The 56,902-nt window shown below is 59.8% G+C and carries 54 protein-coding genes (2 of these 54 only partly in view); 34 read left to right on the top strand and 20 right to left on the bottom strand.

The genetic code is table 11. From position 1 onward, the window contains the following. Positions 1-806, bottom strand: partial view of an FAD-dependent oxidoreductase gene (locus BLT54_RS13520; protein WP_074645817.1) — the 5' portion only. Its footprint begins 541 nt before the window's first position; 806 of the gene's 1,347 nt are visible here — the first part of the coding sequence; its start codon is at positions 804-806; the stop codon falls past the left edge of the window. A gap of 133 nt (positions 807-939) precedes the next feature. On the opposite strand from BLT54_RS13520, the gene BLT54_RS13515 reads away from it, so the two are divergent. Then, positions 940-1,875: a LysR family transcriptional regulator gene (locus BLT54_RS13515; RefSeq protein ID WP_074645846.1), complete on the top strand. Its 936-nt coding sequence runs from the start codon at positions 940-942 to the stop codon at positions 1,873-1,875. 2 nt (positions 1,876-1,877) lie between these two features. Here the strand turns inward: BLT54_RS13515 and BLT54_RS13510 are convergent, their stop codons facing one another. The 4 genes from BLT54_RS13510 to ilvD form a co-directional block, all read right to left on the bottom strand. Further along, positions 1,878-3,197: a TRAP transporter large permease gene (locus BLT54_RS13510; RefSeq protein ID WP_074645816.1), complete on the bottom strand. Its 1,320-nt coding sequence runs from the start codon at positions 3,195-3,197 to the stop codon at positions 1,878-1,880. After that, positions 3,194-3,736, bottom strand: coding sequence for a TRAP transporter small permease (locus tag BLT54_RS13505; RefSeq protein ID WP_074645815.1), 543 nt, complete (start codon positions 3,734-3,736; stop codon positions 3,194-3,196). The genes BLT54_RS13510 and BLT54_RS13505 overlap by 4 nt, the downstream gene beginning before the upstream one ends. Positions 3,737-3,819: 83 nt before the next feature. Further along, entirely contained in the window at positions 3,820-4,935 is a 1,116-nt protein-coding gene (locus BLT54_RS13500; protein ID WP_074645814.1) for a type 2 periplasmic-binding domain-containing protein, read from the bottom strand. Positions 4,936-5,115: 180 nt separating this feature from the next. Then, on the bottom strand, positions 5,116-6,813 hold the full coding sequence (gene ilvD, locus BLT54_RS13495; RefSeq protein WP_074645813.1) for a dihydroxy-acid dehydratase: 1,698 nt from the start codon (positions 6,811-6,813) through the stop codon (positions 5,116-5,118). A gap of 269 nt (positions 6,814-7,082) precedes the next feature. Between ilvD and BLT54_RS13490 the strand changes: the two genes are divergently transcribed. Beyond that, positions 7,083-7,583: a MarR family winged helix-turn-helix transcriptional regulator gene (locus BLT54_RS13490; RefSeq protein WP_074645812.1), complete on the top strand. Its 501-nt coding sequence runs from the start codon at positions 7,083-7,085 to the stop codon at positions 7,581-7,583. A 344-nt stretch (positions 7,584-7,927) separates the two neighbouring features. Here the strand turns inward: BLT54_RS13490 and BLT54_RS13485 are convergent, their stop codons facing one another. The 4 genes from BLT54_RS13485 to BLT54_RS13470 are packed head-to-tail and all read right to left on the bottom strand — an operon-like array spanning position 7,928 to position 12,465. Continuing rightward, positions 7,928-8,836, bottom strand: a complete 909-nt coding sequence (locus tag BLT54_RS13485) for a sugar kinase (protein WP_074645811.1) — start codon at positions 8,834-8,836, stop codon at positions 7,928-7,930. After that, positions 8,833-10,329 (bottom strand): UxaA family hydrolase, encoded by a 1,497-nt coding sequence (locus BLT54_RS13480; protein WP_074645810.1) that lies wholly within the window; start codon positions 10,327-10,329, stop codon positions 8,833-8,835. The genes BLT54_RS13485 and BLT54_RS13480 overlap by 4 nt, the downstream gene beginning before the upstream one ends. Before the next feature lies 1 nt (position 10,330). Further along, positions 10,331-11,479, bottom strand: coding sequence for a mannitol dehydrogenase family protein (locus BLT54_RS13475; RefSeq protein WP_074645809.1), 1,149 nt, complete (start codon positions 11,477-11,479; stop codon positions 10,331-10,333). Next, positions 11,476-12,465 carry a zinc-binding alcohol dehydrogenase family protein gene (locus BLT54_RS13470; RefSeq protein ID WP_074645845.1) on the bottom strand — a complete coding sequence of 330 codons (990 nt, stop codon included), beginning with the start codon at positions 12,463-12,465 and terminating at the stop codon, positions 11,476-11,478. The genes BLT54_RS13475 and BLT54_RS13470 overlap by 4 nt, the downstream gene beginning before the upstream one ends. A gap of 184 nt (positions 12,466-12,649) precedes the next feature. Here BLT54_RS13470 and BLT54_RS13465 point away from each other — a divergent pair, with 184 nt between their 5' ends. From BLT54_RS13465 to BLT54_RS13445, 5 genes are all read left to right on the top strand, one after another. Then, positions 12,650-13,540: a GntR family transcriptional regulator gene (locus BLT54_RS13465; protein ID WP_074645808.1), complete on the top strand. Its 891-nt coding sequence runs from the start codon at positions 12,650-12,652 to the stop codon at positions 13,538-13,540. Positions 13,541-13,687: 147 nt separating this feature from the next. Next, the gene (locus BLT54_RS13460; RefSeq protein ID WP_074645807.1) at positions 13,688-14,407 is read left to right on the top strand and encodes a FadR/GntR family transcriptional regulator; all 720 of its coding nucleotides are present in this window, start codon (positions 13,688-13,690) and stop codon (positions 14,405-14,407) included. Positions 14,408-14,444: 37 nt separating this feature from the next. Next, positions 14,445-15,422 carry a C4-dicarboxylate TRAP transporter substrate-binding protein gene (locus tag BLT54_RS13455; RefSeq protein ID WP_074645806.1) on the top strand — a complete coding sequence of 326 codons (978 nt, stop codon included), beginning with the start codon at positions 14,445-14,447 and terminating at the stop codon, positions 15,420-15,422. A 76-nt stretch (positions 15,423-15,498) separates the two neighbouring features. Next, positions 15,499-15,969 carry a TRAP transporter small permease gene (locus BLT54_RS13450; protein WP_074645805.1) on the top strand — a complete coding sequence of 157 codons (471 nt, stop codon included), beginning with the start codon at positions 15,499-15,501 and terminating at the stop codon, positions 15,967-15,969. A gap of 10 nt (positions 15,970-15,979) precedes the next feature. Continuing rightward, positions 15,980-17,251, top strand: a complete 1,272-nt coding sequence (locus tag BLT54_RS13445) for a TRAP transporter large permease (RefSeq protein ID WP_074645804.1) — start codon at positions 15,980-15,982, stop codon at positions 17,249-17,251. 221 nt (positions 17,252-17,472) lie between these two features. Here BLT54_RS13445 and BLT54_RS13440 read toward each other — a convergent pair whose 3' ends face one another. Beyond that, positions 17,473-18,483, bottom strand: coding sequence for a LacI family DNA-binding transcriptional regulator (locus BLT54_RS13440; RefSeq protein WP_074645803.1), 1,011 nt, complete (start codon positions 18,481-18,483; stop codon positions 17,473-17,475). A gap of 148 nt (positions 18,484-18,631) precedes the next feature. On the opposite strand from BLT54_RS13440, the gene BLT54_RS13435 reads away from it, so the two are divergent. The 9 genes from BLT54_RS13435 to BLT54_RS13395 all read left to right on the top strand — a co-directional run bounded on the left by BLT54_RS13435 (position 18,632) and on the right by BLT54_RS13395 (position 28,441). Next, positions 18,632-19,690, top strand: a complete 1,059-nt coding sequence (locus BLT54_RS13435; protein ID WP_074645802.1) for a sugar phosphate isomerase/epimerase family protein — start codon at positions 18,632-18,634, stop codon at positions 19,688-19,690. Positions 19,691-19,694: 4 nt separating this feature from the next. Continuing rightward, entirely contained in the window at positions 19,695-20,819 is a 1,125-nt protein-coding gene (locus BLT54_RS13430; RefSeq protein WP_074645801.1) for a Gfo/Idh/MocA family protein, read from the top strand. Next, positions 20,812-22,317: a sugar ABC transporter ATP-binding protein gene (locus tag BLT54_RS13425; RefSeq protein ID WP_074645800.1), complete on the top strand. Its 1,506-nt coding sequence runs from the start codon at positions 20,812-20,814 to the stop codon at positions 22,315-22,317. Before BLT54_RS13430 ends, BLT54_RS13425 begins: the two co-directional genes overlap by 8 nt. Next, entirely contained in the window at positions 22,314-23,318 is a 1,005-nt protein-coding gene (locus BLT54_RS13420) for an ABC transporter permease (RefSeq protein WP_074645799.1), read from the top strand. The genes BLT54_RS13425 and BLT54_RS13420 overlap by 4 nt, the downstream gene beginning before the upstream one ends. 34 nt (positions 23,319-23,352) lie before the next feature. After that, the gene (locus BLT54_RS13415) at positions 23,353-24,288 is read left to right on the top strand and encodes an ABC transporter substrate-binding protein (protein WP_074645798.1); all 936 of its coding nucleotides are present in this window, start codon (positions 23,353-23,355) and stop codon (positions 24,286-24,288) included. 156 nt (positions 24,289-24,444) lie between these two features. Then, positions 24,445-25,335: a hydroxypyruvate isomerase family protein gene (locus BLT54_RS13410; RefSeq protein WP_074645797.1), complete on the top strand. Its 891-nt coding sequence runs from the start codon at positions 24,445-24,447 to the stop codon at positions 25,333-25,335. A 34-nt stretch (positions 25,336-25,369) separates the two neighbouring features. Continuing rightward, a complete protein-coding gene (locus tag BLT54_RS13405; RefSeq protein ID WP_074645796.1) occupies positions 25,370-27,058 on the top strand; it encodes a GMC oxidoreductase in 1,689 nt (562 codons plus the stop codon). After that, positions 27,058-27,606 carry a gluconate 2-dehydrogenase subunit 3 family protein gene (locus tag BLT54_RS13400; RefSeq protein WP_074645795.1) on the top strand — a complete coding sequence of 183 codons (549 nt, stop codon included), beginning with the start codon at positions 27,058-27,060 and terminating at the stop codon, positions 27,604-27,606. Before BLT54_RS13405 ends, BLT54_RS13400 begins: the two co-directional genes overlap by 1 nt. Before the next feature lie 82 nt (positions 27,607-27,688). After that, positions 27,689-28,441 (top strand): 3-keto-disaccharide hydrolase, encoded by a 753-nt coding sequence (locus tag BLT54_RS13395; protein WP_074645794.1) that lies wholly within the window; start codon positions 27,689-27,691, stop codon positions 28,439-28,441. Positions 28,442-28,510: 69 nt separating this feature from the next. Here BLT54_RS13395 and BLT54_RS13390 read toward each other — a convergent pair whose 3' ends face one another. Continuing rightward, a complete protein-coding gene (locus BLT54_RS13390) occupies positions 28,511-29,362 on the bottom strand; it encodes a sugar phosphate isomerase/epimerase family protein (RefSeq protein ID WP_074645793.1) in 852 nt (283 codons plus the stop codon). Between the two features lie 144 nt (positions 29,363-29,506). Here BLT54_RS13390 and BLT54_RS22190 point away from each other — a divergent pair, with 144 nt between their 5' ends. The 6 genes from BLT54_RS22190 (at position 29,507) to BLT54_RS13365 (ending at position 34,956) form a co-directional block, all read left to right on the top strand. Further along, a complete protein-coding gene (locus BLT54_RS22190; protein WP_143026815.1) occupies positions 29,507-29,716 on the top strand; it encodes a hypothetical protein in 210 nt (69 codons plus the stop codon). Positions 29,717-29,972: 256 nt separating this feature from the next. Further along, a complete protein-coding gene (locus tag BLT54_RS13385; RefSeq protein ID WP_074645792.1) occupies positions 29,973-31,034 on the top strand; it encodes a Hint domain-containing protein in 1,062 nt (353 codons plus the stop codon). A gap of 278 nt (positions 31,035-31,312) precedes the next feature. After that, on the top strand, positions 31,313-31,933 hold the full coding sequence (gene rpsD, locus BLT54_RS13380; protein ID WP_074645791.1) for a 30S ribosomal protein S4: 621 nt from the start codon (positions 31,313-31,315) through the stop codon (positions 31,931-31,933). A gap of 250 nt (positions 31,934-32,183) precedes the next feature. Further along, the gene (gene hisC / locus BLT54_RS13375) at positions 32,184-33,272 is read left to right on the top strand and encodes a histidinol-phosphate transaminase (RefSeq protein WP_074645790.1); all 1,089 of its coding nucleotides are present in this window, start codon (positions 32,184-32,186) and stop codon (positions 33,270-33,272) included. Beyond that, the gene (locus tag BLT54_RS13370) at positions 33,269-34,192 is read left to right on the top strand and encodes a prephenate/arogenate dehydrogenase family protein (protein WP_074645789.1); all 924 of its coding nucleotides are present in this window, start codon (positions 33,269-33,271) and stop codon (positions 34,190-34,192) included. Before hisC ends, BLT54_RS13370 begins: the two co-directional genes overlap by 4 nt. Further along, positions 34,189-34,956 (top strand): extensin-like domain-containing protein, encoded by a 768-nt coding sequence (locus BLT54_RS13365; protein WP_245708005.1) that lies wholly within the window; start codon positions 34,189-34,191, stop codon positions 34,954-34,956. The genes BLT54_RS13370 and BLT54_RS13365 overlap by 4 nt, the downstream gene beginning before the upstream one ends. A gap of 3 nt (positions 34,957-34,959) precedes the next feature. Here BLT54_RS13365 and BLT54_RS13360 read toward each other — a convergent pair whose 3' ends face one another. Next, positions 34,960-35,961: a DUF2125 domain-containing protein gene (locus BLT54_RS13360; RefSeq protein WP_074645788.1), complete on the bottom strand. Its 1,002-nt coding sequence runs from the start codon at positions 35,959-35,961 to the stop codon at positions 34,960-34,962. A gap of 104 nt (positions 35,962-36,065) precedes the next feature. Here BLT54_RS13360 and BLT54_RS13355 point away from each other — a divergent pair, with 104 nt between their 5' ends. The 3 genes from BLT54_RS13355 (at position 36,066) to BLT54_RS13345 (ending at position 39,551) form a co-directional block, all read left to right on the top strand. Further along, on the top strand, positions 36,066-36,638 hold the full coding sequence (locus BLT54_RS13355) for a gamma-glutamylcyclotransferase (RefSeq protein ID WP_074645787.1): 573 nt from the start codon (positions 36,066-36,068) through the stop codon (positions 36,636-36,638). Between the two features lie 86 nt (positions 36,639-36,724). Beyond that, positions 36,725-37,906: an AAA family ATPase gene (locus BLT54_RS13350; RefSeq protein ID WP_074645786.1), complete on the top strand. Its 1,182-nt coding sequence runs from the start codon at positions 36,725-36,727 to the stop codon at positions 37,904-37,906. A gap of 1 nt (position 37,907) precedes the next feature. Next, positions 37,908-39,551 (top strand): peptidoglycan -binding protein, encoded by a 1,644-nt coding sequence (locus tag BLT54_RS13345; RefSeq protein ID WP_074645785.1) that lies wholly within the window; start codon positions 37,908-37,910, stop codon positions 39,549-39,551. Positions 39,552-39,557: 6 nt separating this feature from the next. Here BLT54_RS13345 and BLT54_RS13340 read toward each other — a convergent pair whose 3' ends face one another. The 3 genes from BLT54_RS13340 to gloB form a co-directional block, all read right to left on the bottom strand. Next, complete coding sequence (locus BLT54_RS13340) at positions 39,558-40,529, bottom strand: M23 family metallopeptidase (RefSeq protein ID WP_074645843.1); 972 nt, start codon at positions 40,527-40,529, stop codon at positions 39,558-39,560. Positions 40,530-40,618: 89 nt separating this feature from the next. Continuing rightward, positions 40,619-42,952 (bottom strand): ATP-dependent Clp protease ATP-binding subunit ClpA, encoded by a 2,334-nt coding sequence (clpA, locus tag BLT54_RS13335; RefSeq protein WP_074645784.1) that lies wholly within the window; start codon positions 42,950-42,952, stop codon positions 40,619-40,621. Positions 42,953-43,303: 351 nt separating this feature from the next. Further along, positions 43,304-44,083 carry a hydroxyacylglutathione hydrolase gene (gene gloB / locus BLT54_RS13330; RefSeq protein ID WP_074645783.1) on the bottom strand — a complete coding sequence of 260 codons (780 nt, stop codon included), beginning with the start codon at positions 44,081-44,083 and terminating at the stop codon, positions 43,304-43,306. Positions 44,084-44,145: 62 nt separating this feature from the next. Here gloB and BLT54_RS13325 point away from each other — a divergent pair, with 62 nt between their 5' ends. The 8 genes from BLT54_RS13325 (at position 44,146) to BLT54_RS13290 (ending at position 52,119) form a co-directional block, all read left to right on the top strand. Next, positions 44,146-44,895, top strand: a complete 750-nt coding sequence (locus BLT54_RS13325; protein ID WP_074645782.1) for a class I SAM-dependent methyltransferase — start codon at positions 44,146-44,148, stop codon at positions 44,893-44,895. A 317-nt stretch (positions 44,896-45,212) separates the two neighbouring features. Beyond that, positions 45,213-46,061 (top strand): DUF481 domain-containing protein, encoded by an 849-nt coding sequence (locus BLT54_RS13320; RefSeq protein ID WP_074645781.1) that lies wholly within the window; start codon positions 45,213-45,215, stop codon positions 46,059-46,061. A gap of 536 nt (positions 46,062-46,597) precedes the next feature. After that, positions 46,598-47,158, top strand: coding sequence for a F0F1 ATP synthase subunit delta (locus tag BLT54_RS13315; protein WP_074645842.1), 561 nt, complete (start codon positions 46,598-46,600; stop codon positions 47,156-47,158). After that, complete coding sequence (gene atpA, locus BLT54_RS13310; protein WP_009572973.1) at positions 47,158-48,693, top strand: F0F1 ATP synthase subunit alpha; 1,536 nt, start codon at positions 47,158-47,160, stop codon at positions 48,691-48,693. The genes BLT54_RS13315 and atpA overlap by 1 nt, the downstream gene beginning before the upstream one ends. 23 nt (positions 48,694-48,716) lie before the next feature. Then, entirely contained in the window at positions 48,717-49,589 is an 873-nt protein-coding gene (locus BLT54_RS13305; protein WP_074645780.1) for a F0F1 ATP synthase subunit gamma, read from the top strand. 19 nt (positions 49,590-49,608) lie between these two features. Next, positions 49,609-51,033, top strand: coding sequence for a F0F1 ATP synthase subunit beta (gene atpD, locus BLT54_RS13300; RefSeq protein WP_074645779.1), 1,425 nt, complete (start codon positions 49,609-49,611; stop codon positions 51,031-51,033). 135 nt (positions 51,034-51,168) lie between these two features. Beyond that, positions 51,169-51,579 carry a F0F1 ATP synthase subunit epsilon gene (locus BLT54_RS13295; RefSeq protein ID WP_074645778.1) on the top strand — a complete coding sequence of 137 codons (411 nt, stop codon included), beginning with the start codon at positions 51,169-51,171 and terminating at the stop codon, positions 51,577-51,579. A 270-nt stretch (positions 51,580-51,849) separates the two neighbouring features. After that, positions 51,850-52,119: an H-type lectin domain-containing protein gene (locus tag BLT54_RS13290; protein ID WP_342707855.1), complete on the top strand. Its 270-nt coding sequence runs from the start codon at positions 51,850-51,852 to the stop codon at positions 52,117-52,119. An 85-nt stretch (positions 52,120-52,204) separates the two neighbouring features. Here BLT54_RS13290 and BLT54_RS13285 read toward each other — a convergent pair whose 3' ends face one another. Beyond that, positions 52,205-53,221 (bottom strand): ribose-phosphate pyrophosphokinase, encoded by a 1,017-nt coding sequence (locus BLT54_RS13285; RefSeq protein WP_074645776.1) that lies wholly within the window; start codon positions 53,219-53,221, stop codon positions 52,205-52,207. A gap of 208 nt (positions 53,222-53,429) precedes the next feature. Between BLT54_RS13285 and BLT54_RS13280 the strand changes: the two genes are divergently transcribed. After that, positions 53,430-54,029, top strand: coding sequence for a 2-hydroxychromene-2-carboxylate isomerase (locus tag BLT54_RS13280; RefSeq protein WP_074645775.1), 600 nt, complete (start codon positions 53,430-53,432; stop codon positions 54,027-54,029). On the opposite strand, the gene BLT54_RS13275 is transcribed toward BLT54_RS13280, so the two are convergent. The 4 genes in view from BLT54_RS13275 to BLT54_RS13260 are tightly spaced (at most 27 nt apart) and all read right to left on the bottom strand, a layout consistent with a single transcriptional unit that may run on beyond the window. Continuing rightward, on the bottom strand, positions 54,026-55,060 hold the full coding sequence (locus tag BLT54_RS13275; RefSeq protein WP_074645774.1) for a threonine aldolase family protein: 1,035 nt from the start codon (positions 55,058-55,060) through the stop codon (positions 54,026-54,028). The genes BLT54_RS13280 and BLT54_RS13275 overlap by 4 nt on opposite strands. Next, the gene (locus BLT54_RS13270; RefSeq protein ID WP_074645773.1) at positions 55,060-55,509 is read right to left on the bottom strand and encodes a YcgN family cysteine cluster protein; all 450 of its coding nucleotides are present in this window, start codon (positions 55,507-55,509) and stop codon (positions 55,060-55,062) included. The genes BLT54_RS13275 and BLT54_RS13270 overlap by 1 nt, the downstream gene beginning before the upstream one ends. Next, positions 55,506-56,432, bottom strand: coding sequence for a bifunctional riboflavin kinase/FAD synthetase (locus tag BLT54_RS13265; protein WP_074645771.1), 927 nt, complete (start codon positions 56,430-56,432; stop codon positions 55,506-55,508). The genes BLT54_RS13270 and BLT54_RS13265 overlap by 4 nt, the downstream gene beginning before the upstream one ends. Before the next feature lie 27 nt (positions 56,433-56,459). Further along, positions 56,460-56,902 carry the 3' portion of a MaoC family dehydratase gene (locus BLT54_RS13260; RefSeq protein WP_074645770.1) on the bottom strand. The gene runs 1 nt beyond the window's last position, so only the last 443 of its 444 coding nucleotides appear in the window; its start codon straddles the right edge of the window (only 2 of its three bases are visible, at positions 56,901-56,902); its stop codon occupies positions 56,460-56,462.

Below are 56,902 nucleotides of genomic sequence, written 5' to 3'. Positions count from 1 at the left end.
TCAAGGGCTGCCGCAGAGGCCGCGACAGGGTCGAGTGGCGTCTCGACATGGGTCATATTCATCGCGGCGATGCCACGTCCGGGAATGGTGAATCCCAGACCTTCTCGGCGGCGCAGCCCATAGATGTCGCCCACCTCTTTCATCCGTGCGCCGATCTCGTCACGGTTGGGTTGGTTGGCTTCGTTGATGTTTTCCAGCACCACCATTTGCGTACCGAACACGCCATTTTTATCGGGTTCACGGCACTCAAAGCCCGCCTGCCACGCCAGTACAGCATCGCCCGAACTGTCGACCCAGCCGGTCGCCTCGACCTCAAGCGGGCCATAGCGCGTGAGAAAGCCCGCGCTTTTGATCCGGCGGCCTTCGACCTCGACGCCATTGAGCATCGCGCCGAGGACGACCGTAACGCCGGCGTTCAGGATGCTTTGCTCGACCCAGCGTCCCAATGCGACCTCGTCGTAATAGACCACGGTGGTGTTCGGGCCATGGCGGTAAAAGATCGCCTGTTCTTGTGTTTCGAGCCAGTCGAGCATGTCGTCAGCGATGCCATGGGTGAATTGATAGCCGTGGGTGCCGTTGGAATAGAGCCCACAGAAGGTGGCGATGATCGAATTCACCGCCTGACCACCAAGTGCGGGTTGGCTGTCCACGAGCACCACTTTGCGCCCCAGTTTGGCGGCCTCAAGGGCGGCGCTGACGCCGGAAATTCCCGCGCCGACGATACAGATGTCGGCCTGCAACCGTTTGGATGGCGCAAGGCCGTCCCGTTGCACGATCCGCGTGCCTGTGTTGAATGTATCGCCCATACCGGTCGCTCCTCGTTGGTCTCAGCACCGGGAAGGTCGCAGGTTGGACATCACCAAAAAAGATCAAATATACACCTTTACCTTTCGCAATTTGAGAAAGATGTTGGGAGTGTCGCGGGAGATGGAGGAAGAGATGGATACGATTGACAATATGCGGACCTTTTTGGCCGTGGTGCGTGCGGGCAGCTTTTCGGCAGCGGCGCGCAATCTCGACACGGTGCCCTCGGTGATCTCGAAAAAGATCAACCGGTTGGAGGACCAGATCGGCACGCCACTGTTTATCCGCTCCACGCGAAAGCTCCAGCTCACAGAAACCGGCGAACGAGTGCACCCACGGTTTTTGTCGATCGTGGCAGAGGTGTCAGACACGTTTGCCGATATGCGCGATGCGGCCTCGCCGATGGAGGGCACCTTGCGGATCAAATGCCCCACGACGTTGTGCGTGTTGCATTTTGGACGGATCATCACCCAGTTTCAGGCCGCCCATCCCAAGGCGCGAATTGATTTGGTGTTGATGGATCGGTCGGTCAACCCGCTGGAAGAAGGGTTCGACATCGCCTTGGGCGCGATCCCGTCGTCCTATCCCAACGTCGAGGCCATCCCGCTCTGCCCTTATCCGCGGCTGATGATTGCCTCACAGACCTACCTGGCGCGCGCCCCCGAACTGACCCACCCGCGACATTTGTTGGCGCATGATTGTCTGACCTTCCATCCCACGGGGTCGAATTGGGTGTTCGAGGGCGATCAAGGGCCAGTGAGTGTGGAAATCCATTCGCGGTTTTCGGTCAATGATTCATTGGTGCTGGTGGAATCGGTGCTGGCGGATCTGGGGGTGGCGGTGGTCGCCGAATATCTGGCGCGCCCGCATATTGCGCGCGGGGCGCTTGAGGTCGTGCTCCCCGAATACAAGGTGCCAGACCTATGGATCAGCGCATGGGTGCCCGCGACCCGCACCCAAGACCGATTGGTTATGGCGATGTGCGACTGGCTTGCCCGTGCGGTGCACCCCTTGGCCCCGTGGGATCGCCCAGTCGCAGATGTCCGGGACCAAGTTCTGGCCCCGGACTGAGGTTACATGTGGTTGGGTAGATAGAGCGATATTTGTGGGAAAACGACCAAGAGGAACATGATCACCGCTTCGCAGATCAGGAACCAGCCCACCCCACGAAAGATCGTGCCGATCGGGATGTCATCCCCTACGACCGATTTCACCACATAGACGTTGAAGCCAACAGGGGGCGTCAGCAGCCCGATTTCGATAAATTTCACCACGATCACACCGACCCAGATTGGATCGGCCCCGACAGCCGCGAACATCGGCTGCATCACCGGAAGCGAAAGCAGCAGCACCCCCATCGGATCGAGAAACATCCCGAGGATGAGGTAGATCACCGAGGCCGCAAGGATCAGCATGTAGGGCGAAAGTTCCATCGCCTGAATCATGCTGCCCAGATAGACGGGCAGGCCGGAGAGCGCGAGGAACTTGGTAAACATCACCGCGCCATAGGCGACGAACAACAGCGAGGCGGTGGTCATGACCGCTTCGGTCACCGACTCCCATAGAACATGGCGCGTCAGCCGACCCTGCACCAACGCAATGGCACAGGCCAAAAGCGCGCCGCCTGCGCCAGCTTCGGTGGGGGTGAAAATCCCGCCGTAGAGCCCGCCGATGATGCCGAAGATCAGCACGAGCACCGGCCAAACTGGAATCAACGAGGCCCATCGCGCGCGCCAGATCGTGCCTTCGACCTCGGCGTCAATTGTGACGGGGGGAGCGATTTTAGGATCAAGTTTGGCCCGCAGAATGATCATCGTGGTGTAGACCGCTGCGGTCAAAAGACCGGGAAGCACCCCTGCGATCAGCAATTTGGTGATCGAAACCTCTGCAAAGACCCCATAGATCACGAACATGATCGAGGGCGGGATCAGCGCGCCCAGTGTACCCGCCGAGGCGACCACGCCCGCCGCGAGCCCCTTGTCGTAGCCATTGCGCAGCATTTCGGGGATCGCGAGCTTGCCCATGGTTGCAGCCGTGGCCACAGACGATCCAGAGGCGGCCGCAAAGCCCGCAGAGGCAAGGTTGGTCGCCACGGCAAGGCCGCCGGGCAGGCGCGAGGCCCACAGTCGCGCGGCGCGAAACAGTGCGACCGAGATGCCCGAGTTATGAGCAATCGCCCCCATCAGGATGAACATCGGGATGGCCGAGAGGCTCCAACTGGCGGCGACCTCGAACGGGGTTTGTTCCATCACGTTCATCGCGACATTGAGGTTGCGTAGGATCGAAAGGCCCGCGACCGCCGCAACCCCCAGCGCGACGCCAATCGGGATACGGATTGCAATCAAGAGCAGCACACCCACAAGGCCGAGGGCACCAATCAGCGGGCCGCTCATGAGGAGATCTCGCTCTGTGCAGGCTCAGGGGAGGGGCCATCGTTGGGCGGATCGTCGGAGGAGCGGGCCGCGCGCAGATCACCAAGGGTCTGAATCAGGACATAGATCGCCATAAAGGCAAACCCCGCTGGCACGATCCAACGAGACGGCCAGACCTCTACAAAGCCAGTGGCCGCTTCCCATGCTTCACGGATGTGGGTTTTTTCGATCGCCGTTTCCAGAAGTTTCCACACGAACAGCCCGACGTAGCCCAGTGTCACCAGCCCTGCAAAAGCATCAAGCCGTTTAAGTTTGCGCCGTGGCAGATGTGCGGTGAAAAGTTCGACGATGATATGGCCGCGCTGACGCGAGATCCATGCAATCGGTAAAAAGGCGATGGCGACCATATAATAGGCCGAGACGATCTCGGTCGTGCCGATAAGGGGTTTGTGAAAGAGCGTGCGTGCGAACACATCCGCACTGACGTGCAGCATCATGAGGATCACGATGACACTGGCGATGCCCGTGGTCACCCGTGCCACCCAGTCAAGGTATGTCATGGACCGAAGCCTTTCTGTTGAAATGCGATCTGTCGTGGGAAAAAAGGGCAGAGGGGCGTGTCCCCTCTGCCAAACGGGGTGGATTACAGCGCGTCAAGGTCGATTTTGGAATAGACCTCGGCGTTTAGGGCCTCGGTGAATTTGCCCACATCCATGCCGATGTCCGTGGACAGCGCGTTCCATTTTGCCAAGAGTTCGGTGTATTTTGCCAAGAGACCTGCAACATCTTCGACGCCGGCCTGGGTGGCAATCTCGATGATGTGTGCTTCCTGATCTTGGACGCGTTGGTCAATCACAGCGGCAAAATCGGCACCGCCCTGATGAAAGGTAATTCCGCTCTCCAGCGCTTTGACTTTGACCTCGGCGTCGATGTCGATCTGCGCGGTGATCGTGCCCACGGCGACCAGTTCAGCGGCATTATCGATATGGGCCTGACGTTCTACGTCGGTCATGTCCTCCCAAACATCGCGGTTGAGGTACATCAGGATGGGCGGACCGGCCATGCCCAGTGGGAATTCGACCACATGTTTGGTGATGTCCATATAGCCGTAGTTGCGCAGCCACGCGAGCGAACCCATGACGCAATCCACCACGCCGCGTTCCAGGGCAGAGGTGGCCTCGGCGGGGCTCATCGCGACGGGGGTGGCCCCGGCGAGGGTCATGATCTCGACGCCGCCACCCGAAGCGCGCACTTTGGTGCCCGACAGATCGGCCACGGTCGAGACTTCGGGTTTGCACATCAACAGGTAGGGCGTGGTGTTATAGCCGCCAAAGGCCACGGCCTCGTTGCGTTTGTATTCGGCCAGGCATTGCGGGCAGTTGAGCAACATCAGCTCGTTCATCGCCCCTGCCGTACCGACGACATCATTGCCCGCGACAGTGCGGGTAAAGATGGCATTGGTGGCGGGCAGCTCACGCGGGGTATAGGGGGCCATGGTGGTGCCGCCGTCGATCAGGTTGCCTTTGACGGCGTCCACAGTGCCTGGTCCGCTGGCAAGTTGACCGCCAGGCACCAACGTCCAGTTGATACTGCCGCCCGTTGCCTCGCGGATGCGGTCGAAATACCGCGGTAGGGTGATGGCGTTTGTCGAGGCATTGGCCCCCATCCAGGAGCCATAGACCAGGTCCTTGGCAACTGTGGGGGCTGCCGTCAGCGCCACAGCGGTCACAAGGACCGTGCCATAAACTACGTTTTTCATGTTTCTCCTCCCAAAGCGGCCAGCGCATGAAGTCGCGACCACTTTTAAAGTCTAACGGTGCGATTGCGCAACAAACCAGATCATTTGTCGCATAGATGCCTTCGCGTTTTGGAAAAGATGGAAGGCGGGAGGTGCCCTCACGATCCGCAACGGCAGTGAGGGCGCAGAGGTGGAACGGGGTTATTCTGGGCGCACGAGGATCGCGCCGCGCGATAGCGGTTGCACGACTTCCTCATAGGTGGCGAGAAACCCGCGTTGGTTGGACCGTTTGGTGGGGGGCAGGGCGGCCCGGCGCGCGGCGAATTCGGCCTCGCTGAGCGCCACATCCACACGGCGCGCGTCGACGTCGATGGTGATGATATCGCCGTCGGCAATAAGGCCGAGCGGCCCGCCATCATAGGCCTCGGGTGTAATTTCTCCCACCACAAGGCCCTTATTGACCAATCCCGACAACTGCCCATCGGTGACAACCGCAACGTCCTCGCCCAGACCCGCACCTTCAATGGCAAAGACCACGCGCGAGGCCATGCCCATGCCCGGACCACCGCGCACGCCCAATCCGCGCAGGACCAACACATCACCTGCTTTCACCTTGCCGTGTTGCAGCCCCTCGATGGCGGCAATCGGGGTCTCAAAACAGATCGCAGGCCCGCTGACTTTCATGACGCGATCATAGCGCAGCCCCAGTTTGATGATCGCGGTCTCGGGCGCAAGATTGCCGCGTACGATGACGATGGCGGGTTTGTCCGACAGCGGCGCTTTGGCCGATTTTACTGTGTCGGTGGGTGGCGTGTAGTTGGCCAGAAGGTCGCCCAAGGTGCCGCCCGCGACCGACCGGGCCTCAAGCCGCGCCAGATCACCAAGCTGCTTGAGAATGGCGCGCGCGCCGCCGCCGTCCTCGAAATCCTCGATGCTGGTGGTGCCATTGGGGCGCACGGCGACCAGCACCGGCGCGGTGTCCATCAGTTTTTCAAACATGCCGTAAACGTCAATATCGGTGCCGGCTTCGGCGGCAATGGCTTGCAAATGTTTGACCGTGTTGATCGAGCCGGACACGGCAAAGACCGAGCGCACAGCGTTCTCGAACGCCGCCTCGGTCAAGATGTCGCGCGGGCAGAGATTTTCCCAGACCATCTCGACGATGCGCTTGCCCGCGTCGGCGGCTTGGATCAACATTTTCGGTCCATATGCGCGCACGGGGGCATGACCGGGCAAGGTCATGCCCAAAGCTTCGCAGACGGTGTGCATCGAATTGGCGGTGCCCATGCCTGAACATACACCCGAGGAGCCGATGGCATTCTCGCTTATTTCACGCAGCCGCTCCAAGGTGATCGCCTTCATGGCATGATGACCTGCGCCCAGAAAAACGTCCTCGATGTCAACGTGTTCATCACCGATATGGCCGCTGGCCTGATAGCCGCAGATCACGAAAATCGTTGGGATGTTCAACCGCGCGGCAGCCATCAATTGACCGGGGCCAGTTTTGTCACAGGAGACAAGGCAGACCATGGCGTCGAGCTGCGCCCCCTCGACCTGCACCTCGATGTCGTTGGTGATTAGGTCACGCGAGGGGAGGATGTATTTGCCCGCATTGCCCGCGCTATGGATGAAATCGCTGGGGGCGGCGGTGCGGACCTCAAAGGGCAGACCACCCGCACCACGGATCGCATCTTTGACCACAGTGGCGACCGCATCGAGGTGGTTAAAACAGATTGCCAGGTCCGAGGAGGTGTTGATCACGGCGATTTTCGGTTTTTCCATGTCCTCGTCCGTCATGCCCATTGCCCGCCATTGCGCGCGGCGCACCGCCCAGAACGACGATCCGATGTCGAAATTACTACGCAGCTTGATCGCGTTGCTTTTGGCTGTGTCGGTCATGTCAGGGTCCCTTTGATGTATTTTGCCCAGAGGATTTCGGTTCCGATAAATTTTGACTATACATTTTATGATATGTCAACAATGGAGGGTGCTCATGGTCAAACGGATGCCACAGCGCGGTTTGAAAGCCTATTCTGCGTAACGGGCCTGTCGGTGGTTGCCACTGGCCCCGCAAGGCACCACCATTGCATGGACACGCAGTTTGCGCATGATAGATGCTGTGTCACTGCACCGTGTGTGCGGATCAGAACCAACCGGAGGCCAAGTGCTTGAAGGATAAAATACACCCCACCACCGAGCGTCTGAACCTGTTGATTGATCAGGGCGTTACCTTTCGCATGACAGGCGTTGCCAACCGGCTGAACCGCTCGGCCTCGGCGTTTTACCGCAATGGGTTCGGGATTGGTGTACAGGAGTGGCGGCTTGTTCTGGTGCTCGGCAAGCATCCCGAACTGACAGTGGGGGATGCGGCGCTGGCGGCGGATCTGGATACGGCGTCGGCCAGTCGGGCGCTCAAGGCGCTCAAGGATCGAGACTTTGTGTCGCTGGAAATGACGACAAGTCGCGGCCGTGCTACGATTGCGCGACTGACAGATGCGGGCCGCACATTGCACGCCGCGTTGATCAAGGCGGGGGCTGTGCGTGCCGCACGGATCATCGAAGGGTTGAGTGACGAAGAGTTGACCCAGCTTTTTGCGCTTCTGGGTCGGATCAAACAGAATGCCGATGGATTGATTCAGGATCAGGCGCAAGCCGGGCAAGAGCTCTGATCTGCGCCCCAAGGGCCATTCCCGCTAAGGTAAAAGCGCCATTGCATTTTCATCAATCCATTTTTGGACAGCGACATGCGCCTTGGCTTCAAGCGGAAGGTTGCGCCATGTTGGACCCGCGCTGTAGTCGTTCCGCATCGCCCGTTCCAGTGCCAGATCGGTCAAACAACCGCGCGCGACGGCCAAATGGTGGCGCGGGCATGCGCGGCGAGGGTAGTGTGACGCCCCAAATTAGGGCCCGCGCAGGGGGTTGCTCAGGGCGGTTGCGTCCTGCGTCCTGTGCGCCGCACTGTGACGGTGCCACGTGACGGTGCCACGTGATGGTGCCACGGATTTCCGGCACTCTAGCGGGGGATGGCTCCGTGATGGCCGATGACCTGCGCCGAGGTGGCAATCCCTTTGAGGGCTGCATTCCGGGGTGATTGCCCGCTAAGCCGCGCGGCCAGATAGCTGCCGCTAAAGGCATCGCCTGCGCCGGTCGCATCAACGATCTGCGCCACGGTCGGCACGGTGATGGCTTCAGGAACGCCCCCAGGTGTCAAAAGATGCACGGGCCGCGCCCCATCGCGCACGATGATTTCTGCCCGCCCCTTGGTCAGTCGCGCAAAGCGCGCGCAGGTTTGCTCAGCCGTGGCATCTCCGAAATGGGTCTTTTCGTCGTCAAAGCTGGGCAGCACGATGTCGCATAAGGCAGCGGTGGTTTCGAGCACGTCGCGCATCTGGGCGGCATCGGGCCAAAGTGCCGGGCGAATGTTGGGGTCGAACACCAGCTTGGCCCCATCTTGCTGGGCATTCAGACAGGCCTGAACCAAACGATCACGCGCCTGAGGTGTGAGGATTGCCAACGTGATGCCCGAAAAATAGAGATAGGCCGCCTCGGCGAAAGCGGCTGTCAGCCGCTCGGGGTCTTCGGCCATCAGACGCGCTGCCGACGTGTCACGCCAGTAGGTGAAATGCCGATCGCCGTCGCGCTGTTCGATCATATAGAGTCCCGGACGTCGCTCGGGAATGCGCAGCACATGCGCGCGCGCGATCTGCGATCTGTCCAGAAAGTCGAGCATCCGGTCTGACATCGTATCCGTGCCCACGGCGGTGAAAAAGCCCACCGGAATGCCCGACGGCAGGGCCGCGCGTGCGTGCCAGGCGGTGTTGAGCGTGTCGCCCGCAAAACCCTGTTGGTACAGCGCATTCTCGCCGCCCGACAGTTCGACCATGCATTCACCGATGCACAAAAGACCCGCGCGCGCGCTCACAGGACAGCTCCGATTTTCCACGGCACGAATTCGTTGTCGCCATAGCCGAACTCTTCGGACGCCGTTTTGCGGCCAGAAGCGACATCAAGCAACACTTCGTAGATGCGCAGGCCCATTTCCGCAAGCGGTGTGCCAGCTTCGATCACGCCACCGCAATCAATGTCGATGTCCTCGGGCATAGAGCGCGCCAGATCGCTGTTGGAGGCGAGTTTGATTGAGGGGGTGGGCTTGGCGCCGAAACACGATCCCCGACCGGTGGTAAAGGCGATCAGGTTCGCCCCAGAGGCGATCTGTCCTGTGGCCGCCACCGGATCATAGCCTGGGCTGTCCATATAGACAAAGCCGGTCTGGTCGATGGGCTGGGCATAGGCATAGGCGCCCACCAGCGGCGACAGTCCGCCCTTGGCCACAGCCCCCAGCGATTTTTCCAAAATGGTGGTCAGGCCACCCTTTTTGTTGCCGGGGCTGGGGTTGTTGTCCAGCGAGGCACCGTTTTTGCCGACATAGTCGCGCCACCAGTCGATCATGGCGCGGATCTTGTCGCCGGTTTGCGGGTCTGCGCGTGCGATCAACAGGTGCTCTGCACCGAAAATCTCGGGCGTCTCGGACAGGATCGAGGTGCCACCGGCGGCCACCAACAGGTCCGAGGCAACCCCAAGCGCGGGATTGGCGGTGATGCCGGAAAACCCGTCCGAGCCACCACATTGCATGCCCAGCACCAGTTTCGAGACCGGTTGTTCGCTGCGTTGGTCGTCATTGGCCGCAGCCGCAATGGGTTCGAGCAGTTCAAGCGCGCGGCGCACCGCAGAGCGCGAGCCGCCGACCTCCTGGATGTTGAAGGTTTTAAGGCGCGCCTGTGTCCAGTCGGTGGGCTTGTACAAGGTAAGCTGATTGACTTCGCAGCCAAGGCCCACGATCAGCACACCACCGAAATTGGGGTGATCGCGGTAGCCCTTGAGCGTGCGCACGAGCGTGTCAAAGCCCTCGCCCTGATTGGTCATGCCGCAGCCCTGATCATGCACGATCGGCGCAAAGCCGTCGATGTTTGGATATTTGGGCAAAAGCGTGCGATTGGCCTCGGCTGCGATGGCGTTGCACACGGTACTCGAACAGTTGACCGAGGCCATGATGCCGATGAAATTGCGCGTGCCGACGCGCCCGTCAGGGCGTGCGTAGCCTTGGAAACTCTGCCGCTGCGGGGTAGGCATGGCCGCGCCCTTGACGCTGGAGCGGTCGGAATGGGTGCGGGGCAGGGCGCAGTTGTGCACATGCACATGGCTGCCGACAGCGATGTCCTGAGCGGCGACCCCCATGACTTGGCCGTATTTCACGATTGCATCACCCTCGGACATGGCGGTGCGGGCAATCTTGTGGCCGCGCGGGATGTCGTCCTGGGCGGTTAGCCCGGCCCGCGTTGTGCCGCGCGCCATGTCGGATAGCACGACCGCAACGGTGTCCTGAGGGTCGAGAATGATCAGATCCGGCGCGCTCATGTCACATCTCCTTTTGGGCGGATGATTTCGGGGTGCCAGCGTCGGGGGCGCTCGCCCCCATCAGCCCGTCGAGAACGGGGGCACTGTAGTTTGGTGCAACGGCGCGCACCCAGGTCAGGAAGGTGCCGATACGCCGGTCCAGTTTCTGAGCGTGGTTCTGCGCGATATCTGCGATCCGGTGATCCAGAAAGGGATTGGCAAAACGTTCGAGCGTGGTGGTCAGATAGGCCTGTGCGGCTGCGCCCATACCGTGGACCGCGAAGCCGGGCAGGACTTCGTTCTGCATCAACTGTGTCACGCGCGTGCCCATCGGTCCTGCCAAGAGGTCGCGCACAAGGGCATCGGAGGCTGTGATCGGCCCGTCCTCCTGCATCCAAAAGGCCGCCATGGCCGTGTGCCCCAGATTCAGGATGTGCAATTTGAGACGTTCGATGGATTCAAGGCTTGGGACCATTTTGATGGACGGGTGATCGGTTGGTGGGACCAGACCGGGCTGCGCCTCGATCGCCCAAAGCGCATAGGGTTCGGCCACGGCCCCCACCGGCTCGATCGGTTCGGACACGATGCGATCAACGAGGCTGTTGGCCCACAGACAGCGCCCGAGCCAGCCAGTGAGATCCGCGCTCGCGCCGTTTGCCGCCGCGATCTCAAGCACGCGGGCGCGCAGAACACTGCCGTTTTCGGGGATCAGTTCCATTGGGAAAATCGACAGCGGCGCGCCGCCACTCGTGTGGCGGGCCGCGAGCAGGTGGTACAGCTTGGCTGGATAGCTCTGGCTTTGCATCGGGCGCGGGGTCGTGTCGTCGGGTTGCGGGTCAAAACCGGCGTCGCTGGTGTTTGAAAGGATGAATTGCGCTTCCTCGCTGATCACGCGCGACAGCGCGTCCCAATCGGTGGCGCTCGACAACGTGCGGGTCACGGCGCTTACGCGGCGTTCCTCGTCGATGATCTGCCCGCCCTGCTGTCCGCGAATGCGCACCGGATACCCTCCGGGCGCGGTAAACGCGGCCAGACGGCCCGCGCGCGCGCTCGAGCCAGAGGTTTGAACCACCGTGATCGTGCGGGCGGGGCTGCCTTCGGCCAGAAACAGATCGGCGTGAGCCTGAAGGAAACGTGAGGTGCCAAATTGGACAACAGGGGTGGGTGTCATTGCGCAAGCTCGATCAGCGCTTTGACAACTGTGCCGCGATCCTGTGCCCATTTGGGTAGATCGTTCAGCGCCCCTTCGAGCGTGGTGCGGTGCGTGCAGATGTCATCGACAGGCACAAGCCCCTTGGCCATGCAGTCCATAACATGTTCAAAATCCACCTTGAGCGCGTTGCGGCTGGCAAACAGCGTGGTCTCGCGTTTATGAAATTCGGGATCGGCAAAATTCAGATCGCCCTTGACCACCGAGAGCAGCACGTAAGCGCCGCCATGCGCCACAAAGTTCAAACCCGCATTCATCGCGTTGATGTTGCCGGTCGCGTCGAACACGGTGTCGAACACGTCCGTACCCGCGTCGCTGACCAGCTCGACCGAGGCCGCGGGCACAATCTTTCCGGCGAGAGCCAGACGGTCGGCCGAGGTGTCGCGCAGGGTGACATGCGCCCCTGCGATATGGGCAAACAGCGCCGCTCCGACGCCGATGGGGCCTGCGCCCACGATCAGGGCCGAGCCTCCGCTCACCAAGGCGCTGCGGCGCACGCCATGCGCGCCGATGGCGAGGAATTCGACCATGGCCGCCGCTTGCGGGGTCAGGTCCTTGGCCGCGTAGAGGTTGTCTTCGGGAACGGTAATTTCCTCGCACATGCCACCATCAGTGTGCACACCCAGCACGGCGATGTTTTCGCAGCAGTTGGGTTTGCCGTTGGTGCAGGCGCGACAGAGGCCACAGCTCAGGTAGGGGTTTACCACGACCAGATCGCCCTTGGTGATCCGGCCATCGGTGCTGTCGGTCAGCGCATAGGCCGACAGTTCGTGGCCCATGACGCGCGGATACTCCAGAAACGGCTGGTTGCCACCGTAGATGTGGTAATCCGTGCCGCAGATGCCAATCGCCGCGATGCGCAAACGCACCTGGCCCGGGACATCGTCCGGGCGTGCCCGCTCGACCAAGGTGAGGCTATGCGGCGCATCGCACTGCAGGGATTTCATGAAACCCGTCATCTTTGTGTCCTCCCGTAGGGTGTTTGTGTCCCGTAGAATGCGCATCGGGCATAGACTCGATGCATTCGGTTCTTTACTAATAAAGAACATTTTGCGGCGAGTTCCAAGTGCCGATTGAAAGTCTGGGCCTAAAATGACTACACCAGCATAAAGGCAACTCGAAGGGGATAACGTGTCGCGCGGTCAGCAGACATTCAAGTTGGGCGTCAATACGGCGCTGGCGCATCTGGCCACCCTGCAACCGGGGGATCGGCTGGGCAGTGAGGCTGCGCTTGCCGAGTTGCTACAGACAAGCCGCACCACTGTGCGCGCTGTTCTCAAGCATCTGGCCGACATCGGATTGATCGAATGGCTTGGGCGCGACAAGATCCTGCGGCGTCTGCCCGATCCCGTTGATTTCTTTCCAAAACCTGAGGCCACTCTCCCTGCTGACCTTGCAGAAGAGCGGTTTTTGGAGTGGGTCATGCGCAGTGATCTTGCGCCGGGCACCGTACTGCGCGAGGTTGAGGTGGCCCGCATTCTGTCGGTGCCTGTGCCGCAGGTGCGTGAGCTGTTGATCCGGTTTGAGCCCAACGGATTGATTGAGAAAAATACCCATAAAAACTGGGTATTAAACGGGTTTACCGCACAATTCGCGACCGAGCTTGCCGACATGCGAGCGCTGATCGAGGGCGAGGCCTTTGCCCGTCTCTTGGCGTCGCAGGATGCGGGCATCTTGCGGCAGATGGCCGAGATGGAGCGTCTGCATATCGCGCTTCTGGCGCGCGAGGATGCGGCGATGTCCGAGTTTCCGGCGCTGGATGCGGCCTTTCATAGGGTGATCTTTGCGGCGGCACAGAATCGGTTCTTTGACGAGTTTGCCCAACGGATTTCCCTGATTGTCCACTATCACTACCAGTGGAACAAATGCGACGAACAGGTGCGAAATCGCGCGGCTCTGCGCGAGCATCTACAGATCATTCGGGCCTGTCTTGTCGGGGATAAGGCTCTGGCACGGCAGGCTTTTGTTACGCATCTCGAAACGGCGCGCCGCACGCTTGTTGCCTCGATCTCGACCAGATAGCTGTCCCCCGCTTTGCTGATTTATGCGCCCCGCGCCAAAAGGGGATTGACGCGCATAAAAAAGTTTGGTCCTTTGGTCCAACCAAATAGATTGTCAAAATAGACTATCAAAAACGACTATCAACACGGGCAAGGGGAGGGCCGGTGAGTGACATCAGCCGTTGAAGAAATTCGGGACATCCTGCGCCGCGAGATTGCCGCCGAGTATCGGCCGGGCGATCTGCTTCCGAACGAGCGTGAGCTTGCCGAGCGGTTCGATGTCTCGCGCAACACCATCCGCGAGACCATGATCCACCTTGAGGCGTTAACGCTGATCGAAAAGACCAAGCGTGGCGCCCGCGTGCGGGCCGCCGATTTCGACATGATGTTCAGCGAAGTGACGCAGTTTCTTGATACCTCGGGGCGCACGTTTACCGATGTGTTGAACTTCCGCCGCATCAGCGAAACCGGCGCGGTGCCGTTGATGGTCTGCCATGTGAATGACGACATCCTGAGCCGGCTGCGTGATGCAAATCGCCAGATGGTCGCGGCCCTGACCGCCGCCGAAGCCGCCGAGGCGGATTATCGTTTCCATCTGGGGCTGGTCGAGGCCTCGGGCAACAATGTTCTGATCCATCTGTACCGCGTGATGTCGGTGCCGCTGCGGTACTACCTTGAAGTGGGCAAGTCGCATCAACACGACACTGAGACCGCGCGCGCTCAGCACGCCGAGATCATTGCCGCACTGGCGCTGCGCGACGAGATCGCCCTGTACGGTGCGATGAACCGCCATTTTCAGCATTCGGGTGGTGTTCTGGCCGACTGGCTGTCGGCACGCGAGGACGGCGGCGCGGCCCTATCGCTTTGGCCCGTGCAGCGGCAGCACTGAGCGATGCCCAAGAATTTAAAAGGAGGAAAAGAGACCTATGAAACACGTGATCAAGAGCCTATTGGGCGCTACAACCGCCCTGATGATGGCAGTTCCGGCCTTTGCAGCCGACACAACTGTGCGCATTGCCTATGAAAACAACCCCGGTGAGCCGGCCGATCTGGTCATGCATCGCTGGGCCGATCTGGTCGCGGAAGCCTCCAACGGCGAGGTCGAGCTTGAGCTTTACCCCTCGTCGCAGTTGGGTGCCAAAAAGGACGTGATCGAGCAGGCCATGCTCGGCGTGAACGTCATCACCATCGCTGACGTGGGTTTTCTGACCGATTACGACGCCGATCTGGGCATCCTGTTCGGGCCTTACCTGACGGACGATGCGGCCCAGTTGTTCAAAATCTATGAATCCGATTGGTTCAAGGAAAAAGACGCCAAGCTGCAAGAGCAGGGCATCCACATCGTGATCTCGAACTACCTTTATGGGACCCGTCAACTGCTGGCGACCAAAAAGATCGAGACGCCCGCTGATATGGCTGGCCTGAAAATCCGCACGCCCAACAACATCATGCAAATCCGCGCGATCGAGGCGATGGGCGGCACGGCCACGCCCATGCCGCTGGGCGATGTCTATCCCGCGCTGACCCAAGGCACGATCGACGGCGTGGAAAATCCGCTGCCAGTGCTTTACGGCCAGAAACTGCACGAGCAGGCCAAGGAACTGTCGATGATTTCCTACTTGCAGAACACCTCGCTTTGGCTCGGGGGGCAGGCCTATTTCGACACGCTCGATCCCAGTGTGATCGAGATGCTGCATGAGACCGGCCGCGAAGCGGGCCTTTACAGCCAAGAGCTGGCCGCCAAGCAGGATGCGAAAATCCTTGAGGAAATGCAGGCCGCAGGCGTGAATGTGACCTATCCCGATCTGGCACCTTTCAAGGACGCCGCAATGAAAGTCTACGGCGAATTCCCCGAATGGTCCGAAGGGCTGTACGAGGAAATCCAGACCCAACTGGCCCAATAAGCCACGGGGTTCCTCCCGGAGTGCACGGTGGTTCCAACCGCCGTGCATCTCATTGTTTGCCTCTGAAAGGCCTGTCATGAAATTGTTCTTTCGATCTCTCAACGCCGTGGGCGGTCTTTTGGTGCTGGCCCTTGTGCTCATCACCTTTGCGGCGGTTCTGGCGCGCTACCTGCTTGGAACGCCGATCCAATGGACCGAAGAGATGTCCGGCATTCTGATGATCTGGATTGTGTTCATTGGGGCCATCGGGTGCGAGATCGAGAAAAGCCACCTTCACATTGATGTGGTCACCAATCTCTTGAACCGGCGGGCACAGCGTGCCCTTGAGGCGCTGGTGGCTGTCGGATCGGTTGGGCTTTTGGGCGCGATGGCCTGGCTCGGTTACGCGCTTGCCCAAAAGGCGGCGCTCAAGAAGACACCAATCCTCAAGGTGTCCTGGTTCTGGCTGGATATCGCCGTCACCGTCGGTGCCTTTGGTGTCGTATGCGTAATCTTGGTGCGCTTGGTCCGCGGTTTGCGCGAACCATCCACAGATCTGCAAAATTAAGGATATGCCCATGGAATGGTTCATCATTATTCCAATCATGTTCCTGTTGTTTGCGCTGAACATGCGGATCTATTTGGCGATGTTCGCCGCAGTCCTGTGCTACTTTATCTTCTTTGCGCAAATCCCGTTGCAAATTGCGGTGCAGCGCCTGATTGCGCCCACGCAGAACAGTTCGCTGCTGGCGATTCCGTTTTTCATCTTGCTCGGCTCACTTTTGGGGGCCACCGGGATCGCCACGCGTCTGCTTCAGGTTGCGGATCTGATGGTCGGACGCCTGATTGGGGGGCTTGGTCATACCAACGTGATGCTCTCGACGCTGATGGGCGGACTGTCCGCCTCAAATCTGGCGGATGCGGCCATGATGTGCCGGATGCTGGTGCCCGACATGATCAAGCAGGGTTACTCGCGGGGCACGGCGGCGGCGATCACTGCGGCCTCCTCGCTGATCACGCCGATCCTGCCGCCGGGCATTGCGCTGATCATCTACGGGCTGGTTGCGGATGTTTCGATCGGGTCGATGTTCGTGGCCGGTATTCTGCCGGGGCTGCTCTGTTCCGCGCTGCTTCTCGTGGCGGTCTATCTGGTTGCCAAAAAGCGCGGCTATAAGCCGTCGCGCACCGAGCGCCCGAGCGTCAGCGAGACCAGACGTACGCTTTTCCATGCTTGGCCTGCCTTGGTGTTGATCGTCCTGATCATTGGCGGCATCCGCTTTGGCGTCTTCACCCCGACCGAAGCGGGGGCCGTGGCCACGGTTGTGACCATCGTGATCGGCCTGTTCGTTTACCGCGAGATGAAGCTGGGCGATCTGGGCGATGCCTTCAGCCAGACCGCGCGGCAGACAGCCGCCGTTCTTTTGGTGATCATGATGTCCTCGGCTCTTGCCTGGATCTTTTCGCTCGAACGGGCGGGCGTGATGTTGGCCGAGTGGATCATTGCGCTGACCCAGAACCCTTGGCTCTTTCTGGCCCTCGTCAATTTGGTCTTGCTGGTTCTGGGCATGTTCATCGAAGGCAATGCGCTTTTGATCATCCTCGTGCCGTTGCTCAAGCCGGTGGTCACGCAACTGGGGATCGACCCGGTGCACTTTGGCATCGTGATGATCCTCAACCTTGCCATCGGTACGCTCACGCCGCCGGTCGGGACTGTCATGCTGATGGTCTGCAACCTGACCAAGACCTCTTTCGGGGAATTCCTGCGCGACGGCTGGCCCTTTTTGCTGGCGCTGTTCATCGCTCTGGCAATTGTCACCTTCGTGCCGCTCCTCTCGCTGGCCCTCGTCTAATTCTGCTCATTCTGCGCTTTGTTGCCTGAAGACGAGCCTTCATCGGACGCAGGTCTACTGCGAGGCCGTGAACGTCTTGAATGCCGGCGCGTCTGTTTGGGTGTCTGTCTGGGCGAATTGGTCTTTGCGGATCATGGGGTCATCTCGATCCCGCCGCGCAATGTGTCGGTGCTCCCATCCGGCTTGGGGCCTCTCATGCGCCTGTCTTGATCGGCGCGGCCTTAGACCCTTTTCGCGGTGCTGTCCCTGATGACGAGTTCGACGGGGAGGATGAGGGTTTCGTCCGGGGTGGGGGCGGTGCGTTGTGCAAGCAGTCTCTCGGCAGCGCAGCGCCCGAGGTGGGCGCGTTTTTGTCGGATGGTGGTGAGGGGCACGCTGGCGTAGGCGGACATCTCGATGTTGTCAAAGCCCACGATCGAGAAGTCGCGCGGCACGTCAAAGCCCGCAGCGCGCAGCCCTGCCATGAGGCCGATAGCCATCTCGTCGTTGTCGCAGAAGACGGCGGTGGGGCGGGGTGCGCGCGCCAGCAGAGCCTCAGCGGCGGCGCGTCCCGAACTGAGGGTGAAGGCACCCTCAAGGCGGTGGGCAGGCGGCAACCCCGCGGCGGCAAGCGCGGCGTCAACCCCGGCGGCGCGGGAGATCGACAGGGTGTTCTGGGTGGGGCCGGTCAGGTGCACGATGTCGCGGTGGCCGAGCCCGAGCAGGTGCTCGATCGCCAGTCGCGCGCCGGTTTCGTTGTCGGCAAGCACCCTTGGCCCCGCCAGTCCTTCGATCCATTCACAGGCCTGCACCAGAGGCGGGCAGGAGCCATGGGCAAAGAGCGCGGGGTCGAGGGTGCCGTCGAGTACGATCACCCCGTCGGCCCGCGAACGGCTGAGATAGGACCGAATCCCTCCGTTTGGCGTGTCGGGGTCAGTCCGCAGGGTGTCGAGCACCAGCAAGCTCAGCCCTTCGGCCCGCAGGGTGTCCGAGATGCCAGCGAGGATTTCGGAGAAGAACGGGTTGGCGAGGTTTGGCACCAGCGCGAGCACCGCGCCCACCTGCTGTTGGCGCAGGTTTCGCGCCATGAGATTCACCGTGTAACCGGTTTCCGAGACGGCCTTTTCCACTGCAATCCGCGCCTGTTCCGAGACGATGGCGGGATTCGACAGGGCGCGGCTGACCGTGGCGACCGAGACCCCTGCCAATCGAGCGACATCACGGATTTTGGGTGGGTTGGTGGGGTCAGTCACGGGCGGTTCCTTGCGATTGGTGGACGACGATACGGGTGGAAAAGACGATACGGTGGAAAACAGGTGTTGAAAACCTTTTCATCCTGTGCCACGTTCATGAAACCGATTACATTGCGACGACGCGCATTGATTGGCAGAGGGAGGAGAGATGCAAACCATGAAGGGCCCCGGTCTTTTTCTGGCGCAATTCGTTGGCAGCGACGCGCCGTTCGACAGCCTTGAGGCGATCACCCGTTGGGCGGCGGACTGTGGCTATTTGGGTGTGCAACTTCCCACTGTCGAGACGCGGCTGATGGATCTCGCGCAGGCTGCGGGTTCGCGCGACTATTGCGACACGCTGCGTGGCACTGCCGCCGAGGCGGGGGTCGAGATCACCGAGCTTTCGGCCCATATCCAAGGGCAACTTGTGGCGGTGCACCCGGCCTATGATCTGGCCTTCGACGGCTTCGCCCCCAAGGCGGTGCGCGGCGATCCAAAGGCGCGGCAGGTCTGGGCCGTCGAGCAGGTGCGGCAGACCATCGACGCCAGTGCCAATCTCGGGCTCGACCGGATGGCGGCGTTTTCCGGCGCACTCGCATGGCCCTATCTCTATCCTTGGCCGCAAAGGCCCGCGGGACTGGTGGAGGCCGCCTTTGACGAACTCGCTGCGCGCTGGCGCCCGTTGCTGGACCATGCCGCGGAGAAGGGCGTGAAGATTTGTTTTGAGATCCACCCCGGCGAGGATCTGCACGACGGGGTGAGCTTTGAGATGTTCCTTGATCGTGTCGATCAGCACCCGGCAGCCATGATGCTCTACGATCCAAGCCATTATGTCCTGCAACAGCTCGATTATCTCGATCACCTCGACATTTACGCCGAACGCATCGGCATGTTTCACGTCAAGGATGCCGAGTTTCGTCCCACTGGTCGGCAGGGGGTCTATGGCGGCTTTCAGCCTTGGGTTGACCGCGCGGGCCGCTTTCGCAGCCCCGGCGACGGTCAGGTGGATTTCAAGGCGATCTTTTCCAAACTCACCGCCATGGGTTTCGATGGTTGGGCGGTGGTTGAATGGGAATGCGCGTTGAAGCACCCAGAGGACGGTGCCCGCGAAGGGGCACAGTTCGTCAAGGATCACATCATCCGCGTGACGGAACAGGCCTTCGACGATTTCGCGGCCACGGGCAGTGACGCGGTCGCCAATCGACGCATGCTTGGGCTGGAGGGCTAGGCGAATGATACAAACTCCGATTCGACTCGGCATGGTTGGCGGCGGTCTTGGCGCGATGATCGGCGAAGTCCACCGCATTGCGGCGCGTCTCGACGGGCGCTTTGATCTGATTGCGGGGGCGCTCTCCTCGACGCCCAAGCGCAACGCCGAGAGTGCAGCCGCCATAGGTCTTGCCCCCGGGCGGACCTACGACGATTTCGTCGAGATGGCGCGTGCTGAGGCGGCGCGTCCTGATGGCATCGAGGCGGTGTCAATCTGCACCCCGAACCATCTGCATTTCCCCGCCGCGAAGGCTTTTCTTGAGGCCGGTATCCATGTGATCTGCGACAAGCCGATGACCTCGACGCTTGAAGATGCGCGTGCGCTTGCCCGTATTGTTGATACATCGGAGGCGCTTTTCGTGCTGACGCATAATTACTCGGCTTATCCGCAGTTGCGGTTGGCGCGTGAGATGGTGGCGCGGGGGGATCTGGGCCAGATCCGGCTGGTGCAGGTGGAATATGCGCAGGACTGGTTGACTGAGGCTGCGGACAGCAAGCAGGCGGCGTGGCGCGTCGACCCGGCCAAGGCCGGGGCGGGGGGCGCGATCGGCGACATCGGCACCCACGCATGGCAACTCGCGCGGTTCGTGTCTGGCATGGTGCCAGAGCGGATCGCGGCGGACCTGACCAGCTTCGTGCCGGGCCGCCGGGTCGATGACAACGCGCAGGTGATGCTCCGCTACGCCTCTGGGGCCAAGGGTGCGCTTTGGTGCAGTCAGGTCGCGCCGGGGAGCGAGAACGGGCTGACGCTCAGAATTTACGGTGACTGCGCCGGGCTCGTCTGGACACATGAGACACCCGAGACGCTGTGGTTCACACGGCTGGGAGAGCCGGCGCAAAAGCTGCGCCGCGGTGCCGCGACCATGGCGGGTAGCCGCGTGCCTCCGGGCCACCCCGAGGGCTATCTTGAGGGTTTTGCCAACCTCTATGCTGAAGCCGCGGACGCCATTCGCGCGCGCCAGACGGGTCAGCCATATGAAAGCCTGTTGCCCGGCATCCGCGATGGTGTGGAGGGGCTTGAGTTCATCGACGCTTGTCTGCGCTCCGCTGCCTCGGACAATGCCTGGGTGGAGATTGGCCATGACTGACCCAATTCTGTCCCTGAAAGGCATCAGCAAGTCATTCGGCCCGATTGAGGTCTTGCATGACGTTGATTTCGAACTGCGTCCGGGAGAGATCCATGCGCTGATCGGAGAGAACGGCGCGGGCAAATCGACCACGATGAAGATCCTCGGCGGCTACATCGACGCCACCGCAGGCGAGGTGCTCTGGCACGGCCAGCCGGTCCGCTTCCTGTCCTCTGATGAGGCCGAGGCGCGCGGGATCGTCATGATCCATCAGGAATTCAACCTTGCCGAGCATCTGGGCGTCGACCAGAACGTCTTTCTGGGGCGCGAGATCACGCGGGGCTGGCGGCTTGACCACAAGGCGATGCGCACCCGCACCGCCGAGCTGCTGGACCGGCTCGAATGCCGGGTCGATCCTGCGGCGCGGGTCTCGGGGCTGTCGGTGCCGGCCAAACAAATGGTCGAGATCGCCAAGGCGCTGTCGCGCGACCTTCGCGTGCTCATCATGGACGAGCCCACCGCCGTGCTGACCGAACGCGAGTGTGAGATCCTGTTTCGCCAGATCGAGCGGCTGCGCGCCGAGGGCGTGGCGATCCTCTACACCTCGCACAAGCTGTCTGAGGTGGCGCGGCTCTGCGACCGGGTCACGGTGCTGCGCGACGGAGCCATGGTGCGCTCGGCACCCGTGTCGGACATCACCGAGGAGGAGATGGCGGCGGCCATGGTGGGCCGCAAGCTGTCGGATCTCTATCCCGCTAAGGCGATGCCGCGCGATGAGGTGCTGCTTGAGGTCGAGAATCTGTCGGTGCCGGGTGTCGTTGAGGGCGCGAGCTTGACACTGCGCCGGGGCGAGGTGCTGGGTCTGGGGGGGCTGGTAGGCTCGGGTCGGACCGAGCTTGCCGAAGCCCTTGCCGGGCTGCGCCCGCGTGAGGGCCGGGTGCGGCTGATGGGCGAGGATTTGCCCGCGTCGGACGTGCGCACGGCGCTGCAGCGCGGGCTGGTCTACCTCACCGAGGACCGCAAGGGTGCGGGGTTGCTGCTCGACAAAGGGCTGCGCGAGAACCTGACGCTGCCACTGCTTGAGCGCTTCGGTGGCCCGCTTATCGACCGTCGTGCCGAAGAGGCGGCGCTCGACCGCGCCATTGAGGATTTTGCCATTCGCGCGCCGGACCGGACGATGCGGGTGGGCAACCTTTCGGGTGGCAACCAGCAAAAGCTGTTGCTGGCCAAGACGCTGCTCAGCGACCCACAGGTGATCCTGATCGACGAGCCCACCCGCGGCATCGACATCGGCACCAAGCAACAGATTTACGCACTGATCGCCGGGCTTGCCGCCGAGGGGCGCGCGATCCTTGTGATTTCCTCGGAGATGCCCGAGCTCATCGGCCTCGCCTCGCGGGTGCTGGTGATGCACGCAGGGCGGATCACCGGCACCCTCGCGGGGGACGACGTAACAGAAGGTGCCATCGTTCGGCTGGCGATGGGGCTCGACGGCAACAGAGAAGGAGCGGCGGCATGAGCATGGCCCCGGCACAGAAGATAAACACGCCCGCGCGGCGCCGGATCGACCTGCAGGTCGTTGGCCCGATCGTGGCCCTGATCGCGCTCGTCCTCATCGGTATGGCGCTCAATTCCAACTTTCTGAGCTACGCCAATATCACCAACGTGCTGGCGCGCTCATCCTTTATCGGGATCATCGCCGTAGGCATGACCTTCGTCATCACCGCAGGCGGGCTCGATCTGTCAGTGGGCTCCATGGCGGCCTTCGTGGCGGGGCTGATGATTCTTGTGATGAACCTTCTGACCGACCGTCTCGGGGTCACGTTGCCAGTGATCTTCGCGGGCGTGGCACTGGCGCTGATCGCAGGGCTGGTGGCAGGGCTCATCAATGGGTTGCTCATCACCCGCGTCGGCATTGAGGCGTTCATCGTCACGCTCGGCACCATGGGCATCTACCGTTCACTCATCACCTGGCTCGCAGATGGTGGCACGCTGTCGCTCGGCTTTGAAATGCGCGAGCTTTACCGTCCCGTCTATTACGGTGGCATTGCGGGCATCAGTTGGCCGATCCTCGCCTTCGTGGCGGTGGCGATCATCGGTGAAATCGTTATGCGCCACACCGCCTTTGGACGTCACTGTGCCGCCATCGGGTCGAATGAGCGTGTCGCGCGTTATTCGTCGATCGCTGTGCTGCGGGTGCGGCTGGCGACCTATGTGCTGCTCGGCTTGCTCGTGGGCTTCGCCGTGGTGATGTATGTGCCGCGGCTCGGCTCTGCCTCGGCCTCGACCGGGCTTTTGTGGGAGCTTGAGGCCATCGCTGCCGTCATCATTGGTGGCACCTTGCTCAAGGGCGGCTTTGGGCGGATCTGGGGCACCGTGGTGGGGGTGCTGATCCTCAGCCTGATCGGCAACATTCTCAACCTTACGGATTTCGTCAGCCCCTATCTCAACGGTGCCATTCAAGGGGCCGTGATTATTCTGGCAGTCGTGCTGCAGCGCAAGGGCGCGGCGGACAGGTAAACCAAACGTCATCTTTCTTGGGAGGAACTTACAGATGATAAAGACTTTGATTGCAACCACCGCACTCGTCACCGGCTTTAGCGCCGCAGCCGGGGCCGAGACCATCGGCGTCTCGATTCCCGCTGCCACTCACGGTTGGGCGGGCGCGTTGAATTTCCACGCCGAACGTACGGTCGAGCGGTTGGAAAAGGTCTACCCGGATCTCGACTTCGTGTTGACCACCACCCCTGACAGCGCCACGCAGGTCTCGGATCTTGAGGACATGATCGCCACCCGCGGCATCGACGCGCTTGTGGTGCTGCCCTTCGAATCCGAACCCCTCACTGGTCCAATTCAGCGTATCGCTGACAGCGGCACCTGGGTCACCGTGGTGGACCGCGGTCTTGCCGTGGAGGGCATCGAGGATCTCTATGTGGCGGGCGACAACAACAGCTTCGGGCGCACTGCGGGCGAGTATTTTGCCGAGACGCTCGACGAAGGTGCCAAGGTTGTGGTGATGCGGGGCATCCCGTCAACCGTCGACAACGAGCGTGTGGCGGGATTCGAGGCCGCGATTGACGGCGCTGGTATTGAGGTACTGGCGATGGATCACGGCAATTGGAATCGTGACACGGCCTTCACTTTGATGCAGGACTGGCTGTCGCGCTTCGGGCAGATCGACGCAGTCTGGGCCGCCGATGACGACATGGCCGTGGGTGCGCTGGCAGCCATCGAACAGGCGGGCCGCACCGGCGAGATGTTCGTGGTCGGCGGCGCGGGCATGAAGGAGATGGTTGACCGTATCCGCAGCGGCGACAAGAGCGTGCCGGTGAACGTCACCTATCCGCCTGCGATGATCTCGACGGCCATCGAAATGACGGCTGCGGGCATCGTCGGCAACGCCCCCATGAGCGGCGACTTTATCATCGCCTCTGAGCTCATCACCCCCGATAACGCCGACGACTTTTACTTCGAAGACAGCCCGTACTGATCCGAATTCCTCCGGCGCGCGCAAACCCGCCGCGCGCCGGAGCTGACATAGTGATCCGAGGCGCAGTGCGCCTATCAATGTAATCGGTTTCACGACACATATCTGTTTCCGGCGGACTTCCGCCGGGTTCCATCTGTCGCTGTCGAGGAGGACGACATGACTGATCTGTCAGAACGAGGACTCACGCGCCGTGCCCTGATGCAGGGGCTTGCGGTCGCAGGCACCAGCGGGGCGCTCTCTGCCCCGGCTGTTGCTCAATCCACCGCTGTACCGCTCAAAGGCAACATTCGCCATTCCGTTGCGCGCTGGACCTACGGCTTCCTGTCGCTCGACGCGCTCTGTGCGCTTTGCCGCGACATCGGCATCGGTGCTGTGGATCTCTGCGGGCCGGAGGACTGGCCGATGCTGAAAGCGCATGGGCTCGACAGCTCGATGTGCAATGGTGCCGAACTTGGGCTTGAGGACGGCTGGGCGGAACCTGCCAACCACGATGCACTGATCGGGCGCTACCTGCGCCACATCAATCTTGTGGCCGACGCCGGTTACCGCAATCTCATCCTGTTCAGCGGCAACCGCCGTGGCATGGACTCCGAAGCGGGGCTCGCCGCCTGCGAGATCGGGCTGAAGCGCATCATCGGTGCCGCCGAGGCGCGCGGCGTGGTACTGCACATGGAACTGCTGAACTCGCGGGTGAATCACCCCGATTATCTCTGTGACACCACCGCATGGGGCGTCGCGCTCTGCCAGCGGTTGGGGTCTGAAAACTTCAAGCTGCTCTATGACATTTATCACATGCAGATCATGGAGGGCGACGTGATCCGCCGGATCACTGAGCACCACGATTGCTTTGGTCATTATCACACCGCTGGGAATCCGGGCCGCCACGAGCCCGACGACAGTCAGGAACTGAATTACCCGGCGATCTGCGGGGCGATCCGCGACACCGGCTTTGACGGCTGGATCGCACAGGAGTTCGTGCCCAGCGACAAAACACCGGCCGCGGCTGCGGAGGCGCTGCGCGCCGCCGTCGCGACCTGTGACGTCTAACCGCCAGCATTTTCATCAGGAGGAGGAAAGCCAGATGGCAGACAACATGCACTACGACGCGATCGTCGTCGGATCAGGGATCAGCGGAGGATGGGCCGCCAAGGAACTGACCGAGCGCGGACTCAAGGTACTCATGCTCGAACGCGGGCGCAACATCGAGCACCTGACCGATTACGTGAATGCCGACAAGGAAGCGTGGGACTACCCGCACCGCGGCAGCCCCACGACAGAGATGAAACGCAAGCATCCGGTGCTACAGCGTGACTACCCGCTCAACGAGCCCACCAACGGCATGTGGGCCGACGAACAGGACAACCCCTATGTCGAGCACAAGCGCTTTGACTGGTTCCGGGGCTACCACGTGGGCGGGCGCTCGCTGCTCTGGGGGCGTCAGAGCTACCGCTGGTCGGATACGGATTTCGAGGCCAACGCCAAGGAGGGCGTCGCGGTCGATTGGCCGATCCGCTACGCCGATATCGCGCCGTGGTACGACCATGTTGAGCGCTTCGCCGGAATTTCCGGGGCGCGCAACGGGCTTGATGTTCTGCCCGATGGTGAGTTCCTGCCCCCGATCCCGCTTAATATCGTCGAGAAGGACGTGGCGGCCCGGTTGCAAAAGGCCTTTGGCGGCAAGCGCCACCTGATCAACGCCCGCGTCGCCAACATCACCGAACCCAAACCGGAACAGAACCGGCTGAATTGTCAGTATCGCAACAAGTGCTGGTTGGGGTGCCCTTATGGGGCCTATTTCTCCACCCAGTCGGCGACACTTCCGGTGGCGGTGGCGACAGGCAACCTGACGCTGCGCCCCTTCTCGATCGTGCGGCAGGTGATGTACGACCGGGACCGCAAGCGTGCCACCGGGGTCGAGGTCATAGATGCCGAGACCGGGCAGACCTACGAATACACCGCCGATGTGATCTTTCTCAACGCTTCGACCTTCAATTCCACATGGGTGTTGATGAACTCGGCCACCGATGTCTGGGAGGGGGGGCTTGGGTCGTCCTCGGGCGAGCTTGGGCACAACGTCATGGATCACCATTTCCGCGTCGGGGCAGAGGGCCGTGTCGAGGGGTATGATGACAAGTACTACTTCGGTCGCCGCCCTGCGGGGTTCTACATTCCGCGCTTTCGCAACGTCGAGGGCGCGCCGCGCGACTACCTGCGCGGCTTTGGCTATCAGGGCTCGGCCAGCCGTCAGGGTTGGAGACGCGAGATCGCCGAGCTGAACATCGGCAAGGATCTCAAAGAGGCGCTGTCGAAACCCGGCGACTGGCGTATCGGTATGACCGGCTTTGGCGAGATGCTGCCCGATCACGCCAACCGTATCGCGCTCGATGGCACAGTGACCGACAAATGGGGTCTGCCGGTCCTGGCGATCAGCGTCGAGCTTGGCGAGAATGAAAAGAAAATGCGCGTCGACATGCAACAGGATGCGGTGGAGATGTTCGAAGCTGCAGGCCTCGTCGACGTGAAGCCGACTGAAAGCGACTATGCCCCCGGTATGGGCATCCACGAAATGGGCACCGCCCGCATGGGCCGCGATCCCGCAACGTCGGTGCTGAATCAGCACAATCAGGTTTGGGATGCGCCGAATGTCTATGTCACCGACGGCAGTTGCATGACGTCGTCCAGCTGCGTCAATCCCTCGCTTACCTACATGGCGCTGACAGCGCGGGCTGCGGCCCACGCGGTTGAGAGCCTCAAATCTGGAGATCTGTGATGAACCGTCGCGACCTACTTGCCTTTATCGCTGCCGCCACCGGGACCGCGTTGATCGGTGCACCCGCGGCGCGGGCCTATGACGAAACCTCGATTGGCGAAAACCTCTTTTCCCCCGAGGATGCCGCGTTTCTCAACGACGTGGCCGAGGTGATCCTGCCTGAGACGGAGACGCCCGGCGCGCGTGTCGCCGATGTGGGGGGCTTCATGACCGTCTATGTCAGCGACTGCTACACCGGCGCGCAACAGGAGCGTTTCCGCGAGAGTCTCGCCACGCTGCGCGGCTGGAGCGAGGATGTTTACGGCAAACCATTCGGCGCGCTTTCGGCCTCGGAACAGACCGCAATGATCGAGGACATCGCGCGGCTTGCGCGGATAGAGACGGAAAAGGGCGCAACGCCGCACTGGTTCACGCCGATCCACCAGCTGACGCTCTTTGGCTTTTTCACCTCGGAACTCGGGGCGAACGAGGTGCTGCGCTACGAGCCAGTGCCGGGCGAATACATCGGCGATCTCGACTATGACGGTGGCCCTGCCTGGGCCACCTGATTGACCAGATTGAAGTGCGGGGCGGTCTGCGGGCGTGCCCCGGCTCAACTGTGCAAGGCGCAACTGTATAAGGAGATGAAAGATGATGGACTATCGTATGGCCGCTGTGTGGCTGTTGGCCCCGGCACTGATGGCCGCTCCCGTGGCGGCGCAGGAGATGAACCGCAAGGCGCAATCGGAAGTGACCGAGATCTGGGAACCGGTGCCGCGCAGCGTCGCAACCTCCGAAGGGCGACCGCCCTCGGATGCAGTGGTGCTGTTCGACGGCACCGGCTTCGACGCTTGGGAGGCTGAGCAGGGCGGTAAGACCAGCTGGAGCCTTGAGGAAGACGCGATGACTGTGGCTTCGGGGTCGGGCGGTATTCGCACGAAAGAGGCGTTCTGCGACGTACAGCTACATGTGGAATGGCGCGCGCCCGCCGAAACCGAAGGCTTTGACGGGCAGGATCGCGGCAACAGCGGTATCTTCCTGCAGGAGCGTTACGAGATCCAGGTTCTCGACAGCTCCGACAATGCGACCTACGCCAACGGGCAGGCGGGCTCGGTTTACAAACAGCATCCGCCGCTGGTGAACGCCTCCCGCGCGCCGGGGGAATGGCAGAGTTACGACATCCTCTTCGAGGCACCGATTTTCTCCGAACATGGCGCGCTGCGCCGTCCGGCCTATGTCACGGTGTTGCAGAACGGCGTTGTCGTGCAGAACCATGTCCAGATTCAGGGGCCCACGGTCTGGATCGGTGCGCCCAGCTATGAGGCGCATGGCTGTGCGCCGATCTTCCTGCAAGACCACAACTCGGACGTGAGTTACCGCAACATCTGGCTGCGTCCGATCTGATCCTGAGGATGCGACATGAAAAAGGGCCGCAGGGGACTGCGGCCCTTTACGTTTTTCCGGCTGAGGGTGTCAGCGTGCCGCGCTTTCGGGCAGCATCTCGACGAGAAAGTCTGCACCCTCGCTCGCCACCACCGCCGCATCCACGGGCAGGTCATGTTCGATGATGTACCAGTGGACTCCGGCATCCTCTGCGGCTTGCAGGATTGACGCCCAGTCGAGTGTGCCCTGACCCGGAATGGCAAAGCCGCGCTGGTCTGTGTTCTCGCCCTCGGGGGCATTGTCCTTGACATGCACGGCGAAGACGCGCCCGTCGAAGCGCCCGAGGTATTCCGCAGGATCAAGTCCGCCACGATCGACCCACGCCAGATCAATCTCGGCCATGACCTCAGGACCTGCAGCCTCCATCATGATCTCCAGCGCGGTGCGCCCATCATACTCAACCATCTCGAAATCGTGGTTGTGATAGGCGAGCGTCATGCCATCGTCGGCGATCTCGTTGGCAATCTGTTTCAGCTCTTCGCCCAGTGCGGTCCAGCCCGCGACATCGGTGGGGCGCATGTCTTCGGCGAGATAGGGCACGGTGAGATAGCTGTTGCCGAGTGTTTCGTTGAAGGCCACGACTTCGTCGAGGTTATCGCGCAGGTCGGCAAGTTGGGCATGGGTCGAGATTGCGGTGACCCCGTGCGTGTCGAGCAGCGCCTTCAGCGCGTCGGCGGGCTGATTCTGAAAGCCCACGGTCTCGACTGCGGTGATGCCCGCGGCCTCGACGGCGGCGAGTTGCTCCTCAAGGGTGCCATGATCGCGCAGCGTATACATCTGGATCGCGATCGGCAGGTCCGACACAGCGCGGTTCTGCGCGAGCGCGGTGGTGGCGCAAAGCGCGGCGACAACGGCCACAAGGGTGGTCGATTTGTAAGTCATAGTAATCCTCCCAAGAATGCTGCGACCCCCTCCACGGAGTCGTACGAATCAAAATGTAATGGTTTTCATTTACTATGAAAACCATTACATAAGCCGATTGGTGAAAATTCGCCACTCTGAGAGTCACTGGTTTAGAGGTTAGACATGGGGTCTGGGCCACATTCGATAGTGTCGGTCGAAGTGCCGGTCGAAGTGCCGGTCGAAGTGTCGGTGCCCGGTGCCAGAAACGGTGCCAGAAACGGTGCCAGAAACGGTGCCAGAAACGAGACAGTGCGCCGGATTGGTCGTAAAAGCCCGCGGATCTGTATTCCGGTCGTCGTTACATATGCCTGTCTCGACGTAACCAAAGAGTGACGATGAGACAGTCATCCAGAGCCAAGCAGAGCCACGGCGACCGGCACTGAGGGGTCATTGGTCCTATGGCGCACCAGCGCCAGCTTAGACTTTCGTTTGATCCGGCGGTTTAAAACAAAAGGATAGGCTTGGCCCGACGTGCCGGTCCTGTTTGATTTCCAGAACGCAAGAATAGAGCCAGAAAAAGGTTAACAGCTCGAATCACCTGTGTTAGCGTGGCGCCAATAAAAAAATAAAATTGGCAGGCATACAGGCAATGAGAACGGGCTTTTCCGGCACGTTTGTCATCGCGTGGGCGCAAGGGGAGGTCGATGGCCTCACCAATGCGCCCCTTTCCGCACTCAGGACCGGGGCCTCATGGCGCTGGTCGGGGGATGCGGTGTGCGTCGATGGCGCACGCGATGTCTACGTCCTCGACGGTGCGATCGGGCGCGCCGAATTACATCAACGTGCGGCGCAATCTGTGCGTCGTTTGATCGGGTCCGCGCTGGCGGGGGCCCCTATTTACCATGACACGGATATGCGAGAGCGGCTGTTTGATGGCGGGTTTGACGTCACCGATGGCCTCAAACGCTATGAGATCACCTTGATTGACAGCGCCGAATTGGGCGCGCCGCTTTTGATGTTCTTGGGCGAAATGCCGCAAAAGGACACCGATCTTTGGGTGGTGTCCACCCATATCGCCGCCGCACGCGAGGCGGAGGAACATCAGCCGGGCGCGGTGATTTGTTTTGCTCAAGGCACACATATTCTGACGCCGGATGGCCCGCGCACGGTCGAAACCCTGCGCGAAGGCGATCTTGTTCAGACCAAAGACAATGGTGTGCAGGCTCTGCGTTGGACCGGCGGGCGGCGAATTTCGGGGGCGCGGCTTTACGCGATGCCGCATTTGCGCCCGATCCGGTTGAAAGCCGATGCTTTGGGCATGGGGCAGCCGGATGAGGATTTGATCGTGTCGCCTCAGCACCGGATGGTCGTGCGCGGCGCGGCGGCGCGTGAGTTGTTCAATGCGGATGAGGTTTTGATCGCGGCCAAGGATTTGGTCAATGACCGCTCCATTGTGATCGAACGGACGCTGCGCGAGGTTCATTATATACATCTGTTGTTTGACGCCCATCAGGTGATCATCGCCAACGGGTTGGAGACCGAGAGTTTTCATCCGGGCTTTGCCGGATTGCGTGAGATTGCCGAAGATCAACGCAAGCGGTTGTTGGAACGCTTTCCGCATCTGTCAGAACAGGATGAGGCCTATGGGCCCGCTGCCCGGCGTAGCTTGTCGTCGGCAGAGGCGGCGATCATGTTGCATAATGTGGCGTGATTTTTGCGCTTTGACGTGAATTGCGCCGGGATCGCTTGACTCCGCAAGTCCCGCCTGTATAAGCCCGCCATCCGGTGTGCAGAGATGTGCGCCGGTGCTCTATTTGGTGTTGGCGGCCCTCGCAAGGGGATGCCTGTCGGCCGAAACGATACCTCCGCTCTCGTGGATAGGTCGTGGACGCAAAGGACAGCACCTTTCACACGCATTTGCGACCCGAAAAGTGGGACCCGTTTTTCGGACTAAGTTGCGAAGCACACATAACTGAAAGGATCCAGATCGTGACCAAACGCACGTCTGCCAAGTACAAACTCGATCGCCGTATGGGCGAAAACATCTGGGGCCGTCCGAAGTCCCCGGTCAACCGTCGTGAGTATGGCCCCGGCCAGCACGGTCAGCGTCGTAAGGGCAAATTGTCCGACTTCGGCCTGCAGTTGCGCGCCAAGCAAAAACTCAAAGGCCACTACGGTGACCTGACCGAAAAACAATTCCGTCGCATCTTTGCAGACGCTGAGCGGATGAAAGGCGACACCGGCGAAAACCTCATTGGTTTGCTCGAATCCCGCCTTGACGCCGTTGTGTACCGTGCGAAATTCGTCGCAACCGTGTTCGCAGCCCGTCAGTTCGTGAACCACGGCCATGTGACCGTGAACGGCCAGCGCGTGAACATCCCCTCCTACCGCGTGAAAGAGGGTGACGTGATCGAAGTGCGTGATCGCTCCAAACAGCTCGCAGTTGTCCTCGAAGCCACACAATTGGCTGAGCGTGACGTGCCGGATTACATCGAAGCAGACCACCACAAAATGTCCGCGACATTCGTCCGTCGTCCGGGCCTGTCCGATGTGCCGTTCGCTGTTCACATGGAACCGAACCTCGTCATCGAATTCTACGCTCAGAACTAATCTGAGCCGATTGACTAAAGACTTTGAAAGACCGCCCTTCGGGGCGGTCTTTTGCATATATAGCTGTCTTTTGTATATATGCGGAGTGCCAAAACCTAAGACAGGCACGCCTGACATGCGGCGGAGTGCCTGTCCGCTGTGTGCGAAAACCGACGCGTGTGAGCAACAGCACAGGCTTGGGTGCTCATCTGTCTGGCCTTAGCCGAAAAGCGGCGCTAAGAGAGGCAGGTAATTCAACGCGAGTGGACCTATGACCCGTTTGATCGAACCGCAGCCCGGCATCCTTGACATCACGCTCTATCAGAGCGGGACAAGCCATGTGGCCGGCGTAGAGAATGTGATCAAGCTGTCGTCGAACGAAAACCCGTTCGGCGCGCCAGAAAGTGCGAAGGCAGCTTTTGCCAAAGCTGCGCATACGCTGCATCGTTATCCCAACACCGATCACTTCTCTTTGCGCAAAGCCATTGGCGACGTGCATGGGCTTGATCCCGAGCGCATCATTTGCGGCGTCGGTTCGGATGAGATCATCACCTTTTTGTGCCAAGCTTACGCAGGCGTGGGCGATGAGGTGATTTATACCGAACACGGGTTTTCGATGTATAAAATCTCGGCGCTGGCAGCGGGGGCGACCCCGGTCTGTGTGGCCGAACGCGAGCGCGTGGTGGATGTCGATGCCATTCTGGCGGCGAGCAATGAGACCACCAAATTGGTGTTCATCGCCAACCCGGCCAACCCGACCGGCACGATGATCGGCCAACGCGATATTTCCCGTCTTGCCGCCAATCTTCCAAGCCAGGCGATTTTGGTGCTGGATGGGGCCTATGCCGAATTTGTCGAAGGCTTCGATGGCGGTGCCGCCCTTGTTGAGGCGCGCGACAATGTGGTGATGACCCGGACGTTCTCCAAGATTTACGGTCTTGGCGGCGTGCGCATTGGCTGGGGCTATGGACCGAAAGACATCATCGACGTGCTGAACCGGGTGCGCGGGCCGTTTAACCTGTCCGAGCCGCAATTGGCCGCCGCAGAAGCCGCCGTGAAAGACCGCGATTGGGTCGAAAAATGCCGCGATGACAACACCCGTTTGCGGGCGTGGTTGGCCGAGGCCTTGATGGAACTGGGCGTGCCCTCTGACACCTCCTGCGCCAACTTCATCCTCGCGCGGTTCCTGGATCAGGCGGAGGCCGACGCCTGTGACGATTTCCTCAAACAAAACGGTATCATCGTGCGCCGGGTGGCGGGCTATGGCTTGCCACATTGTTTGCGCATCACCGTGGGGGACGAAGCGTCCTGTCGCCGCGTCGCCCATGTGATCGGCCAGTTTCGGGAACAGAAAAAGTGAGCACGGTCCTTTATAACCGGGTCGCCCTGATCGGGTTGGGCCTGATTGCGGGATCTATGTCCTTGGCGATGCGCCGCGCCGGCGTGGCGGGCGAGATCACCGGCTTTGCCCGCTCGCAAGCCACGCGCAACACGGCCGCCGAGATCAACCTCGTCGACCGGGTCTGTGACAGTGCCGTCGAGGCGGTCAAGGATGCCGATCTGATCGTGCTGGCCGTGCCGGTGGGCGCGATGGGCGCGGTGATGGCCGAGATCGAACCTGTGTTGAAACCCGGCGCGGTGGTCACTGATGTGGGCTCGGTCAAAAAATCCGTGCTGGGGGCGGTGTTGCCGCACACGCCTGCGGGCGTGCATTTTATCGGCACGCACCCGATGGCGGGGACCGAACATTCGGGGCCACGCTCGGGCTTTGCGGAACTGTTTGACAACCGCTGGTGCCTGATCGTGCCGCCCGAGGGCGTGGATGAGGTCGAGGTTGCAAAGTTGGAGCGTTTTTGGCGCGCGCTTGGGTCGAACGTTGAGCGGATGGACCCGGAACACCACGACATCGTTTGTGCCGTGGTCAGCCATGTGCCGCACCTGATCGCCTATACGATGGTCGGTGTGGCTGATGATTTGCGCCGGGTCACCGATCAGGAGGTGATCAAATTCTCCGCCGCAGGCTTTCGCGATTTCACCCGGATTGCCGCCTCTGATCCGACCATGTGGCGCGATGTGTTTATGACCAACAAAGAGGCGTCCTTGGAAATTCTCGGGCGCTTCACCGAAGAATTGTTCGCGCTTCAGCGCGCGATCCGCACCGGCGATGGCGATCATTTGCACGATTACTTCACTCGCACCCGCGCCATTCGTCGCGGCATCATCGAGGCGGGTCAGGACACGGACGCTCCCGATTTTGGACGCGCCAAAAAAGGCACATGAAGGCGCGGGTCGGCATAGCGCTTGCGTTGATCTCGGCCTGTGTTGCCGAGCCGATCTGGGCGCAGATGGACCGCTCGCCCATTCCCTTGCCACGTCCCGGAACGATCAGACCTTTGGTTCCTGTCGCCCCGGCGATGGTTGAGACCGTGCCTTCGGCATATTTCGCCTCGCCTGTTCCCAAACCGCGTCCGAAATTGCGTCTTCCAAGCGGGACGGCGGCTTTGGTGACTTATGGCAAAAAGGGCTCGGTCTGTGACATGAGCGACATCCGAGGCCGGACGATCAGTGCGGTCCGGGGCAGGGCCGCAGGGTGCGGCATTTCCGAGCCTGTCGAGATCACCGAGGTCGCGGGTGTGCGCCTGTCCACCCCGGCGATCGTGGATTGCACCACTGCCAAAACGCTGCGGACATGGATTGAGACCGGAGCGAAACCGACCATCGGTCGGCTTGGCGGCGGTCTGGCGGAATTGCACATCGCGGCCAGCTATGTGTGTCGGCCCCGCAACAACCAAAGCGGTGCGAAAATTTCGGAACATGCCAAGGGCCACGCCATCGACATTTCGGCCTTCACTTTGCGCAACGGCAAATCCTTGGCCGTGCTCACCGGCTGGGATCAGCGGATTGACGGTAAGCTGTTGCGCAAGCTGCACAGTTCGGCCTGCGGTCCGTTTAGCACTGTCTTGGGACCCGAGTCAGATCGCCATCACCGCGATCACTTTCATTTCGACACGGCGCGGTATCGCGGGGGCAGTTATTGCCGCTGACATTTACCGGATCGCTACGCGCGGAGCAGGGCCCAGCGGAATAAAGCCCAAAACGATCATGCCGTCTTTCAGCGTCAGTTCGGCATCAATCGTATCTTTGCGCCCTGACATTCCGGCCAACATCTCTCCCGCGCGCAACGCAAGGTTGCTCATATTTTGCGGGATCATGCCCGTTGAAATGGCGATTTCGATCATCTCGCGCCAATTCACCGCTTTGATCGCGATTTTGCCCACGGGATAGCCGCGTGCATCCACATCAAAGGCCCCAGCCATACGAAGATCCAGTTTGCCCCATTTGGCCGAAAGGCTGGTCAGGTCAATATGGGTCGGCTGTGGGCGCGGGCCTTCGAGGGCGTGAATGTCCCATGGCCCGTTGAATGTGGCTGTCATACTCAACTCAAGCTGCTCGAATTGATGCGACAAAAGCCCCTGTGGATCAAGCGATGCCATCAGGCCTTTGGAAGGGGTAAGTCCCTGAACCGTCAAATGAATATCATGTTTGAACGGATCAGAAATATCGCGCTGGGTGTTGAAATTCCCGGTTGCAAGCGTCACGCCCCAGCCCAGATTCGATGTCACGGAAAAGCCGTTGAGCACGGCGGAGGCATGATCCAAGGTCAGGCTTGGACCCGGTTCGACAAACAACTCCGCCTCGGCCGTGTCTTGTGTGATCTCCATCCGTTGCAGCGGCGTGGCCAATGTGGCCGTTTGCGCGACCTGCGCGCGAATGCGGGTCGGGCGGTGGCTTTGGCTCAGGATGTCAAACTGCGGGGTCGAAAAGGCCACACCGGTGCGCGGATCGGCAAAGCGCGGCTTGGTGATGGTGGTGTCGAAGCGCAGCGGAAACCCATGGGTGTCGATGTCGGTATATTCGGCCTGCCAGCCCTCAGAGGCGCGCGCAGATGCCCATGCCGAAATCGCCTTTTCTGTGCTCTTTGCGCCGATAAACCAATAGCCGGTATAGGCCAGCCCCGTGATCACGACGAGCCAGATGAGTTTGCGCATGTGTTGCCCTTTCGCGGCCCGCTCAGGTCAACCTGAGCCAAAGGCTTTTCATTCCGTTTCAGCCCGTGTTTAACGGGCCGGGGGAGCGTCGAAAAGACCTTAGAATGGAAAGCAGGATAACGTTGGATCACGATTTGAACCAAGAGGGATTTTGGGTCTTTGGCTATGGCTCATTGATGTGGAATCCGGGCTTTGCTTTTGCGGAGCGCGTGCCTGCGGTCCTTGTCGGTTATGCGCGCAGCTTTTGCATGTGGTCCATTCATCACCGGGGCACGCCTGAGGAACCGGGTCTTGTTTTGGCGCTGGATCTGGAGGATCGCGCCTCCTGCCGCGGCTTGGCTTTTCATGTCAGTCGTGACCATGCGTCTGAAACGCTGGCCTATCTGCGCGACCGTGAATTGGTGTCCTCGGCCTATCTGGAGCGCCGGGTGATGTTGACCCTCTCGGATGGGCGTGAGGTTCCGTCTCTGGCCTATGTTGTCGATCCCGATCATGTTCAATACACCGGGCCTCTTCCCCTTGCACGTCAAGCAGAGATCATTGCGCGCGCCACCGGTGGACGCGGGCCGAACTCGGAATACCTGTTCAACACCGCGCGGCATCTGGCCGAACTGGGTATGGAGGATGCAGACCTGACGCAATTGGCCGAAATGGTGCGCCAAATTCCAAACGCATAGCCCACAACACGCGATTGCGTGTTGGCACATCGTGGTTCCTCGCCTATCGTGACCCTGACAGGCAATGACAGGTCAGGACAAGGTCAATGGGCCAACCGGATCAAAGGCTTCCGCGCGCAGCCAAGCAAAATTTTTTCTCCCAACCCGTACGTCAGATCACCATGATGATCATCGTGCTTGGGCTGGTGGGCTTTGGGTTTTATATGGCGCTGCCCCGGGTCGGCCCGGTGTTTTTTGCCAATCTCTACCTCAATGGATTCATCGCCTTTGTCTTTGTCATCGGCATTTTTGCCTGTTTTTGGCAAGTGGTTCAACTGGTTGCCTCTGTCAATTGGATCGAACGGTTTTCCGGTCAGCGTCCGAATGTGCCGGGCAAACATGCGCCGCGTCTTTTGGCGCCTTTGGCCGCCCTTTTGCGCGACCGCACCGCGCGCACGCAAATCTCGTCCACGTCGGCGCGCTCGATCCTTGATTCCGTGGCAACCCGGATTGACGAGGCGCGCGACATCACGCGTTATATCGCCAACCTTCTGATTTTCCTTGGACTTCTCGGTACGTTTTACGGCCTTGCCACCACGGTCCCGGCGCTTGTCGACACCATCCGTTCGCTCACCCCGAAAGAGGGTGAGGACGCGACCGACGTTTTGACCAAGCTGATGGGAGGGCTTGAGGGTCAATTGGGCGGCATGGGCACGGCCTTTGCTTCCTCGCTTTTGGGGCTTGCCGGCTCGCTTGTGGTCGGGATGCTTGAACTCTTTGCCTCGCATGGACAAAATCGGTTCTTCCGCGAGTTGGAAGAATGGCTCTCGACCATCACTCGCATCGGCTTTTCCGCCTCTGACGGTGAGGGCAGCGACATGTCCGGCGCGGCGGTGGTTTTGGATCACATGAGTCAACAGATGGAGGCGCTGCAAGATCTGTTCGTTCGCTCGGATGGATCGCGCGCTGCCCTTGAGGCGCGGTTGGGCGATTTGGCCGGGGCCGTGGACCAAATGGTCGCGCGCATGGGGGTAGAGACGCCAACCGATAAAATGCTGATGCGTGTGGCGGAGGGCCAAGAACGCCTGATTGACGTGCTTTCAACCCGCGAGGCGGGCGATGAAACCTTTGACGCCGAAAGCCGGATGCGCTTGCGTTCGATTGATGTGCAACTTTTGCGCATCCTCGAAGAACTCTCGGCGGGACGTCAAGAAAGCCTTGCCGAACTGCGCGGCGAGATTGCCAATTTGACCCGCACCCTGCGCGCACTCGGCGAACAGGGGCAGTAGAATGGCAGGGTTACGCCGGTCCTCCCACCGCATGTCGGGGTCGATCTGGCCCGGCTTTGTTGACGCGATGACCGCGCTTTTGCTGGTGTTGATGTTCGTTTTGACGATTTTCATGGTCGTGCAATCCATGCTGCGTGACGAGATTTCAGGCCAGGCCACCGAATTGGACGCGTTGACATCCGAGGTCACGGCCTTGGCAAATGCTTTGGGGTTGGAACAGCAAAAAAGCATTGGATTGGAAGACCAAATCGGCACTCTGCGCGCCACCCTGTCTGAGGCACGGGCGACGGCGGAGGCGCAAGCCAGCACCATCGCGGGGCTTGAGGCAACAACCAGCGCGCAAGCGGCGCGGATTGCCTCCTTTGAGGCACAGGTCGCAAGCCTGTTGACCGAACGCGATGCGGCGCTGACGAAAGGCGCGCAATTGGCCGCGCAGATTGAGGATTTGGAGGCGGCGAAAGCCACGTTGATTTCCGAACAAGAGGCGGCGCAACTGGCCTTGGCGCAATCGCGCAAAGAGATTGACGCGGCCACAGAACAAGCGCGTTTGGCCGCCGCGCGGCGCGAGGCTTTGGATGCTTTGGTGGCGCAATTGAAGGCGGAGGCGGTAGATCGCGAGGCGGCGCTGGGCGAGGCCGTGACCAAGGCAGAGGCCGCTGAGACGCAGATGACAGAGGCCGAACAGGCGCGTTTGGCGGATGCGGCGGCGCTTAAGGCCTTGCAGGATCGGATGGCAGCTTCGCAAGATGAGATGACGGCGATGACGCTGGCGCTCGAAGAGGTGCGCCGCGATGCCGAGGAAACGCTAACCCTTTTGGCCGCCGCCGAGGCCGCGCGCGATCAACTTAAAGACCAGCTCGATACGCAAGTGAGTGACACGGATAAACAGGCGGCGCTTTTGGCTCTGGCGCAAAAAACGCTTGCCGGGGAAGAAGCGAAGACTGCGGAGGAAGCGCGCAAAGTGGCGCTTTTGAACGCGCAAATCGCCGAGATGCGCAAGCAACTGTCCTCGCTGCAATCGACGCTTGATGTGCGCACGGCAGAAGATGCGCAAAATCAGGTGCAGGTCGACAGCCTGACCACCCGTCTCAATTCCGCCTTGGCACAGGTTGCCGCCGAGGAAAAACGCCGCGCCGCCTTGGAGGAGGCAGAGCGCAAGCGCTTGGAGCAGGAGGCGAAAAAGCTTGAAAATTATCGCTCTGAATTCTTTGGGCGGCTGCGTGAAATCCTTGGGGACCGCGAAGGGGTCAAGATCGTCGGCGATCGCTTTGTGTTCAGCTCAGAGGTGCTGTTTGAACCGGCCTCTGCCGAGCTCGGACCAAAAGGCAAAGCCCAGATCGCCCGCGTTGCCCGCACCCTCTCAGAGGTCGCCGTCGACATTCCGCCAGAGATTGATTGGGTCATTCGCGTCGATGGTCATACCGACAAAACGCCGCTTTCGGGCAGCGGGGAATATGCCGACAACTGGGAGCTGTCACAGGCGCGAGCGCTCTCCGTGGTGCGCTACATGTCGCAGGAATTGGGTTTTTCGCCGTCCCGCTTGGTCGCGGCTGGCTTTGGCGAATTCCAACCGATTGCGACAGGCAATAGCCCCGAGGCTTTGGCGCAAAACCGGCGGATTGAGTTGAAACTCACTGAAAAGTAACGGCGATTATTCGATGACGGTGAAGTCGAATTGGCGTTCGTCAATGGGGTAACCGTTGCGAATGAGTTGCACCAAGGCGCGGTATCCGCCCGGTAGCCATGCGCCGGGGGAACGTCTGCCCGCCCCGCGAAACAGTTGCGCTTGGGTCTTTTCTACGGGGGCGTCATAGCCGACGATTTCGCCTTCGGGACCGGCAATGGACAGGCGCATGATGTCGCCCGCCAAACCGCCATAGGCAAAGCCAAACACCACCAAGGCCGGATCAGATGTGGAAAACTGGCCTTTGCCAGCGGTGCCGGCTTTGACCGTATCATATTGCGGCATTTCGGTGCTGACCCCGATAGACAGCAATCCACCGGGCACATAGCGCATGTCTTCGTTCCACAATGTGCCGTTTGAAATCGCCTCTATTCCACAGGAAATCACGCCGTCCGGGTTGAACGGATCGACGACGGTGCCGTTGTGACGCACGGCCAAATGGACATGAGGGAATTGGGTTTGGCCGGACAGACCGACTGTGCCCAAGGTGGTCGCGGCGGTCACGCGTTGGCCTTTTTCGACTTGAATGGACCCGTTCATCATGTGGCAATATTGCGTGTTCCAGCCGCCGCCGTGATCGACGACCACCCCGTTGCCGCATTCTTTTCCGCTCACATCCGGCGCGCCTTCCACGCCTTGCGGGTGGTCTTCCATGCCGTCGCGGGTGGCTGTCACTGTGCCGGGGGCTGCGGCCAAAACCTCGATGCCGTTCCACATGTCTTTGATCGTGGGCAGGGCGAAATCGGTGCCTGTGTGACCGTCATAGGACAATGTGCCACAGGTGAAATCCGCAGCGCCCGCGCTTGGGTCAGCGTCGACGTAGTTTTGGATATAGCAATCCATGCCCAAGGTGCAATTCAGTGGCACCGACAAAACGGGGTCGCGCGCCCATGCGGGGGCGGCGGCGGTCAGGCAGAACAGGACAAGGCCAAGGCGCATCGGGAAATCCCTCAATGATATGCGCGCAGGCTCGCCTGTGAAAAAGGCCCCGTCAAGTTCTGACGGGGCCTTTTCAAACAGTGTTGCGATCACTCCGCAGTGAGCAGGGGGGGCTTTTTCTGCCGCCCGATACGCGGGGCGTCCGGTTGTTCGACGCGCAGCTCGATCTGCCCATCTTTGACGCCGACCTTGACCACGCCCCCTTTGGAAAGTTTGCCAAACAGCAATTCCTCGGCCAGCGGTTTTTTGATGTATTCCTGAATCACGCGGCCCAGCGGACGCGCGCCCATTTTGTCATCATAGCCCTTGTCCGCGAGCCATTCCGCCGCTTTGCGGGTGAGTTCGATATGCACATTGCGGTCCATAAGCTGGGCCTCAAGTTGCAGCACGAATTTCTCGACCACCTGCATGATGACCTCTTTCGGCAGCGGCGCAAAGGACACCACGGCGTCAAGACGGTTGCGGAACTCTGGCGTAAAGGTGCGTTCAATCGCCGCCGTATCTTCGCCCTCACGGCGATCACGACCAAAGCCGATGGCCTCTTTCGCTTGCTCGGTGGCCCCCGCGTTCGAGGTCATGATCAAGATCACATTGCGGAAATCGACGGTGCGGCCGTTGTGATCGGTCAGCTTGCCGTTGTCCATCACCTGCAACAGGATGTTGTAGACATCCGGGTGGGCCTTTTCCATCTCATCGAGCAAAAGCACACAATGCGGGTGCTGATCGACGCCATCGGTCAACATGCCGCCTTGGTCAAAGCCGACATAGCCCGGAGGCGCGCCGATCAGGCGGGAGACCGCGTGTTTTTCCATGTATTCGGACATGTCAAACCGCAGCAATTCCACGCCAAGGCTGTCGGCCAACTGTTTCGCCACCTCGGTTTTACCAACGCCCGTGGGCCCGGCGAACAGATAGTTGCCAATCGGCTTTTCGGGTTCACGCAGACCAGCGCGTGCCAGTTTGATTGCCGAAGACAGGGTTTCGATCGCCTTGTCCTGACCGAACACAACGCGTTTGAGCGTGGCCTCCAAGTCTTTGAGCACTTCGGCATCGTCTTTAGAGACGTTTTTCGGCGGGATGCGGGCGATTTTGGCCACAACCGCTTCGATCTCTTTCGTGCCGATGGTTTTGCGACGACGGCTTTCCGCGACCAGATGTTGCGCGGCGCCGGCCTCGTCGATCACGTCGATGGCTTTGTCCGGCAATTTGCGGTCATGGATATAGCGCGCAGAGAGTTCCACCGCGGCCTTGATCGCGTCATGGGTGTAGCGGATGTCGTGATGTTCCTCGAAATAGGGTTTGAGGCCCTGAAGGATTTTGATCGCATCGTCCACGGTCGGTTCATTGACGTCGATTTTTTGGAAGCGACGCGCCAGAGCCCGGTCTTTTTCAAAATGCTGACGGAATTCTTTATAGGTCGTGGACCCCATGCAACGCAGTTTTCCGCCCGCAAGCGCGGGTTTCAAAAGGTTGGACGCGTCCATCGCCCCACCGGATGTGGCACCAGCGCCAATCACCGTGTGAATTTCGTCGATGAACAAGACGGCGTCGGGGTGTTCTTCGAGTTCTTTGACGACCGCTTTCAGGCGTTCCTCAAAATCACCACGATAGCGCGTCCCGGCCAAAAGCGCGCCCATGTCGAGCGAATAAATCGTCGAATGCGCCAAGATGTCCGGGGTTTCGCCATCGACAATCTTTTTGGCCAGACCTTCGGCAATGGCGGTTTTGCCAACGCCGGGATCCCCGACCAAAAGCGGGTTGTTTTTGCGGCGGCGGCAAAGCACCTGAATACAGCGTTCAACCTCATGGGCACGACCGATCAGCGGATCAACATCGCCTTTGATCGCCTTTTTGTTGAGATCGACACAGTATTTGGCCAGCGCGGATTCTTTATCCTCGCTGCTGGGTTGATGCGACGAGGTCGGGCCCTCATCCTCATGCTCTTCTGCGCCGGTGATCGGGCGGGCCTCGCCAAACGCGGGGTCTTTGGCCACGCCATGGGCAATGAAATTCACCGCATCATAGCGCGTCATGTCCTGTTCTTGCAGGAAATAGGCGGCGTTCGATTCGCGTTCGGCAAAGATCGCGACCAACACATTGGCGCCGGTGACCTCGGTGCGGCCTGAGGATTGGACATGGATGGCGGCGCGTTGAATCACGCGTTGGAAGGAGGCGGTGGGCACCGCCTCAGATCCCTCAACATCGGTGACGAGTGTTGAAAGATCGTCTTCTATGTAATCCAGCAGGGTTTTTCGCAACTCCTCGAGCTCAACATTACAGGCCTGCATCACGCGCGCCGCGTCGGGCTCGTCGATCAGGGCCAACAATAGGTGTTCCAGGGTCGCAAGTTCATGGCGGCGGGCATTTGCCAGCGCCAAGGCTGCATGGATGGCTTGCTCAAGGGTGTTCGAAAATGACGGCACGTCTTTTGTGCTCCTTGCTTTCGGGGTCTGGAGGGGGGCGTTTCATGGCCCCGCAACCATAACCGTGGCCTCATACTCTTAAAGTTCGATTGAAACGCGCGCGCTTCAAGGAAAAAAGTGGTTAACACCTCTACTTTTTTGTGAGGCATCAAGATTTGGGCGGTTTGGTACGCAGATTACCCTCTTTATCTCTTAAACATGTATGACAGTGCGAAGGGATTGCAAGGAGAGAAAGCGTTTCGGGCCAAACCTGAATCACGCGTTTGTTCTGTGACGCCCATACCGCGTTAGGTTTCGTGCGTTTCGGGTTTAAACCGTGTCTCACCTTAAACCCGAAACGCTTTTGAGGACTCAGAAGCGATCCTTTCGCGCGCGGATCTCGGTAAACGCCTCAAGGTCGGAGGCGTCTGTGAGGCCCAGATGGGTTTTTACCTCGAAGAGCCCTGCGCGCAAAAACGGATTGGTGGCGCGCTCCAAGGACAAAACAGAGGGCACAGTGGCCAAACCTTTTGCCCGCGCCGCCTCGATGTCGTTGATCCGCGCCAAAAGGGCCGCATTGTCGGGCTCAATCGTTTTGGCAAATTTGGCATTGGCGGCAGTGTATTCATGGCCGGAATAAATCACCGTATCGTCGGGCAGCGCCATAAAGCGGCTCAGCGTGTCCCACATTTGCGCAGGCGTGCCCTCAAAGAGGCGGCCACAGCCAAGCGCCATCAGGCTATCGGCGGTGAAAAGTGCCTTGGCCGAAGGCAGGTGATAGGCGATGTGACCCACAGTGTGACCATCGGCGGCCAAGACATTGACCTGATGCCCGGCAAAATCGAAACTCTGCCCCGGTTCCACCACGCGGGTCAAAGGTGGCAGGCGGTGTTGGTCGGCTTTCGCGCCCGTCACCTGCGCGCCCGTGGCCTCAACCAGTGCGGCCGTGCCGTCAATGTGATCCCAATGATGATGGGTCAGCCAAATCTCGTCCAAGTGCCAACCGCGCTCTGCCAGTGCCGCCAAAATCGGTTCGGGATCTGCGGCGTCGACCAAAGCGGTGCGGCCACTGATCGGATCATGCACGAGGAAATCGTAATTGTCAGACAGGGCTGCGACGGTGACGATCTCGACGCCTTTCTCATGGGCCATAGCATTTTCTCCGGCTTTGGGTCATTGTTCCTTTAACATTTGGCGCAAGGCTACCGATTGCAATGCATCTCGACGTTGTTGAGCTTAGAAATTTTTACTACCGGACCGGATTGGGGCGCGCGGCACAGCGGGCGATCCGCAATCAGGTCGTGGAATTTTGGCCCGATGCCTCGCGTCAGACGGTGGCGGGGTTTGGTTTTGCTGCGCCATTGTTGCGGCCCTTTCTGGAGGATGCCCGTCGGGTTGTGGCCTTGATGCCGGATCAACAGGGGGTGATGCATTGGCCCGCAGGTCTGCCCAATGTGTCGGCGCTGTGCCCGGAAACGCGCTGGCCGATCCAGACCGGGTTTGTTGATAAATTGGTGGTGATGCACGGGCTGGAAACGTCGGACAATCCGCAGCCTTTGCTGGCGGAATGTTGGCGGGTGCTTGGCCCCGGCGGGCGGGCGTTGTTTGTGGTGCCAAACCGGGGCGGGCTTTGGTCTCGTTCAGACAGCACACCCTTTGGCTACGGTCGTCCTTATTCGTTGGGCCAACTCGAAAGCCAATTGCGCCAAGCCGGGTTCATCCCCGAACGCCACGCTGCCGTATTGTTTCAACCGCCATCGCACAAACGCTTTTGGCTGCGCTGGGGGCCGGTGTGGGAACGGGTCGGGCGACGTGTCTCTACCGCTTTGGCGGGGGGGGTGTTGATGGTTGAGGTGTCGAAACAGGTCTACGCCCAAACCGGATCAGGCACCCCCGAAGCGGTCCGCCGCCCCAGCCGGGTGTTGGAGGGGTTGCGGCCTGTTCCAGAGGCAAAACCGGTCTGATAAAACCGGTCTGATCGAGTGTGCCGATGTCGGAGCGCGATGTCGGAGCGCTCAGCCCCTTGCCGAATTACCATGCTGAATTTCTGTATTCTATGACAAGGGCTTTCACGCGGATGTGAAACTGTCGGCTTATTGCCGCCAAATAGGGCGGAAAATGGCGAGATTTTATCGGCGAAAATCATCTCAAGTTGCTGAAATACAATGAATTTTGGGATTTCCCTGACGGCTCTGGAGCATCTTGGTCAAGCGTTTAGATGAGGTCGGTAAGGCGCGCAGGATTGCAGCCTTGTGTTCTTAATTAGGAAAGGACTTCATTTATGGGTCTCAATAAAATCACCCCCGCCCTCGCCGCTCTTTTGCTTTCGACAGCCGCTCTCCCGGCCTTTGCCCAGAGCACGACGGTGTTTACCAGTGTTGATGCTGTTGATGATAATGTCGATGCAATCGAAGAACGCATTCAGGACGAATTCGATGACGCGCGTGACTCGCGCAATTTCGGTCGCGGCGCAGGCATGAACGGGGCTTATGGCTCCGTCTCCGCTACAGTCAACGCCACCTCCGGCAACTCTGACACCAAAGATGCCGGCATTGGCGCACGCTTTGGCTTTGGGGATGGCATCAACGGCCATGATTTCGCCTTGAGCTACAACTACAGCGAAGACGAAGACGACACGACCGCGAACTCTCTGGCTGCGGCCTATGACTACACCCGGATGTTCAATGAGAACCTCTACGGCTATGGTCAAATCCGCACCAAATACGACGAGTTCAGCTCTTATGAGACGGACAGCTTCGTGGGGATCGGTCTTGGCTACCGTGTTGTGAACACCAATGACGTCTCTTGGTCGCTTCAGGCCGGTCCGGGCTACCGTTACGCCGAAGTTGCGGATGGCTCGTTCGAAGATGATATTGATGAGATCGCGGGATCTGTCAGCTCCAAGCTTTTTTATGATATTGGCAATGGCATGTTCTTCACCAACGACACGGACATCATCGGCTCTGACGCGGACACGTCCGTGACCAACGATTTGGCGTTCAACGTGTCGCTGAACGGCCCGCTCGCCATGCGCACGTCGCTTTTGACCGAGTTCAACAGTGATCCGCTCGCGGGCTTTAAGCACACCGACAACACACTCGGCGTGTCACTGGTCTATTCGCTGAAATAACGCGACCGCTTTTACCAACATCAGGTATGCAATGGGAAACGGGGGCCACAGGGTCCCCGTTTTCGCTATGTTTCGTTTTGACATGCCCCGGTCTTCCATACTGCTCTTCCATGCTGCTGAAACGGGTCTGAAACCCGTGTGTCTTTCGTGGCGCGGGCTGTGCGTGGGCTGTGCGCGGGCTGTGCCGCACACGGCCCGAAAAAGACATCTGAGAGATGCCCTGTGGCAGGGAATCGCACGATTCCGTGAATGCGGCACGGGGGGCGAAACTTTCTGCTATAATTTTTTTTTGTGCCGTCACGTCCCGGATTTCTTAACGTATTGAAATACAAACGAAGCAACTTTCAAACTGTTGGCGCTAAAGTCGCCAATCTGTCGCGCAACAAGGTTGCGGCATGGATGAGCCTCTGCTACATCCACGCTGATTTTGCTGCTCGCGCGTGTGACGTGCGGGTTTATCAAGCTGCCCAATCTCAGTTCAAAATCCCGGCAACGGGGCGGCTGGGAGACGGCCCAAAGACATCGGAAGGGTGGACGTGTCCGAACCAGCTTCGATCTCCCGCGGCATCGCCGCACGCTATGCAACGGCCATTTTTCAATTGGCCAAAGAAGGCAATGCCATCAAGGCTCTTGAGGGAGACGTGGCAACATTGTCCACCGCCCTCAGTGAGAGTGCCGATCTGACGGCTCTCATCTCCTCGCCGCTCTATTCGCGCGAAGAGCTTGAATCCGCGATTGTCGCCATCGCCAAAAAGGCTGGCCTGTCGGACATCTTGTCCAACACTCTGGCGCTGATGGCTCAGAATCGCCGGATTTTTGCCCTGCCGCAACTTGTGGCCTCTTTGAGCGATATGCTTGCCGAAGAGCGTGGCGAAGTGACGGCCGAGGTTGCGTCCGCAAAGGCGCTGACCAAAACGCAGACCACCAAACTTGCCAAGACCCTCTCTGAGACCTTTGGCAAGGACGTGACTATCAATGCGACCGTGGATGAAGCCCTCATCGGCGGTCTTGTCGTTAAAGTGGGTTCGAAGATGATCGACACGTCGATCGCCTCCAAACTCAACTCCCTCCAGAATGCAATGAAAGAGGTCGGATAATGGGAATCCAGGCAGCCGAAATTTCTGCGATCCTCAAGGAGCAGATTAAAAACTTTGGCCAAGAGGCCGAAGTCGCTGAAGTGGGGCGCGTGCTCTCCGTCGGGGACGGGATCGCGCGCGTGTACGGTCTCGATAATGTTCAAGCCGGTGAGATGGTCGAATTCCCCGGTGGTATCCGCGGGATGGCGCTCAACCTTGAAGCCGACAACGTCGGTGTCGTGATCTTCGGGTCCGACCGCGCGATTAAAGAAGGTGACGTTGTGAAACGCACCAAGTCCATCGTGGACGTGCCCGCCGGTGACGCGCTTTTGGGTCGCATCGTGGACGGTCTGGGCAATCCGATTGACGGCAAAGGTCCGATCAACACCGCCGAGCGTCGCATCGCAGACAGCAAGGCGCCGGGCATTATTCCGCGTAAATCCGTGCACGAACCGATGGCAACGGGCCTCAAATCCGTGGACGCGATGATCCCGATTGGTCGTGGCCAACGCGAACTGATCATTGGCGACCGTCAGACCGGTAAAACCGCTGTGGCTCTCGACGCGATCCTCAATCAAAAATCCTATAACGATGCAGCCAAGTCTGAAAACGACAAACTGTACTGCATCTACGTGGCAATCGGTCAGAAACGCTCTACCGTGGCTCAGCTTGTTAAAAAGCTCGAAGAAACCGGTGCGATCGAATACACCATCGTTGTGGCCGCAACCGCGTCCGATCCGGCGCCGATGCAGTTCATGGCACCGTATTCCGCCACAGCAATGGCTGAGCATTTCCGCGACAATGGCCGCCACGCTTTGATCATCTATGATGATCTCTCGAAACAAGCTGTGTCCTATCGCCAGATGTCCTTGCTTCTGCGTCGTCCGCCGGGGCGTGAAGCCTATCCGGGTGACGTGTTCTACCTCCACTCTCGCCTGCTGGAACGCTCTGCGAAACTCAACGAAGATTTCGGGTCTGGCTCGCTCACCGCTCTGCCGATCATTGAAACTCAGGGTGGCGACGTGTCCGCGTTTATTCCGACCAACGTGATTTCCATCACCGACGGTCAGATTTTCTTGGAAACCGAACTGTTCTACCAAGGTATCCGTCCCGCTGTGAACACCGGTCTTTCGGTGTCCCGCGTGGGCTCCTCGGCTCAGACCAAAGCCATGTCCTCCGTGGCGGGTCCGGTGAAACTGTCGCTCGCTCAGTACCGCGAGATGGCAGCGTTTGCTCAGTTCGGGTCTGACCTTGACGCCTCCACTCAGCGTTTGCTGAACCGTGGTGCGCGTTTGACCGAGTTGATGAAACAGCCGCAGTACTCGCCGTTGACCAACGCCGAAATCGTCTGCGTCATCTTTGCTGGCACCAATGGCTACCTGGACAAAGTCCCGGTGAAAGAGGTTGGCAAATATGAAGCACAGATGCTTGAGTTCCTGCGCAACCAGCACGCCGATATTCTTGAGTGGATCACAAACGAAGATCCCAAGATCAAAGGCGAGCCTGCAGATAAGCTTAAGGCTGTTCTGGACGAATTCGCCAAGACTTACGCGTAATCCCGAGGATTAAGGACAGCTAGATGCCCAACCTCAAGGACCTTAAAAACCGGATCGCCAGCGTGAAATCCACGCGGAAGATCACGAAGGCCATGCAAATGGTGTCTGCCGCAAAATTGCGGCGGGCCCAGGATGCGGCCGAGGCCTCGCGCCCCTATGCAGAGCGTTTTAACGCTGTGCTGGGTGCGTTGTCGGCCTCTGTAGGTGGCTCTGATACCGCGCCCCGGCTTCTGGCCGGGACGGGGAAAGATGATGTGCAGCTGCTCGTTGTCATGACCTCTGAAAAGGGGCTGTGCGGTGGCTTCAACACCAATATCGTAAGATTGGCGCGCCTGCGGATCGCTGAACTCAAAGCCCAAGGCAAAACGGTGAAAATCATTACCGTTGGCAAAAAGGGCCGTGAACAGTTGAAACGCGATTACTCGGATCTGTTTGTCGAACATTTTGACCTCTCTGATGTCAAAAAGCTCGGCTATGTCCACGCGCAGAACATCGCCAAAGGTCTTTTGGCCCGCTTCGACTCGCTTGAGTATGATGTGGCCACGATCTTTTATTCGAAGTTCCAAAACGTGGTGACACAGGTGCCGACCGCCCAGCAGATCATCCCCGCCGCCTATGAGGCAAGCGAGGATGCCGGAGGCGCTCTGTACGATTATGAGCCGTCCGAAGAGGCCATCTTGGCTGACCTTCTGCCGCGCGGCGTGGCCACGCAAATCTTTGCAGCTCTTTTGGAAAACGCGGCCTCCGAGCAGGGTGCGCGCATGTCCGCAATGGACAACGCAACCCGCAACGCAGGCGACATGATCGACCAACTGACGATCCAGTATAACCGCTCGCGTCAGGCCGTCATCACCAACGAGCTTATCGAAATCATCTCGGGCGCTGAAGCGCTCTAAGAACACCGGAGACAGATACATGGCACAAGCAAAAGGCAAGATCACGCAGGTGATTGGCGCCGTTGTGGACGTTCAGTTCGATGGCGACCTTCCCGCTATTCTGAACGCTCTTGAAACCGACAACAACGGCAACCGTCTGGTTCTCGAAGTTGCTCAGCACCTTGGTGAAAACTCTGTGCGCACCATCGCGATGGACGCCACCGAAGGTCTCGTGCGCGGTCAGGACGTGACCGACACCGGCGGTCCGATCACCGTTCCTGTGGGTCCGGCCACCTTGGGTCGCATCCTGAACGTCACCGGCGATCCGGTTGACGAAAAAGGCCCGGTCAACGCCACCGAATTCCGTCCGATCCACGCAGAAGCACCGGATTTCGACCAGCAGGCGACCGAAGCCGAAATCCTCGTCACCGGCATCAAAGTGATTGATCTTCTCGCCCCTTACTCCAAAGGCGGTAAAATTGGTCTCTTCGGTGGTGCGGGCGTTGGTAAAACGGTTCTCATCCAAGAGCTCATCAACAACATCGCCAAAGTGCACTCCGGTCTGTCCGTGTTTGCCGGCGTTGGCGAGCGGACCCGTGAAGGGAATGACCTTTACTACGAAATGATCGAATCCGGCGTTTTGACTCCTGACAACCTCACGGACTCCAAAATTGCTCTGGTTTACGGTCAGATGAACGAGCCTCCCGGAGCGCGTATGCGTATTGCTTTGACCGGTCTGACCTTGGCCGAGCAATTCCGTGACGCGACCGGCGCAGACGTTCTGTTCTTTGTGGACAACATCTTCCGCTTTACACAGGCTGGTTCCGAGGTGTCCGCACTTCTCGGTCGTATCCCGTCTGCTGTGGGCTACCAGCCGACATTGGCCACCGACATGGGCGCGATGCAGGAACGCATCACCTCCACCAAAAACGGCTCGATCACCTCGATCCAAGCTGTGTACGTTCCGGCCGATGACCTTACCGACCCGGCACCGGCAACTACCTTTGCTCACTTGGATGCAACCACGGTTCTTAACCGCGCGATCTCCGAACTTGGTATCTACCCGGCTGTTGATCCGCTCGACTCGACCTCGCGTCTCATGGACCCGCAGATCGTTGGCGAAGAGCACTATTTGGTGGCACGTGACGTTCAGAACATCCTTCAGCGCTACAAGTCGTTGCAGGACATCATCGCCATCCTCGGCATGGACGAATTGTCGGAAGAAGATAAGCTGACCGTGGCGCGCGCCCGTAAAATTCAGCGTTTCCTCTCTCAGCCGTTCGACGTGGCAAAAGTGTTCACCGGCTCTGATGGTGTGCAGGTTCCGCTCGAAGACACGATCTCTTCGTTCAAAGCTGTTGTTGCTGGCGAATACGATCACCTGCCGGAAGCTGCCTTCTACATGGTTGGTGGGATCGGTGACGTGCTCGCAAAAGCCGAAAAACTGGCCGCTGAAGCTGCTTAATCGTTCACCCTAAGCGTTTCGAGATACAGACCCTCTGGGATTGATCTCGAAACGCTCGCGACATCAATATCGGGCACAGGTTTTCCCCAGTATTGTGAGCGACATGCCGGGAAAACCATTTGAAGGAGGCCATTCATGGCTGCTAATGTCCAATTTGATCTCGTCTCTCCTGAGCGGAAATTGACCTCCGTTCTCGTGGAGCAGGTGCAGATTCCGGGGGCCGATGGTGACCTCACCGCGATGGCCGGTCATGAGCCGACCATCTTGTCGCTGCGTCCCGGTCTTTTGACCGCGACCGGTCCAGGTGTTGAGGAGCAATATGTCGTGACGGGGGGCTTTGCCGAGCTGTCCGCCGACACGATCTCTGTTTTGGCCGAACTGGCCCTGCCGCGGGGCGAAATGTCCCAAGAGGTCGTCACCGATCTTCTCAAGCAGGCCACCAAAGCCCACGAAGAAGCGCATCCCGACGAACATCACATGACCCAAAAATTCCTCGCTGATCTGGTTCATATCGCCGAGGATCTTGGGTTCCACACCAATCTCTGATTGGCTGTGACACAGGTTTGAAAAGCCCCGCAGTTCGCGCTGTGGGGCTTTTTCTATGCCTGATGTCAGGTGCGCGTCCGTTGAGTGCAACCAGAGTGCGCATTCGATTGACCTGGCTCGCCCTTTTCCGCTTCCCTTTTGGATACCTTTTAGGGCAATCTGAATCGGGGACAGAGATCAAAAGACCAAATGTTACGAATTGATAGTCATCAAATTGGAATAGAACAGGGTTCCATCCTGCTTTTTTCGGATTTTCAGGACGGCGGAGCGATGTGGACGGGCACAGGCCCGCGCGAGCTGCGGCGTGTCGTCGAATTTGACGAGGCGTTTAGTCAGAACCCCATGGTTCAGGTCAGCCTGTCGATGCTCGACATTGATCAAACCACCAACCACCGCGTTGATATAACAGCCGAAATGGTCTCCGAGGACGGGTTTGTGATTGTCTTCCGCACCTGGGGTGACACAAAGATTGCCCGCGTGCGCGCCGATTGGATGGCCATCGGCCCGGTGCGTCATGAGGATGACTGGAACCTCTATTGAGCCACGGCTGACATGAAAAAGGCGCGTGGAGGTCCCATCGCGCCTTTCGTTTGTCTCACTATCAGATCGTTAAATCCGAAACGCTTTAGGGGTGATAGACACCCTCATAAAGCGGCACCAGCGTCTTGTCTTCAAACAAGCTGGACACAGAGGTGCCGTTCCACGTGTTGATGATCGCCTGTGCAAACAGCGGCGCGGTCGGCACGATGCGGATGTTTTTACAGGCTTTCGCCGTATCCGAGGCCTCAATCGAGTCGGTGATGACCAGTGAAGAGAGTTTGGAATTGGTCACGCGCTCAACGGCTGGGCCGGAGAGAACGCCGTGGGAAATATAGGCATGCACCTCAGCGGCACCATGTTCCATCAATAGTTCCGCCGCTTTACACAGTGTCCCTGCGGTGTCGACAAGGTCGTCGACGATGATACATTTTTTGCCAGCGACATTGCCGATGACGGTCATTTCGGCCACTTCACCGGCCTTTTCGCGGCGTTTGTCGACGATGGACAGCGGCGCTTCGATGCGTTTCGCCAATTCGCGGGCGCGGGCCACACCACCAACGTCGGGGGACACGATCATGATGTCTTCCAGGCCCTCTTTGAAATTATGTTTGATGTCGAGGGCGAACACCGGCGAGGCGTAAAGGTTGTCCACCGGAATATCGAAAAAGCCCTGAATCTGGGTCGCGTGCAGATCCATCGTCAGCACCCGCTCAATCCCCGCTTCGACCAACATATTGGCGACAAGTTTGGCGGTGATCGGCGTGCGGGCTTTGGTGCGGCGGTCCTGACGGGCGTAGCCGAAATAGGGGATCACGGCGGTGATCCGACCCGCGCTGGAACGGCGCAGTGCGTCGGTGATGATCAGCAATTCCATCAGGTTGTCATTGGCCGGGTTCGACGTCGGCTGAACGATAAACATGTCCTCGCCGCGCACGTTTTCATAGACCTCGACGAAAATCTCGCCGTCATTGAACCGTTCCACACGCGCATCGCACAGGTCGATGGACATGCCCCGGTGCATCGACAAGCGCCGAGCGATGGCGTTGCCAAGCGTGCGGTTGGCATTTCCTGAAATGATTTTCGGTTCGTGTGTGGAGGGCATGAGCGCATTTCCCGAGGTGATTTGGCCAGATCTGTCACGGAATCGTAACGTGCCCACCGCTTACCACTCAGACCGCGCATCGTCTATGTCAGAGGTAAGGTGCGCTGTGCGATCTGTGTCTTTCTCGTCATTTTGCGGTGAAACCGGTTTCCCGTCATGCCCGCGCGCAGTAACGTCCTGTCAAAGCGCATCCACCGGGAGGGACCAAATGGCCCATATTGATTACTATTTTTCGCTCTTGTCGTCCTTCACCTATCTCGCGGGCGACCGGTTTGCCCAAATCGCGGCGGATCACGGCGCGACTGTCCGCTACAAACCGTTCGACATTCTCACCTTGTTTGACCGCACTGGCGCGCCACGTCCGGCGCAGCGCGCCGAGGGGCGCAAACTGTACCGGATGCAGGAACTTAAACGCTTTGCCGCCAAATTGGACAAGCCAATGAAGTTTGAGCCGGCATTCTGGCCGACCAACGTTGCGCCTGCCTCCTATGCGGTGCTCGCGGCGCAAGAGGCGGGGGGCGGTGATCTCGACGGATTGGTGCAGCGCCTGTTGACCGCGGTTTGGGAAGAGGACAAAAATATCGCGGATGACGCGGTGATCACTGAGGCGCTCGAGGCCTCTGGCTTTGATCCGATGTTGTCGATGACCGGAATGTTGAAGGGCGCAGAGGTCTATGCGCGCAACCTTGAGGATGCGCTTTTGACCGGGGTGTTTGGGTCGCCATTTTATATCGTGACCGACACGGATGAGCGGTTTTGGGGGCAGGATCGGTTGGACGATCTGGACGCCTATTTGGCGACGCTTTAGTCGGCAAACGCCGCCAAAAGCGCATCCACATCGGCCTCTGTCGTTGACCAGCTTGCAACAAAGCGCGCGAGCATCGGCTGATCCGGGTCGCCTGTCATAGGCTGTGGGCCCCAAAGGTTATAGACCGCGCCGCGCGCCTTTGCTTTGGCGTGTTGGGCACGGGGCAGGCGGGCAAACACCATATTGCCCGCTACCTCATAGGCCAAATCGCCGCCGATCTCGGTGATCCCGGCGGCCAATCGCGCGCCCATGGCATTGGCCTGGGTTGCCAGCTCCAGCCAAAGATCATCCTCCAGCCATGCGAGCAGTTGCGCCGAAACGTAGCGCGCTTTTGACAGGTTGTGCCCACCGCGCATCCGGTTGCTTTCAAAGGTATTTTTGAACGAGGGATCAAACAGGATCGCCGCCTCCGCCGCCATCGCGCCGGTTTTGGTCGCGCCCAAGGAGAGGCTTGCGAGTTCGCGGGTCATTTCCCATGGGGAGGCTTTCGAGGCCGCCAGCGCATTGGCAAACCGCGCGCCATCTAAGTGCAGCGGCAACTCCGCCGCATCTGCGATCGCGGCGATGTCCGCGGGGCTATAAAGCTCGCCAAATTCGGTCAGGTTGGTCACGGAGACGGCGGCAGGTGGGCTGGCGTGAATGTCATCTTTGTCGGTGTCAGCGAGAATTTCGATGCGCAAAGCCTCGGGCGCGAGGCGGCTGGCCGTGCCGGGCAAGGGTTTGAGTTTCGCCCCGCCGGAATAAAATGGCACAGAGTTGCGTTCATCCACCTCGATATGCGCGGTTTTGTGGCAATAGATGATGCCCCAAGGCGGGGTCATCGCCGCCAGGATTGCCGCATTGGTGCCGGTGCCCGAAGTCATCGGATAGACCAAAGCGTCCGGGGCCTGAAACAGGTCACGCAACCGCTCGGTCAATTCCGCCGTCCAGCGATCCGTGCCATAGGGGGCGGCGTAGCCGTCATTGGCTTTGGCCAGCGCTTCCATCAGTTTCGGATGCACGCCGGAGGTGTTGTCAGACCCAAAAAACATCAGCTCGGTTCCTCAATGATATAGTCTTCCCACTCGTCCTCATCGACCTCGAATTCCGGGACGGTGCGTCCGCGCACAGAGACGCCGGCAGCATGAACACTTTCGGGATCTCCGGTCAACAGCGGGTGCCAGTCGGGCAGCTCGCGCCCCTGCCACAACAGGCGATAGGCGCAGGTGACGGGCATCCAATAGGCGTGGGTTTCGATGGTCTCGGGGCTGAGTTGAATGCACTCAGGCACAAGGTTTTTACGGATCTGATATTGGGCGCATTGGCAGGACTGATCGTCCAAAAGGCGACAGGCGACACGGGTCAAAAACACCTCGCCTGTGTCCGCATCCTCGATCTTGTTGAGGCAACATTTGCCGCAGCCATCACACAGCGCTTCCCATTCCTCGGGCGTCATCTTTTTGAGCGGGACGGTTTCCCAGAACCGGGGGCGCGTGCTCATTCCAGAGCGCCAAGGATCTGACGCGCGCACTCGCAATCGGCATTCATCTGCGTGATCAAGGCGTTCAGGTCGGTGAACACCAATTCGGGCCGCAGGTACTCCACAAAGGCGACGGAGAGATGTTCGTCGTAAAGATTGCCTTCAAAATCAAACACGAAAGTCTCAAGGCACGGCAGGTTGGCACCAAAGGTCGGCTTGACGCCCAAGGAGGCGGCACCTTGGTAATTGCCTTTGTTCGGGCCGGTGAGGACATCGACCAGCACGGCGTAGACGCCAAATTTTGGCGCGTGCAGTCCGGCGATGGACATGTTGGCCGTCGGAAAGCCAAGGTCGCGACCGCGTTTGTCGCCATGGCCGACCATACCCTCGATGCGGTGCCAGTGGCCCAGCATATTGGCGGCATCTTGCGGGCGGCCTTCGGCTAAAGCCACGCGGATCGCCGAGGAGGACGACACACCACCATCGGTTTCCAAAAGCTCGGCCACGGTGACGCCAAACCCCATGTCCTCGCCAAACCGTTTGAGGTCCTCGACAGTGCCGGCCCGTTTGGTGCCAAAGCAAAAATCGGCCCCGACCACGACATGCGTCAGGCCAAGCCCGTCTTTGATCACGCTGCGGGCAAATTGGTCTGGGGTCATCGCCGCCATGTCGGCGTCAAACGGCAGTTGAAACAACTGCTCAACCCCCAGTTTCGCCAGCCGATTGGCTTTGGCCTCGGCATTCATCAGGCGAAAGGGCGGGGCACCAGGGGCGAAATATTCACGCGGATGGGGTTCAAAGGTGACAAGACCCAGCGGGCCATGTTGGCGCGCGAGGTCGATGACACGGCGGTGACCAAGGTGTACACCATCAAAATTGCCAATGGCGGCAGAACAGCCTTTGGCCTCGTCAGGAATGTCGGTCCAGTGCGTGTGAATCTGCATGGGGCTCCTCGCGGGGAGCCCCCCGCGTCAGTCGAATTTGCGGCTCGGCGCAAGCACCATAGCCTCGCCTTTCAAGACTACGGTATCGCCTACGGTACAGCGACATTCAAGAGCAACCCGGCGTTTTGCATGGATGATGTCGGTCACGGTCACTTCGGCCAACACAGTGTCGCCGGGGCGCACGGGGGCGAGGAATTTCAAAGTCTGGCCCATGTAGATGGTGCCATGGCCGGGCAATTGCTCGCCAATCACCGCCGAAATGAGACCCGCAGTCAACATGCCATGGGCGATGCGGCCTTCGAAAATCGTGTCGTTGGCATAGTCATCGTCGAAATGCACGGGGTTGCGGTCGGTCGAAATTTCACCAAACAGCTCGATGTCATGATCGGTGATGGTCTTGCGCAAAGAGCGTGTCATCCCAATCTCGATGTCCTCGATGCAGATGGTTCCGCGGGGCATATTGTCCAACA

Source organism: Celeribacter baekdonensis (genome assembly GCF_900102315.1).
Taxonomy (GTDB): domain Bacteria; phylum Pseudomonadota; class Alphaproteobacteria; order Rhodobacterales; family Rhodobacteraceae; genus Celeribacter; species Celeribacter baekdonensis.
This window is presented reverse-complemented; position numbering and strand designations above follow the sequence as displayed.

Excerpts from the sequence above, each read along its gene's own strand:
- BLT54_RS13450 (WP_074645805.1), top strand. The coding sequence starts at position 15,499 with ATGAAATTGTTCTTTCGATCTCTCAACGCCGTGGGCGGTCTTTTGGTG.
- BLT54_RS13325 (WP_074645782.1), top strand. The coding sequence starts at position 44,146 with ATGCATCTCGACGTTGTTGAGCTTAGAAATTTTTACTACCGGACCGGA.
- BLT54_RS13345 (WP_074645785.1), top strand. The coding sequence starts at position 37,908 with ATGGCAGGGTTACGCCGGTCCTCCCACCGCATGTCGGGGTCGATCTGG.
- BLT54_RS22190 (WP_143026815.1), top strand. The coding sequence starts at position 29,507 with ATGGGGTCTGGGCCACATTCGATAGTGTCGGTCGAAGTGCCGGTCGAA.
- BLT54_RS13425 (WP_074645800.1), top strand. The coding sequence starts at position 20,812 with ATGACTGACCCAATTCTGTCCCTGAAAGGCATCAGCAAGTCATTCGGC.
- BLT54_RS13305 (WP_074645780.1), top strand. The coding sequence starts at position 48,717 with ATGCCCAACCTCAAGGACCTTAAAAACCGGATCGCCAGCGTGAAATCC.
- BLT54_RS13295 (WP_074645778.1), top strand. The coding sequence starts at position 51,169 with ATGGCTGCTAATGTCCAATTTGATCTCGTCTCTCCTGAGCGGAAATTG.
- BLT54_RS13510 (WP_074645816.1), bottom strand. The coding sequence starts at position 3,197 with ATGAGCGGCCCGCTGATTGGTGCCCTCGGCCTTGTGGGTGTGCTGCTC.
- BLT54_RS13350 (WP_074645786.1), top strand. The coding sequence starts at position 36,725 with ATGGGCCAACCGGATCAAAGGCTTCCGCGCGCAGCCAAGCAAAATTTT.
- BLT54_RS13390 (WP_074645793.1), bottom strand. The coding sequence starts at position 29,362 with ATGACTTACAAATCGACCACCCTTGTGGCCGTTGTCGCCGCGCTTTGC.
- BLT54_RS13405 (WP_074645796.1), top strand. The coding sequence starts at position 25,370 with ATGGCAGACAACATGCACTACGACGCGATCGTCGTCGGATCAGGGATC.
- BLT54_RS13515 (WP_074645846.1), top strand. The coding sequence starts at position 940 with ATGGATACGATTGACAATATGCGGACCTTTTTGGCCGTGGTGCGTGCG.
- BLT54_RS13285 (WP_074645776.1), bottom strand. The coding sequence starts at position 53,221 with ATGCCCTCCACACACGAACCGAAAATCATTTCAGGAAATGCCAACCGC.
- BLT54_RS13420 (WP_074645799.1), top strand. The coding sequence starts at position 22,314 with ATGAGCATGGCCCCGGCACAGAAGATAAACACGCCCGCGCGGCGCCGG.
- BLT54_RS13365 (WP_245708005.1), top strand. The coding sequence starts at position 34,189 with ATGAAGGCGCGGGTCGGCATAGCGCTTGCGTTGATCTCGGCCTGTGTT.
- BLT54_RS13385 (WP_074645792.1), top strand. The coding sequence starts at position 29,973 with ATGAGAACGGGCTTTTCCGGCACGTTTGTCATCGCGTGGGCGCAAGGG.
- BLT54_RS13400 (WP_074645795.1), top strand. The coding sequence starts at position 27,058 with ATGAACCGTCGCGACCTACTTGCCTTTATCGCTGCCGCCACCGGGACC.
- gloB (WP_074645783.1), bottom strand. The coding sequence starts at position 44,083 with ATGGCCCATGAGAAAGGCGTCGAGATCGTCACCGTCGCAGCCCTGTCT.
- BLT54_RS13455 (WP_074645806.1), top strand. The coding sequence starts at position 14,445 with ATGAAACACGTGATCAAGAGCCTATTGGGCGCTACAACCGCCCTGATG.
- BLT54_RS13270 (WP_074645773.1), bottom strand. The coding sequence starts at position 55,509 with ATGAGCACGCGCCCCCGGTTCTGGGAAACCGTCCCGCTCAAAAAGATG.
- BLT54_RS13480 (WP_074645810.1), bottom strand. The coding sequence starts at position 10,329 with ATGAGCGCGCCGGATCTGATCATTCTCGACCCTCAGGACACCGTTGCG.
- BLT54_RS13505 (WP_074645815.1), bottom strand. The coding sequence starts at position 3,736 with ATGACATACCTTGACTGGGTGGCACGGGTGACCACGGGCATCGCCAGT.
- atpD (WP_074645779.1), top strand. The coding sequence starts at position 49,609 with ATGGCACAAGCAAAAGGCAAGATCACGCAGGTGATTGGCGCCGTTGTG.
- BLT54_RS13275 (WP_074645774.1), bottom strand. The coding sequence starts at position 55,060 with ATGTTTTTTGGGTCTGACAACACCTCCGGCGTGCATCCGAAACTGATG.
- BLT54_RS13415 (WP_074645798.1), top strand. The coding sequence starts at position 23,353 with ATGATAAAGACTTTGATTGCAACCACCGCACTCGTCACCGGCTTTAGC.
- BLT54_RS13475 (WP_074645809.1), bottom strand. The coding sequence starts at position 11,479 with ATGACACCCACCCCTGTTGTCCAATTTGGCACCTCACGTTTCCTTCAG.
- BLT54_RS13360 (WP_074645788.1), bottom strand. The coding sequence starts at position 35,961 with ATGCGCAAACTCATCTGGCTCGTCGTGATCACGGGGCTGGCCTATACC.
- BLT54_RS13410 (WP_074645797.1), top strand. The coding sequence starts at position 24,445 with ATGACTGATCTGTCAGAACGAGGACTCACGCGCCGTGCCCTGATGCAG.
- BLT54_RS13355 (WP_074645787.1), top strand. The coding sequence starts at position 36,066 with ATGGAAAGCAGGATAACGTTGGATCACGATTTGAACCAAGAGGGATTT.
- BLT54_RS13500 (WP_074645814.1), bottom strand. The coding sequence starts at position 4,935 with ATGAAAAACGTAGTTTATGGCACGGTCCTTGTGACCGCTGTGGCGCTG.
- BLT54_RS13435 (WP_074645802.1), top strand. The coding sequence starts at position 18,632 with ATGCAAACCATGAAGGGCCCCGGTCTTTTTCTGGCGCAATTCGTTGGC.
- BLT54_RS13395 (WP_074645794.1), top strand. The coding sequence starts at position 27,689 with ATGATGGACTATCGTATGGCCGCTGTGTGGCTGTTGGCCCCGGCACTG.
- ilvD (WP_074645813.1), bottom strand. The coding sequence starts at position 6,813 with ATGACCGACACAGCCAAAAGCAACGCGATCAAGCTGCGTAGTAATTTC.
- BLT54_RS13430 (WP_074645801.1), top strand. The coding sequence starts at position 19,695 with ATGATACAAACTCCGATTCGACTCGGCATGGTTGGCGGCGGTCTTGGC.
- BLT54_RS13265 (WP_074645771.1), bottom strand. The coding sequence starts at position 56,432 with ATGCAGATTCACACGCACTGGACCGACATTCCTGACGAGGCCAAAGGC.
- BLT54_RS13280 (WP_074645775.1), top strand. The coding sequence starts at position 53,430 with ATGGCCCATATTGATTACTATTTTTCGCTCTTGTCGTCCTTCACCTAT.
- atpA (WP_009572973.1), top strand. The coding sequence starts at position 47,158 with ATGGGAATCCAGGCAGCCGAAATTTCTGCGATCCTCAAGGAGCAGATT.
- BLT54_RS13445 (WP_074645804.1), top strand. The coding sequence starts at position 15,980 with ATGGAATGGTTCATCATTATTCCAATCATGTTCCTGTTGTTTGCGCTG.
- BLT54_RS13320 (WP_074645781.1), top strand. The coding sequence starts at position 45,213 with ATGGGTCTCAATAAAATCACCCCCGCCCTCGCCGCTCTTTTGCTTTCG.
- BLT54_RS13340 (WP_074645843.1), bottom strand. The coding sequence starts at position 40,529 with ATGCGCCTTGGCCTTGTCCTGTTCTGCCTGACCGCCGCCGCCCCCGCA.
- BLT54_RS13290 (WP_342707855.1), top strand. The coding sequence starts at position 51,850 with ATGTGGACGGGCACAGGCCCGCGCGAGCTGCGGCGTGTCGTCGAATTT.
- BLT54_RS13470 (WP_074645845.1), bottom strand. The coding sequence starts at position 12,465 with ATGAAATCCCTGCAGTGCGATGCGCCGCATAGCCTCACCTTGGTCGAG.
- hisC (WP_074645790.1), top strand. The coding sequence starts at position 32,184 with ATGACCCGTTTGATCGAACCGCAGCCCGGCATCCTTGACATCACGCTC.